This is a genomic window from Micromonospora sp. NPDC000663, from assembly GCF_042898105.1.
GTDB lineage: Bacteria > Actinomycetota > Actinomycetes > Mycobacteriales > Micromonosporaceae > Micromonospora.
In genome coordinates, this window is the sequence record NZ_JBIAYR010000013.1 from 1 (window position 1) to 57,671 (window position 57,671).

The 57,671-nt window shown below is 72.3% G+C and carries 50 protein-coding genes (1 of these 50 running past the window's edge); 42 read left to right on the forward strand and 8 right to left on the reverse strand.

Translation table 11 applies throughout. The features are described from left to right. Nucleotides 1-139: 139 nt before the first annotated feature. Nucleotides 140-997 (reverse strand): SPFH domain-containing protein, encoded by an 858-nt coding sequence (locus ACFY1S_RS26930; RefSeq protein WP_387123384.1) that lies wholly within the window; start codon nucleotides 995-997, stop codon nucleotides 140-142. A 193-nt stretch (nucleotides 998-1,190) separates the two neighbouring features. Here ACFY1S_RS26930 and ACFY1S_RS26935 point away from each other — a divergent pair, with 193 nt between their 5' ends. The 3 genes from ACFY1S_RS26935 to ACFY1S_RS26945 all read left to right on the forward strand — a co-directional run bounded on the left by ACFY1S_RS26935 (nucleotide 1,191) and on the right by ACFY1S_RS26945 (nucleotide 4,176). Continuing rightward, a complete protein-coding gene (locus ACFY1S_RS26935) occupies nucleotides 1,191-1,823 on the forward strand; it encodes a transcriptional regulator (protein WP_387123386.1) in 633 nt (210 codons plus the stop codon). A 164-nt stretch (nucleotides 1,824-1,987) separates the two neighbouring features. After that, complete coding sequence (locus ACFY1S_RS26940) at nucleotides 1,988-3,556, forward strand: MFS transporter (protein WP_387123388.1); 1,569 nt, start codon at nucleotides 1,988-1,990, stop codon at nucleotides 3,554-3,556. Nucleotides 3,557-3,567: 11 nt separating this feature from the next. After that, nucleotides 3,568-4,176 (forward strand): TetR/AcrR family transcriptional regulator, encoded by a 609-nt coding sequence (locus ACFY1S_RS26945; RefSeq protein ID WP_387123390.1) that lies wholly within the window; start codon nucleotides 3,568-3,570, stop codon nucleotides 4,174-4,176. Nucleotides 4,177-4,186: 10 nt separating this feature from the next. Here ACFY1S_RS26945 and ACFY1S_RS26950 read toward each other — a convergent pair whose 3' ends face one another. Together ACFY1S_RS26950 and ACFY1S_RS26955 are read right to left on the reverse strand one after the other, a co-directional pair. After that, the gene (locus ACFY1S_RS26950) at nucleotides 4,187-6,106 is read right to left on the reverse strand and encodes a helix-turn-helix domain-containing protein (protein WP_387123571.1); all 1,920 of its coding nucleotides are present in this window, start codon (nucleotides 6,104-6,106) and stop codon (nucleotides 4,187-4,189) included. A 14-nt stretch (nucleotides 6,107-6,120) separates the two neighbouring features. Continuing rightward, the gene (locus tag ACFY1S_RS26955) at nucleotides 6,121-6,903 is read right to left on the reverse strand and encodes a 3-hydroxybutyrate dehydrogenase (RefSeq protein ID WP_387123392.1); all 783 of its coding nucleotides are present in this window, start codon (nucleotides 6,901-6,903) and stop codon (nucleotides 6,121-6,123) included. 666 nt (nucleotides 6,904-7,569) lie between these two features. On the opposite strand from ACFY1S_RS26955, the gene ruvC reads away from it, so the two are divergent. The 8 genes from ruvC to ACFY1S_RS26995 all read left to right on the forward strand — a co-directional run bounded on the left by ruvC (nucleotide 7,570) and on the right by ACFY1S_RS26995 (nucleotide 16,987). Further along, entirely contained in the window at nucleotides 7,570-8,097 is a 528-nt protein-coding gene (gene ruvC / locus ACFY1S_RS26960) for a crossover junction endodeoxyribonuclease RuvC (RefSeq protein WP_387123394.1), read from the forward strand. Beyond that, a complete protein-coding gene (gene ruvA, locus ACFY1S_RS26965) occupies nucleotides 8,094-8,696 on the forward strand; it encodes a Holliday junction branch migration protein RuvA (RefSeq protein ID WP_387123396.1) in 603 nt (200 codons plus the stop codon). Before ruvC ends, ruvA begins: the two co-directional genes overlap by 4 nt. Beyond that, complete coding sequence (ruvB, locus tag ACFY1S_RS26970; protein ID WP_364371205.1) at nucleotides 8,693-9,760, forward strand: Holliday junction branch migration DNA helicase RuvB; 1,068 nt, start codon at nucleotides 8,693-8,695, stop codon at nucleotides 9,758-9,760. Before ruvA ends, ruvB begins: the two co-directional genes overlap by 4 nt. A 121-nt stretch (nucleotides 9,761-9,881) precedes the next feature. After that, nucleotides 9,882-10,241 (forward strand): preprotein translocase subunit YajC, encoded by a 360-nt coding sequence (gene yajC / locus ACFY1S_RS26975; protein ID WP_387123399.1) that lies wholly within the window; start codon nucleotides 9,882-9,884, stop codon nucleotides 10,239-10,241. A 279-nt stretch (nucleotides 10,242-10,520) separates the two neighbouring features. Next, nucleotides 10,521-12,440: a protein translocase subunit SecD gene (gene secD / locus ACFY1S_RS26980; RefSeq protein WP_387123401.1), complete on the forward strand. Its 1,920-nt coding sequence runs from the start codon at nucleotides 10,521-10,523 to the stop codon at nucleotides 12,438-12,440. A 1-nt stretch (nucleotide 12,441) separates the two neighbouring features. After that, nucleotides 12,442-13,635 (forward strand): protein translocase subunit SecF, encoded by a 1,194-nt coding sequence (secF, locus tag ACFY1S_RS26985; RefSeq protein WP_387123403.1) that lies wholly within the window; start codon nucleotides 12,442-12,444, stop codon nucleotides 13,633-13,635. Nucleotides 13,636-13,739: 104 nt separating this feature from the next. Continuing rightward, complete coding sequence (locus ACFY1S_RS26990) at nucleotides 13,740-14,306, forward strand: adenine phosphoribosyltransferase (protein ID WP_387123405.1); 567 nt, start codon at nucleotides 13,740-13,742, stop codon at nucleotides 14,304-14,306. Between the two features lie 170 nt (nucleotides 14,307-14,476). After that, entirely contained in the window at nucleotides 14,477-16,987 is a 2,511-nt protein-coding gene (locus ACFY1S_RS26995; protein WP_387123407.1) for a RelA/SpoT family protein, read from the forward strand. A 66-nt stretch (nucleotides 16,988-17,053) separates the two neighbouring features. Here ACFY1S_RS26995 and ACFY1S_RS27000 read toward each other — a convergent pair whose 3' ends face one another. After that, nucleotides 17,054-17,893 carry a peptidylprolyl isomerase gene (locus ACFY1S_RS27000; protein ID WP_364371190.1) on the reverse strand — a complete coding sequence of 280 codons (840 nt, stop codon included), beginning with the start codon at nucleotides 17,891-17,893 and terminating at the stop codon, nucleotides 17,054-17,056. 58 nt (nucleotides 17,894-17,951) lie between these two features. Further along, complete coding sequence (locus tag ACFY1S_RS27005) at nucleotides 17,952-18,830, reverse strand: peptidylprolyl isomerase (RefSeq protein ID WP_387123410.1); 879 nt, start codon at nucleotides 18,828-18,830, stop codon at nucleotides 17,952-17,954. A 266-nt stretch (nucleotides 18,831-19,096) separates the two neighbouring features. Between ACFY1S_RS27005 and ACFY1S_RS27010 the strand changes: the two genes are divergently transcribed. From ACFY1S_RS27010 to ACFY1S_RS27020, 3 genes are all read left to right on the forward strand, one after another. After that, nucleotides 19,097-19,807, forward strand: coding sequence for an MBL fold metallo-hydrolase (locus tag ACFY1S_RS27010; protein ID WP_387123412.1), 711 nt, complete (start codon nucleotides 19,097-19,099; stop codon nucleotides 19,805-19,807). Nucleotides 19,808-19,881: 74 nt separating this feature from the next. After that, nucleotides 19,882-21,219 (forward strand): histidine--tRNA ligase, encoded by a 1,338-nt coding sequence (gene hisS / locus ACFY1S_RS27015; RefSeq protein WP_387123414.1) that lies wholly within the window; start codon nucleotides 19,882-19,884, stop codon nucleotides 21,217-21,219. A 68-nt stretch (nucleotides 21,220-21,287) separates the two neighbouring features. Continuing rightward, complete coding sequence (locus tag ACFY1S_RS27020; protein WP_387123573.1) at nucleotides 21,288-22,223, forward strand: acyl-ACP desaturase; 936 nt, start codon at nucleotides 21,288-21,290, stop codon at nucleotides 22,221-22,223. A gap of 131 nt (nucleotides 22,224-22,354) precedes the next feature. Here the strand turns inward: ACFY1S_RS27020 and ACFY1S_RS27025 are convergent, their stop codons facing one another. Continuing rightward, nucleotides 22,355-22,861, reverse strand: a complete 507-nt coding sequence (locus ACFY1S_RS27025) for a PaaI family thioesterase (RefSeq protein ID WP_387123416.1) — start codon at nucleotides 22,859-22,861, stop codon at nucleotides 22,355-22,357. A gap of 55 nt (nucleotides 22,862-22,916) precedes the next feature. On the opposite strand from ACFY1S_RS27025, the gene ACFY1S_RS27030 reads away from it, so the two are divergent. Next, complete coding sequence (locus ACFY1S_RS27030) at nucleotides 22,917-23,393, forward strand: winged helix-turn-helix transcriptional regulator (RefSeq protein WP_387123418.1); 477 nt, start codon at nucleotides 22,917-22,919, stop codon at nucleotides 23,391-23,393. Between the two features lie 305 nt (nucleotides 23,394-23,698). Further along, the gene (locus ACFY1S_RS27035) at nucleotides 23,699-24,745 is read left to right on the forward strand and encodes a S1 family peptidase (protein ID WP_387123420.1); all 1,047 of its coding nucleotides are present in this window, start codon (nucleotides 23,699-23,701) and stop codon (nucleotides 24,743-24,745) included. A 63-nt stretch (nucleotides 24,746-24,808) separates the two neighbouring features. On the opposite strand, the gene ACFY1S_RS27040 is transcribed toward ACFY1S_RS27035, so the two are convergent. Then, on the reverse strand, nucleotides 24,809-25,519 hold the full coding sequence (locus ACFY1S_RS27040; protein WP_387123422.1) for a DUF998 domain-containing protein: 711 nt from the start codon (nucleotides 25,517-25,519) through the stop codon (nucleotides 24,809-24,811). A 52-nt stretch (nucleotides 25,520-25,571) separates the two neighbouring features. Then, the gene (locus ACFY1S_RS27045; protein ID WP_387123424.1) at nucleotides 25,572-26,258 is read right to left on the reverse strand and encodes a hypothetical protein; all 687 of its coding nucleotides are present in this window, start codon (nucleotides 26,256-26,258) and stop codon (nucleotides 25,572-25,574) included. A 156-nt stretch (nucleotides 26,259-26,414) separates the two neighbouring features. On the opposite strand from ACFY1S_RS27045, the gene ACFY1S_RS27050 reads away from it, so the two are divergent. From ACFY1S_RS27050 to aroC, 26 genes are all read left to right on the forward strand, one after another. After that, a complete protein-coding gene (locus ACFY1S_RS27050) occupies nucleotides 26,415-27,437 on the forward strand; it encodes a hypothetical protein (RefSeq protein WP_387123426.1) in 1,023 nt (340 codons plus the stop codon). 134 nt (nucleotides 27,438-27,571) lie between these two features. Continuing rightward, nucleotides 27,572-29,377 (forward strand): aspartate--tRNA ligase, encoded by a 1,806-nt coding sequence (aspS, locus tag ACFY1S_RS27055; RefSeq protein ID WP_387123428.1) that lies wholly within the window; start codon nucleotides 27,572-27,574, stop codon nucleotides 29,375-29,377. Between the two features lie 99 nt (nucleotides 29,378-29,476). After that, nucleotides 29,477-30,286: an SDR family oxidoreductase gene (locus tag ACFY1S_RS27060; protein ID WP_387123430.1), complete on the forward strand. Its 810-nt coding sequence runs from the start codon at nucleotides 29,477-29,479 to the stop codon at nucleotides 30,284-30,286. Between the two features lie 64 nt (nucleotides 30,287-30,350). Further along, a complete protein-coding gene (locus ACFY1S_RS27065) occupies nucleotides 30,351-30,959 on the forward strand; it encodes a helix-turn-helix domain-containing protein (RefSeq protein ID WP_387123432.1) in 609 nt (202 codons plus the stop codon). Next, nucleotides 30,956-32,242 carry an MFS transporter gene (locus tag ACFY1S_RS27070; protein WP_387123434.1) on the forward strand — a complete coding sequence of 429 codons (1,287 nt, stop codon included), beginning with the start codon at nucleotides 30,956-30,958 and terminating at the stop codon, nucleotides 32,240-32,242. Before ACFY1S_RS27065 ends, ACFY1S_RS27070 begins: the two co-directional genes overlap by 4 nt. A 187-nt stretch (nucleotides 32,243-32,429) precedes the next feature. Continuing rightward, on the forward strand, nucleotides 32,430-32,642 hold the full coding sequence (locus tag ACFY1S_RS27075; protein ID WP_124855015.1) for a hypothetical protein: 213 nt from the start codon (nucleotides 32,430-32,432) through the stop codon (nucleotides 32,640-32,642). A gap of 74 nt (nucleotides 32,643-32,716) precedes the next feature. Then, nucleotides 32,717-34,255, forward strand: coding sequence for a replication-associated recombination protein A (locus ACFY1S_RS27080; RefSeq protein ID WP_387123436.1), 1,539 nt, complete (start codon nucleotides 32,717-32,719; stop codon nucleotides 34,253-34,255). A gap of 2,462 nt (nucleotides 34,256-36,717) precedes the next feature. Beyond that, nucleotides 36,718-37,416, forward strand: coding sequence for a hypothetical protein (locus ACFY1S_RS27085; RefSeq protein WP_387123575.1), 699 nt, complete (start codon nucleotides 36,718-36,720; stop codon nucleotides 37,414-37,416). 150 nt (nucleotides 37,417-37,566) lie between these two features. Then, on the forward strand, nucleotides 37,567-38,031 hold the full coding sequence (locus ACFY1S_RS27090; RefSeq protein ID WP_139582396.1) for a DUF948 domain-containing protein: 465 nt from the start codon (nucleotides 37,567-37,569) through the stop codon (nucleotides 38,029-38,031). Nucleotides 38,032-38,060: 29 nt separating this feature from the next. Continuing rightward, nucleotides 38,061-38,366: a hypothetical protein gene (locus ACFY1S_RS27095; RefSeq protein ID WP_357987521.1), complete on the forward strand. Its 306-nt coding sequence runs from the start codon at nucleotides 38,061-38,063 to the stop codon at nucleotides 38,364-38,366. Further along, nucleotides 38,363-41,041, forward strand: coding sequence for an alanine--tRNA ligase (gene alaS / locus ACFY1S_RS27100; protein WP_387123439.1), 2,679 nt, complete (start codon nucleotides 38,363-38,365; stop codon nucleotides 41,039-41,041). The genes ACFY1S_RS27095 and alaS overlap by 4 nt, the downstream gene beginning before the upstream one ends. A 72-nt stretch (nucleotides 41,042-41,113) precedes the next feature. Beyond that, the gene (gene ruvX, locus ACFY1S_RS27105) at nucleotides 41,114-41,575 is read left to right on the forward strand and encodes a Holliday junction resolvase RuvX (RefSeq protein WP_364371138.1); all 462 of its coding nucleotides are present in this window, start codon (nucleotides 41,114-41,116) and stop codon (nucleotides 41,573-41,575) included. Beyond that, nucleotides 41,572-42,777, forward strand: coding sequence for an endolytic transglycosylase MltG (gene mltG, locus ACFY1S_RS27110; RefSeq protein WP_387123441.1), 1,206 nt, complete (start codon nucleotides 41,572-41,574; stop codon nucleotides 42,775-42,777). Before ruvX ends, mltG begins: the two co-directional genes overlap by 4 nt. Nucleotides 42,778-42,779: 2 nt before the next feature. Beyond that, entirely contained in the window at nucleotides 42,780-43,598 is an 819-nt protein-coding gene (locus ACFY1S_RS27115; RefSeq protein WP_387123443.1) for a shikimate dehydrogenase, read from the forward strand. A 102-nt stretch (nucleotides 43,599-43,700) separates the two neighbouring features. Then, nucleotides 43,701-45,404 (forward strand): glycosyl hydrolase, encoded by a 1,704-nt coding sequence (locus ACFY1S_RS27120; RefSeq protein ID WP_387123445.1) that lies wholly within the window; start codon nucleotides 43,701-43,703, stop codon nucleotides 45,402-45,404. A gap of 222 nt (nucleotides 45,405-45,626) precedes the next feature. Next, complete coding sequence (locus ACFY1S_RS27125; protein WP_387123577.1) at nucleotides 45,627-47,564, forward strand: delta-60 repeat domain-containing protein; 1,938 nt, start codon at nucleotides 45,627-45,629, stop codon at nucleotides 47,562-47,564. A gap of 78 nt (nucleotides 47,565-47,642) precedes the next feature. Beyond that, complete coding sequence (locus ACFY1S_RS27130; RefSeq protein ID WP_387123447.1) at nucleotides 47,643-48,212, forward strand: DapH/DapD/GlmU-related protein; 570 nt, start codon at nucleotides 47,643-47,645, stop codon at nucleotides 48,210-48,212. Continuing rightward, nucleotides 48,205-49,803, forward strand: a complete 1,599-nt coding sequence (locus ACFY1S_RS27135; RefSeq protein ID WP_387123449.1) for a lipopolysaccharide biosynthesis protein — start codon at nucleotides 48,205-48,207, stop codon at nucleotides 49,801-49,803. The genes ACFY1S_RS27130 and ACFY1S_RS27135 overlap by 8 nt, the downstream gene beginning before the upstream one ends. Before the next feature lie 120 nt (nucleotides 49,804-49,923). Further along, nucleotides 49,924-51,159 (forward strand): O-antigen ligase family protein, encoded by a 1,236-nt coding sequence (locus ACFY1S_RS27140; RefSeq protein ID WP_387123579.1) that lies wholly within the window; start codon nucleotides 49,924-49,926, stop codon nucleotides 51,157-51,159. Further along, a complete protein-coding gene (locus ACFY1S_RS27145; RefSeq protein ID WP_387123451.1) occupies nucleotides 51,156-52,769 on the forward strand; it encodes a lipopolysaccharide biosynthesis protein in 1,614 nt (537 codons plus the stop codon). The genes ACFY1S_RS27140 and ACFY1S_RS27145 overlap by 4 nt, the downstream gene beginning before the upstream one ends. An 8-nt stretch (nucleotides 52,770-52,777) precedes the next feature. Next, nucleotides 52,778-53,680, forward strand: a complete 903-nt coding sequence (locus tag ACFY1S_RS27150) for a sulfotransferase domain-containing protein (RefSeq protein ID WP_364371117.1) — start codon at nucleotides 52,778-52,780, stop codon at nucleotides 53,678-53,680. After that, nucleotides 53,677-54,939 carry a hypothetical protein gene (locus ACFY1S_RS27155; protein ID WP_387123453.1) on the forward strand — a complete coding sequence of 421 codons (1,263 nt, stop codon included), beginning with the start codon at nucleotides 53,677-53,679 and terminating at the stop codon, nucleotides 54,937-54,939. The genes ACFY1S_RS27150 and ACFY1S_RS27155 overlap by 4 nt, the downstream gene beginning before the upstream one ends. Nucleotides 54,940-55,154: 215 nt before the next feature. Then, nucleotides 55,155-55,634 (forward strand): UDP-N-acetylglucosamine--LPS N-acetylglucosamine transferase, encoded by a 480-nt coding sequence (locus tag ACFY1S_RS27160; RefSeq protein ID WP_387123455.1) that lies wholly within the window; start codon nucleotides 55,155-55,157, stop codon nucleotides 55,632-55,634. Nucleotides 55,635-55,738: 104 nt separating this feature from the next. Continuing rightward, a complete protein-coding gene (locus ACFY1S_RS27165; RefSeq protein WP_387123581.1) occupies nucleotides 55,739-56,305 on the forward strand; it encodes a glycosyltransferase in 567 nt (188 codons plus the stop codon). Beyond that, on the forward strand, nucleotides 56,302-57,222 hold the full coding sequence (locus tag ACFY1S_RS27170; RefSeq protein WP_387123457.1) for a glycosyltransferase family 2 protein: 921 nt from the start codon (nucleotides 56,302-56,304) through the stop codon (nucleotides 57,220-57,222). The genes ACFY1S_RS27165 and ACFY1S_RS27170 overlap by 4 nt, the downstream gene beginning before the upstream one ends. A gap of 100 nt (nucleotides 57,223-57,322) precedes the next feature. Continuing rightward, nucleotides 57,323-57,671, forward strand: the start of a protein-coding gene (aroC, locus tag ACFY1S_RS27175; protein ID WP_357987556.1) for a chorismate synthase. The gene runs 830 nt beyond the window's last position; the window shows 349 of its 1,179 coding nt (coding positions 1-349); the start codon lies at nucleotides 57,323-57,325; its stop codon lies off the right edge, out of view.

Sequence of the window (57,671 nt, forward strand, 5' to 3'; positions counted from 1 at the left end):
CCCCGCCGCCTTGCGGGGCGGCGCCTCCCCCCCCGCCGCTTACTCGCGGCGGCACGTGGGTGCGCACACGCTGCCCTCCTGAGCCGAGAATCGACGGGGGGGGTGTCGCCCCCCCGGTGCGGGGGGGCCCGACTCGTTCTCACTTGCCGGTGACGATGCCCGGGTTGATGCAGAGCCCCGGGTTGGCGCCGTTCTTCTCGGCGATCTCCAGGCAGCGGGTCACCTTGTCGACCTTGGCGTTGGTCTCGGTGATCTGCTTGGAGATCTCGGCGTTCTTGCGGTCCTGCTCCAGGTTGCGGGTCTGGGCCAGCTTGTCCTGGAACGCCTTGATGTTGCCCTCGGTCTTGTCGTCGTGGTTCACCCGCGTGATCGTGACCGAGAGGATGTCCACGTCGGTGGCGAGCCGGGTCTCCGCGCTGGTCTTGATGTTCGCGGCGAACGGCTTCAGGTCGACGTTGAGGTCACCTGTCTGCGCGTCGATCTTCTCCAGCGGGTTGTACGCGGCGAACGCGTCGTTGACGGCGCTGTCGAGCTGCACACCCACCCGCTGGCCCCGGAAGCTGGTGAAGTCGCCCTTGTAGTCCATGAACTGCTTCGGCGCGTTCTCCGGCTTGACCTGCCACTCGACGAGCACCTCGACGCAGGCGTCGGCGAGGGTGCCGGTGCGCACCCGTACGCAGTTGTTGCCGCCGATGTGGTCGTACTTCTGGCGGCCGGCGTCCCACTCGCCGACCTTCTGCCAGGGGGCCACCCACTTCAGGCCCGAGCCGGTCACCTCGCCGGTGGGCTTGCCGAAGCTGGTGACGATGCCCACCGAGCGGATCGGCACCGAGTGGGCGCTGGAGGCGATGCCGACCACAAGGGTGAGGGCGAGAAAGCCGAGCGCCGCGAGGGCGGCCGCCCGCTTCAGCGGCCGGGCGGGGGCGACCAGGGCGACGACGGCGCTGACCGCCAGGGCGACGGCGAAGACGATCGCCATGGTGAAGCCGACGGGCATGGGGTGGGGACCTTCCGTTGGGCTGTGTGGATCATCAACCTAGGGGGTCACGTCAAATCGGCGGTGCGGGCCGGTGACCCCTCGTTGGCCCACTTACCGGCGGGCCGCCGCCGGTAAATTCCGCGCCGCCGCATCCGTCGCGCGTCGTTTCGGCGAACCCCTGGGTAGGAAACGTCTACCCGGGGGTACGTCTGTGTTGACCGATCCGATGCCGGCCGAGGCCGTGGAGACCGCGCACAAGCAGGTCCGCCTGGCGGCCGAGGACCTGGACGGCAGCCGTGTCGCCACGCTGGTGCTGGAGTTCGCCGACGTGTGGGGTGTGCCGGCGCTGTGGGAGCAGGTGTGCCGGCCGCTGCTGGTCCAGCTGTCGGGGCGTACCGCCGCCGAGATCGCCGTGGAACGCGCCCTGTGCGAGGGCGTCCGGGTCGGCCTGGACGTGTACCGCAGAGAGCCGGGCCGCTCGCTGCCCACCGGCGGGGTGCTGCTGGCCGGCGCCGAGAAGGAGGCGCACTCGCTCGGCCTGCACGCGCTCGCCGCGGCGCTGCGCGAGCGGGGGCGAGGCTGTCTGCACCTCGGCCCCGCGCTGCCCTGGTCGGCGTTGACGAGCGCCGTGCACCGGGCCGTGCCGCACACAGTCGTGCTCTGGTCGCAGACGCCGGTCACCGGCCGCGCGTACCGCCTGGTGCGGTTCGCGCGGGACTTCCCGCTCCTGCGGGTGTACGGCGCCGGGCCGGGCTGGATCGAGCCGCTCGCCGCGCCGGCCCGCCGACTGGGCACGCTCTCCGCTGCCGTCGAGGTCTGCCTCGACGGCACGCGTTCGCGCTGATCCCGACCGGGTCGCGCGCCCCCCAAACGTCGTTTCGGACGTGACGCCCGCCACATCAGATACGAACCCGTTCCGTATCGTTATTGGTCGTCGTAGTCTGATCGCCGTTACGAGTCTGACCCGTATCGTATTGCGGCGGGTGAAAACCGGGGGGAGAACCGGGCATGGAACTGCACGACAACACAGGACACCCGAGGAGGTGGGCGATCCTGGGGGTGCTGGTGATCAGCCTCCTCGTCGTCGTCCTGGACAACACGATCCTCAACGTCGCCCTGCGCACCCTGGCCGACCCGGTGCACGGGCTAGGTGCCAGCCAGGGCGAGCTGGAGTGGTCCATCAACTCCTACACGCTTGTCTTCGCCGGGCTGCTGTTCACCTTCGGAGTGCTCGGCGACCGCTCCGGCCGCAAGCGCTTCCTGATGATCGGTCTGGTGCTGTTCGGGCTGGCGTCGCTTCTCTCCGCGTACGCGCAGAGCCCGGCCCAGCTCATCGCGGCCCGCGCCCTGATGGGGGTCGGCGGCGCGGCCATCATGCCGGTGACGCTGTCGATCATCTCCAACGTCTTCGACCCGCGGGAGCGCGGTCGGGCCATCGGAGTCTGGGCCGGCGCGGTCGGCCTGGCCGTGGCGATCGGCCCGATCCTCGGCGGCGCGCTGCTGGAGCACTTCTGGTGGGGCTCGGTCTTCCTGATCAACGTGCCGGTGGTGGCCGCCGGCGTCGTCCTGGTGGCGCTGCTCGTCCCCGAGTCGCGTGACCCGCGGCCCGGGCGCGTGGACGTGCTCGGCGTCCTGCTCTCCGTGGTCGGCCTGGTCGCCCTGTCCTACGGCATCATCGACGGCGGCGAGCACGGCTTCGACCGCCCGGTGGCCTGGGGTTCGATAGTGGTCGGGCTCGCGGTGCTGGCCTGGTTCGTGCAGCACGAGCGCCGCAGCGACCACCCGTCGCTTGACGTCCGGCTGTTCAAGGTGCCCCGCTTCGCCGCGCCGGTCGCGATCGTCGGCCTCGTGTTCTTCGCCGCGATGGGCGTGATGTTCTTCAGCTCCTTCTACCTGCAACTCGTACGCGACTACAGCCCGCTCCAGACCGGCCTGCTCTTCCTGCCGTTCGCCGGCGCGCAACTGATCTTCGCGCCGCGCAGCGCCGCGATGGTCCGCCGCTACGGCGGTCGGGCCGTGGCCACCGTCGGCCTCGCGCTCACCGTGGTGGCGCTCGCCGCGTTCGCCTTCATCGGCGCGTCCACCCCGATCTGGATCGTGCTCGTCGTGTTCTTCATCCAGGGCGTCGGAATGGCGAACATCATGCCGCCCGCCACCGAGTCGATCATGTCGGCGCTGCCCCGGGAGAAGGCAGGCGTCGGCTCCGCGGTGAGCAACACCGTCCGCCAGGTCGCCGGCGCGCTCGGCGTGGCAGTTCTCGGCTCGGTGCTGTCCGCGGTCTACCGCGCCGACGTGAGCGACGCCTTGACCGGACTGCCCACCCAGGCGCAGGACGCGGCCAACGAGTCGATCTCCGGGGCGTACGCGGCGGCCGGGCAGCTCGGCCCGGCGGCGCCGACGCTGATCGCGGCGGCCAACGACGCCTTCGTCACCGCGATGCACTGGGCCGCGGGCCTCTCCGCGCTGGTCGCCGCGCTCGGAATGCTTGTGGTGCTGCGCTGGATGCCGGGTCGGGAGACCGCGACCGGCGCCGCGGTGACGCCCGTCGCCGAGCCCGAGTTGGCCGGCACGGCATAGGTTCGGGAACAATGTCGGACATGACGTCCACTGCTGATGCTCCGCGGTCGCCCGGGCGACCGCGGAGCGTCCGCGCCGACGAGGCGATCATCGAGGCGACCCTCGACCTGCTCGCCGAGGGCAGCACCATCGAGGCGCTGTCGATCGAGGCGATCGCCGCCCGCGCCGGGGTCGGCAAGGCCACCATCTACCGCCGCTGGGCCGGCAAGGAAGCGCTGCTGCTGGACGCGCTGCGACGCCTCAAGGGCGTCCTGGCGCAACCCGAGGGGCACTCCGTCCGGGACGACCTGATCCTGCTCGTCGGCGCCATCGGGAGGAACGTCGACCCGCGCGCGTCGAAGATCATGCCGTGCCTGGTGCCCGAGGTGAACCGCAGCCCGGACCACTTCCGGCTCTACCAGAGCATCATCGCCCCGCGCCGGCAGCTGATGCGCGAGGTGTTGCGGCGCGGCATCGACGAGGGTGTGATCCGCGCCGACATCGACGTCGAGGTGACCATGGCGCTGCTCACCGGGCCGATGCTGATCCAACGGGTGCTCCAGTGGAACCCGGAGCTGGACGAACAAACCCTGCCCGCGCAGGTCGTCGACACCGTCCTGGCGGGCATCCAGGCGCGTTGAGCGCCGCCGGTCAGGCGGCGGGGGTACGCAGCCGGTGCAGGCGCAGCGCCAACTGCACCTCCAGCGCCCGCTCCGGCCGCTGCCAGTCCGCGCCGAGCAGCTGACCGACCCGCTCCAACCGCTGGGTCACCGTGTTGACGTGCACGTGCAGCTGCTCGGCGGCCCGGGCCAGGCTCCCACCCACACCGAAGTACGCCTCCAACGTCTTCACCAGCGCCGTACCCCGCCGGGCGTCGTAGTCGACCACCGGACCGACTGTGGCGCGCAGGAACTGCGTCACGTCCGTCTCGCCCCGGTCACCCACCGTGCCCAGCAGCAGCCCGACGAAGCCCAGCTCCGCCGTGCTCGCCCCCTGGCCCGCCCGACCCAGCGCGCCCAGCGCGGTCAGGCACCGGTCCGCCTCCTGGAACGTCCCGGCCAGCGCCGTCGGCCCGGTGGCCGGGCCGCTCGCACCGGCGGTCACCGGGCGGCCGGTCACCCGGGACAGGTCCCGGGCCACCGCGCGGGCGCTGCCACCGGCGTCCCGACCCGGCAGCATCAGCACCACCCGACCGTCGCGCGCCGCCGCCAGACCACCACGCGCCGAGGCGTACGTGGTGGCCCAGGACAGCACCCGCTGCCGGGCCGAACCGGTCGCGGCGATCGCGTCGTCGCCCACCGCCACCAGCACGTGCGGGGCGTCCAGGTCCACACCCAGCCGACGGGCCCTGCTGCGCAGCGCGTCGGTGTCCCGCAACGGCCGGGCGATCAGGTCGTCGAGCAGCTCGCCACGGACCCGCCCCTCGGCCTCGGCCACGGTCCGCCGGAACAGCAGCAGCAGCGCGGTCACCAGCGCCGCCCGCTCCAGGATCCGCTGGTCGGCGTCGACCAGCTCGTCGTCGGGGTGCAGTACCAGCGCGCCCAGGTTCTCCGCGCCCGCCACCACCGCCGCGTACCAGAGCGGGCCGCGGCGCACACTGCGCCCTTCGGTCCGCGACGCGGCCACCGCCTCGACGATGTCCGTCCGGTCCGGCTCGTCGATCTCACCCACCCGGGCCAGCAGCCGCCCCTCGGCGTCCAACGCCAGCAGCGAGCCGCCGAGCACTTCGGTCACCGCGGCGGCCACGTCTTCCACCCCGCCGCCGCGCAGCACGAGCGCCGTCATCCGGTCGTGCGCCGCCGCGGCCCGCTCCACCGAACTGCTGTGCGCCCGGATGGTGGTGTTCGCCGCCGACAGCTCGGCCAGCGCCGACCGGGTCTCGGCCAGCAGCCGGGCCGTGTCGATCGCCACCGCGGCGTGCGCGGCGAGGGACACCAGCAGCGCCACCTCCTCCCTGGCGAACGGCCGGGCGGAGCGGTTGGCCGCGTAGAGCACCCCGATCGAGGTCGAACCGAGCCGCAACGGCACGCCGAGGATCGCCACCAGGCCCTCCTCGCCGACCCCCGCGTCGATCTCCCCGGTGTGGTGGAAGCGCTCGTCCTCGCCGTAGTTCGCCGTCACGTACGGGGCACCGGACTGGGCCACCAGACCACCGAGGCCCGCGCCCATCGGCAACCGCAGACGTTGGAAGCGGGCCGAGACCGACCCGTCGGTCACCCGCATGTACGTGTCGCCGCGCTCGTCGTCGTTGAGCGTCATGTAGGCCACGTCGGCACCGAGCAGGTTGCGCGCCCGGTGCACGATCGCCCGCAGTACGTCGTCCAGGTCACGCAGGCCGGCCAGGTCACTGACCGTGTCGTACAGCCCGGACAGCTCGGTCTCCCGGCGACGCCGGCGCTCCAGCAGCGCGCGGACCCGCAGCGCCACGGTCCTGGCCTGTTCCACCTCGGCCAGCCGCTCGGCCGGCAGGCCGGCGGCCCGCGCGGCCACCAGGGGTCCCTCGAACTCCACGGGTGCGGCCTCGCGGGCGAGCAGCTCCAGGAACTCCACCGACGACGACATGGTCAACATTGTGCTCGGGCGCACTAGTTCGCCGTCCAGCCCCCGTCGAGGGCGATCGACGCGCCGGTGATGAAGGCCGCCGGGGGCGAGCACAGGTACGCCAGCAGCTCCGCCACCTCCTCGGGCTCGATCAGCCGCTTGATCGCCGCGCGGGCCAGCATGATCTTCTCGATCACCTCGGACTCGTCGATGCCGTGACTGGCGGCCTGGTCGGCGATCTGGCTCTCCACAAGCGCCGTGCGCACGTACGCCGGGTTGATGCAGTTGGCCGTCACGCCGTGCGCGGCGCCCTCCAACGCCACCACCTTCGACAGCCCCTCCAGGGCGTGCTTGGCCGAGACGTAGGCCGCCTTGTACGGCGAGGCGCGCAGCCCGTGCACCGAGGAGATGTTGACGATCCGGCCCCAGCCGCGCGCGTACATGTGCGGCAGCGCCCGACGGATCAGCAGGAACGGCGCCTCGACCATCACCCGCTGGATGTACTCGAAGCGTTCGACGGGGAAGTCCTGAAGCGGGGCGACGTGCTGGAGCCCAGCGTTGTTGACCACGATGTCGACGTCCGCGTCGAGCCGATCCACCGCGGCGGCGTCGGCCAGGTCCACGCCCTCGGCCCGGCCGCCGACCTCGGCGGCCACCGCCTTTGCCGCCTCCAGGTTGCGGTCCACCACGAGCACCTGGGCTCCGGCCGCGCCCAGCCGCAGGGCGCACGCCCGCCCGATGCCGCTCCCGCCCCCGGTGACCAGGGCGGTACGACCGGCGAGGTCGACCTGTACGACGTGGGGGACCGCCACGGGTTCTGCCGTCATGGCGCAAGAAGTTACGAGCTGTGAGACCCCCGGCACATGGGCCGACGACACATACTCCGGTCCCAAGCTGTGTGGCCCACCCGCCCCTGCTGCCAGGACGCCGTTGCTCTCACCCCTATCCCGGCCCGCGTTCGCCCGTTCCCGGCCTGCGTTCGCCTCGCTCTCCGGCCCGCGGTCGCCTCGCTCCCCGGCCCGCGGTCGCCTCGCTCCCCGGCCCGCGGTCGCGCCGACTACCCCCTTTGCTCTGCACCCACGACGGCGACAGTGACGCTCCGCTATCGGTGCATATTGAGCTGCAGAGCAAAGGGGCGGGGTGAGAGGTATGGCCAGGGACGCCGCAGGTCGCACTCGATCCCGGATCTAATGGCTCCCTGACGCTTCGTGACCACCGCATCGTTGACAGCACCGGCTCCCGGTTCCTGAGGGCGGTGCTTGGCGCAAGATCCGCGCACTTTCAGGGTTAGTGCTGTCTCTCGCGCGTCGGAGGCAGCAACTTCGGGGATGTTGTGAGGATCTTGGCGCGGGGCGCGGGGCGCGGGGCGCGGGGCGCGGGGCGCGGGGCGCGGGGCGCGGGGCGCGGGGAGGGCGTGTCCCGTGGGGCTGGTGGGAAGGGCGCCGGTTAGGGTGTCGAACACACGTACTGCTGATGGTCGGGGAGGGGGCGGCGTGCGCGTTCTCGGTGTGGACCCGGGGTTGACCCGGTGTGGGGTGGGCGTGGTCGAGGGTGTTCCCGGCCGGCCCTGCACGCTTGTCGCCTACTACGTGGTCTACACCGATCCGGCCGACGACTTGGCGCTGCGCCTGCTGCACCTGGACCGCTCCCTTGCCAAACTGGTGGCCGAGCACCAGCCGGAGAGCGTCGCCGTGGAGCGGGTGTTCAGCCAGCACAACGTGCGCACCGTGATGGGCACCGCACAGGCCAGCGGCATCGCCGTGCTGGCCGGGGCGCGTGCCGGGCTGCCCGTGCAGACGTACACCCCGAGTGAGGTGAAGGCGGCGGTGACCGGCTCCGGTCAGGCCGACAAGGCGCAGATGACGGCGATGGTGACGCGGCTGCTGCGGCTGGACGAGCCGCCGAAGCCGGCCGACGCGGCCGACGCGCTCGCCCTGGCCATCTGCCACGTGTGGCGCGGCGGGACCCGCTCCAAGCTGGCCGCGGCGGCCGACCGGGTACGACGAGGAGGAACACGATGATCGCCAGCGTGCGCGGCACGGTGACCGCGACGGGACCGGACCTGGCCGTGATCGAGGTCGGCGGGGTCGGCCTGGCCGTGCACTGCGCCCCCGGCACGCTGGCCGAGCTGCGGGTCGGTCAGACCGCACGACTCGCCACCAGCCTGATCGTGCGGGAAGACTCACTGACCCTCTACGGGTTCGCGGACGACGACGCCAGGGCGCTGTTCGAGCTGTTGCAGACCGCCAGCGGGGTCGGCCCACGGCTGGCCCAGGCGGTGCTGGCCGTGCACACCCCCGACGCGGTCCGCAAGGCCATCGCCAACGCCGACACCGCCGCGTTGACCCGTGTGCCCGGGATCGGCAAGAAGGGCGCCGAGCGCCTCGTGCTGGAGCTGCGCGACCGGATCGGCCCGGTCTCGATCGGGCCGGACGGCGTGGGCGGGGTGACCGGCGGCGCCTGGCCCGACCAGGTCCGCCAGGCGCTCGTCGGCCTCGGCTGGACAGCCGGGCAGGCCGACCAGGCGGTGGCCGCCGTGGCGGAGACCATCGACGGTGCGACGCCGCCCGTACCGGTCCTGCTCAAGCAGGCCATCCGCCTGCTGGGCCGTACCCGATGAGCGAGACGGAGGGGCTCGTCTCGGCGTACGTCAGCGACGCCGACCGGGACGTGGAGGCCACGGTCCGGCCGAGGCGGCTGGCCGAGTTCATCGCCCAGGACCGGGTACGCGACCAGCTCGACCTGTTGTTGCAGGGCGCGATGCGGCGGGGCTCGCCACCGGATCACATCCTGCTGTCGGGTCCACCGGGCCTGGGCAAGACGAGTCTGGCCAACATCGTCGCCGCCGAGCTGGGCGCGGGCATCCGGGTGACGAGCGGTCCGGCGATCGAGCGGTCGGGTGACCTGGCGGCGATCCTGACCAGCCTCGCCGAGGGTGACGTGCTGTTCATCGACGAGATCCATCGGATCGCGCGTCCGGCGGAGGAACTGCTGTACAGCGCCATGGAGGACTTCCGGGTCGACGTGGTGGTCGGCAAGGGGCCCGGCGCGACAGCGATCCCGTTGGACGTGGAGCCGTTCACCCTGGTCGGGGCGACGACCCGTTCGGGTCTGTTGACCGGGCCGATGCGCGACCGGTTCGGCTTCGTCGCACACCTGGACTTCTACGCCCCCGCCGACCTGGAGACGCTGCTGCACCGTTCGGCCCGGATCCTGGGTGTGCCGATCACCGCCGACGGCGCGGCGGAGATCGCCGGCCGGTCCCGGGGCACGCCACGGATCGCGAACCGGCTGCTACGCCGGGTCCGCGACTACGCCGAGGTCCGGGCCGACGGCGTGGTCACCCTGGGCACCGCCCGCAAGGCGCTGACGGTGTACGACGTGGACGCGCTGGGCCTGGACCGACTGGACCGGGCGGTGTTGACCGCGCTCGTCGACTCGTTCCGGGGCGGGCCGGTGGGGTTGTCGACGCTCGCCGTGGCGGTGGGGGAGCAGCCGGACACCGTGGAGGAGGTCTGTGAGCCCTTCCTGGTGCGGGCCGGCCTGCTGGCGCGTACCCCTCGGGGTCGGGTGGCCACCGAGGCCGCCTGGCGGCATCTGGGCCGAACGCCCCCGAATGGTACATTTGGTGTAGAAGTCCCACCAGTGCCCGATCTGTTCTCGTTGGAGACCGATCAGCCGTGATGTGAACGTGATCTGTGCCGCATTCGGTGTTCTCAGGTGCAGGGATTAGACTTCGCCGCGGTCTGTACGGGACGTGAGAATCCGCCTCCGCTCCGGCACTCCCGTGCCGGGCAGGTGGCCAATGGGAAGGTCAGTAACTGTGCATTACCTAGCAGCGGGCGGCGGTGGGGCCGGCGGCTTCACGCCGATCCTGATGATCGCCCTGCTCTTCGGTGTCATGTACTTCATGATGATCCGCCCCCAGCAGAAGCGCCGCCGCGAGGCGGAGGCGATGCAGTCCGCGCTCGGCCCCGGCGACGAGGTCGTCACCATCGGTGGGCTCTACGGCACGGTCACGGGCGTCGAGGACGAGACCGTCCTGATCGAGGTCGCCCCCGGCGTGCAGACGCGCTACGCCCGGCCCGCCATCGCCCGGGTCGTCACCCGCGCTGAGCTGCCGAGCGAGCCGGTGACCGAGGACGCGGACACCGTCAAGGAGTGATTTTCCCTCCCGGGTGGTGCCCTCCGGCGTACGGCCGGGTCGAGCCCTCCTCGGGGTCGCCGCGCCCGACGGGGCAGCGGACGAGACGTGAAAACTGGATAGTTGGGTCGACGCCGGGCGTCGGCACGTTCCCGTGACCGTCGGCGTCCCGCGTCGGCCCGTCCGGCCATCGTGTCGGCACCTCGCCGGCTCAGGTCAGACCCGTCGGCCGGGGCCCCCGGCCCGACACTCGCCGCCGCCGCTCGCAGCGGCGCGACCGTACAGGGAGACAGGACAACCGTGGCACCACCTCAGGGACAGATGCGCCCCGGCCGGCAGCTCGCCGTGCTCGGGTTCATCTTCGTGGTCCTCTACCTTCTGGTGTTCTTCGCGGGCGGTGCCAGCGGCAGTTGGAAGGACCGGCTCGAGCCACGGCTCGGTCTGGACCTGATCGGCGGCACCCGGGTGACGCTGGAGGCGACCAACTCCGTCGACGGCAAGCCTCCGACGGCGGACAACCTCGAGGAGGCCCGGCAGATCATCGAGAGCCGGGTCAACGCGTTCGGCGTGGCCGAGGCCGAGGTGGTCACCGAGGGCAACCGGAACATCGTCATCTCCCTGCCCGGTGAGAACCGCAACCTCGACGACGTCGGCGAAGCGGCCGAGCTGCGCTTCCGCAAGGTGCTCAAGGCCGCCGACGGCAGTGGGGCGGCAGCGGCGCCACCGGCCGCCACGCCGACCCCGTCCGGCGCCGCGTCGCCGGCCCCGTCGGGCAGCGCCGCGCCGAAGGTGACCCCGTCGGGCAACGCGCCGAAGGCGACCGCGTCGCCCAGCGGCGGCCAGGGCGGGATGGCCCCGGCGTCGCCAAGCGTCGCGCCGACCCCGTCGGCATCCGCCCCGGCCTCGCCGAGTGCCGCCGCGCCGACGCCGAGCGCCAGCGCCGAGCCGGTGCCGGCCAGCATCGAGGAGCAGCGCAAGGCCGTCGAGCAGAAGGTGGGCGCCCCCGCGTGGCAGGCGGCCAATGGCCTGCAGGCCCCGGCCGACCTGACCGCCGACCCGTCGCTTGCCGACAAGCTCAAGCCGTTCGGCACGCTGTCGCCGCAGGAGGTGGCGGTGCTGCCGGCGCAGATGCAGTTCAACGTGCCGACGATCGGCTGCGCGCAGCTCGACCAGCGCCCCCCGGCGTCGATCTCCGACCCGAAGCAGCAGGTGGTGTCCTGCGAGGACGGCGCCTCGAAGTACCTGCTCGACCAGGCCAAGGTGCTGGGCACGGACGTGTCCGACGCCGACGCGGTGCTCGACCAGACCAACTCCTGGGTGGTCAGCCTCGACTTCACGGGCGACGGCCAGGGCAAGTGGACCGCGCTGACCCGTGAGGCGTTCAACAACGAGGGCCAGGCCTGCGACGCGACCGCGCTGGGCCAGGACGGCAAGTGCCGGGTGGCCGTCGTGCTGGACAACGAGATCGTCTCCTCCCCGGAGATCCAGGGTGTGCTGACCGGTAACTCCCAGATCACCGGCAACTTCACCCAGAAGGACGCGAGCGCGCTCGCCGGCCAGCTCCGCTACGGCGCGCTGCCGGTGACCTTCGAGCAGCAGGAGGCGCAGAACGTCACCGCCACGTTGGGCGCCAGCCACCTGCGGGCCGGTCTGCTCGCGGCCGGCATCGGCATGCTGCTGGTCATCATCTACGCGTTCTTCTACTACCGGCTGCTCGGTTCGGTGATCTTCCTGAGCCTGATCCTCTCGGCGCTGCTGGTCTTCGGGGCGCTCGTGGTGCTCGGCCGGCAGATCGGCTTCACGCTCACCCTCGCCGGCATCGCCGGCATGATCGTCTCGCTCGGTGTGGCGGCGGACTCGTTCGTCATCTACTTCGAACGGTTGAAGGACGAGATCCGCGAGGGGCGCAGCCCGCGTAGCGCGGTGCCCCGTGCCTGGATCCGCGCCCGCCGGACGATCATCTCGGCCAACGCGATCACCCTGCTCTCGGCGGTGGTGCTCTACGTGGTCTCGGTCGGCACGGTCAAGGGCTTCGCCTTCGCCCTGGGCCTGGCCACCGTGCTGGACCTCGTCGTGGTGTTCCTCTTCAGGCACCCGATCATGACGATGTTCGCCCGGACCCGGGCGTTCCTGTCCCCGCGGGTCAGCGGTCTGGGCCGGGCGCTCCCGGCCCGCACCCAGCAGACTCAGCCCCGCAACCCGCGCGCCAAGGAGGCCTGAGATGGCTGCTAACGGTCTGGCGAGCCGCCTCTACAACGGCGAGGCCGGTCTCAACATCGTCGGTAAGCGCAAGCTCTGGTTCGGCGTCACCGGTGTCCTGATCCTGATCGCGATCCTCAGCTTCGGGTTGCGCGGCTTCAGCCTCGGCATTGAGTTCGCCGGCGGCAACTCGTTCCAGGTGCCGGCAAGCGTCGGCACGCTTGACGACGCCGAGCGCGAGGTCAACTCGGCGCTCGCCGCCGAGAACACCGGCGTCGAGGTGGCCACCACGCAGAAGGTCGGCGGCCCGGGCGGCGACTCGTACGAGCTGCGTACGCCGCAGCTCAGCGCCGATCAGGCCACCGCGGTCAAGGCCCAGATCGCCCAGGACCTCGGCATCAACGTCGACGAGATCAGCAGCAACCAGGTCAGTGAGGCGTGGGGCAGCCAGGTCACCGAGCGGGCCGTGCTGGGTCTGGTCATCTTCATCGCGCTGGTGATGGTCTACCTGATCCTGCGCTTCGAGTGGCGGATGGCCGTGGCAGCCGTCGCCTCGCTGATCACCAACCTGATCCTCACCGCCGGCATCTACTCGCTTGTCGGCTTCGAGGTCACGCCGTCGACGATCATCGGTTTCCTCACGATCCTGGGCTTCGCGCTCTACGACGTGGTGGTGGTCTTCGACAAGGTGCAGGAGAACACCAGGGGCATCACCGCCAACAACAACCAGACGTACGGCGAGGCGGCCAACCTGGCCGTCAACCAGAGCCTCATGCGGTCGCTGAACACGTCAGTGGTGGCGCTGCTGCCCGTCGGTGGTCTGCTCTTCATCGGCGCCGGCCTGCTCGGCGCGGGCACGCTGAAGGACCTCGGCCTGGTGCTGTTCGTCGGTATGGCGGTGGCGTTCCTGACCTCCATCCTGGTGGCGACGCCGCTGCTGGCGCTGCTGAAGAACTACGACCCGCGGATCCAGGCGCACAACAAGCGGGTGCTGGCCCGCCGGGGCGCGTTGGCCCGCGGTGAGGTCACGCCGAAGGGCGCACCGAGCCCGACCCAGTCCGACGGCACCGCCGCCGAGCCCGACCCGGACGCGGCCGCGCTGGCCGGCGCCGCGCCGAAGGTGGGCGCGCGGCCGGCGGGCAAGCGGCCGACCGGCGCCCGGGGCGGTCGCCCCGGTGGCGGCGGCAACCGTCCGGGTGGCGCCAAGAGGCGCTGACCGTCCCCGGGGCCGCCCCGGGAGGAAACGCCCGAACGGCGTCCGGCATGCTGTGCGAGCAGCATCGCCGGACGCCGTCGTCGTCGGAAGGGAACGGAACAGTCGTGACGGAGACCCACAGCACCGCCGCGCGCGGGGACAGCGGCCCGGAGACCGCCCGGCTGGTCGCCAGCCGGGTGCTGGACGTACCCGACTTTCCCCAGCCCGGCGTCCTGTTCAAGGACCTGATGCCGTTGTTCGCCGACGGGAAGGCGTTCCGCGAGGTGGTCGACGGGATCGTCGGCTATCACGGGCGGGACGGCTTCGACGTCGTGGTCGGCATCGAGGCGCGCGGGTTCGTCGTCGCGGCGGCTGTCGCGTACGCGGCAGGGGTGGGTGTGGTGCCGGTGCGCAAGGCCGGCAAGCTGCCCCGCGTGGCGCACTCGGTCTCCTACGCCCTGGAGTACGGCGAGGCGACCCTCGAGGTGCACGAGGACGCGTTCACCGCCGGGCACCGCGTGCTCGTGGTCGACGACGTGCTGGCCACCGGCGGCACCGCCGAGGCGACGCTGGATCTGGTCGAGCGGGCCGGCGGTACGGTCACCGGTTTCACGGTGCTCTTGGAACTCGCCTTCCTGGGCGGCCGGGAGCGGCTGGCTCCGCGTCCCGTCCATGCCCTGCTGACCGTTTGAGCCCGAGCCTGGTGGTCGGGCCGGGCGTCGACCGTCCGGCGGAGCGGCAGGGGACCGTCCGTGCGGGTAGCATTGCCCTTTGCTGACGCCGGCGGTACCCCGTCCGGCGGCACGAGACCAGGCCGGCCGGTGTTCGGCCGGTGTGTTTCCGGCGAGCGGTGAGGAGGCCGGTGTCCCACGATGTCGTCCCTCCGGTGGAGGGCACGGTGCATCCGACAGGCGACGCTGACGGCTCGGTGACCGAGCGGACGGGTGACACGCCGGCCCGGGTGACGGGCAACGGCAACGGCAGAGCCCCGGGCGAGAGCGCGGTGCTCCCGGCCACCGCTCCGCAGGCGGCGGAGGCGGGCGCCGACGGGGTCGTCGTCCCGTTCCCGACCGACGCCGGTGTCGACCCGTCCCCGAGCGGCGGCTTCGGGCTGTCCAACGCGCCCACCGGCCGCCGGGTCCGCGCCCGGCTGGCCCGGTTCAACGCGCCATGGCAGACCTCGCAGGTCAGCGAGGTCCTGGAGCCGCTCATCGCGAGCCATCGGGAGAACCACCCGAAGGCCGACGCGCGGCTGCTCCAGCGCGCCTTCGACACGGCCGCGCGGTGGCACTCCGGGCAGTACCGCAAGTCCGGTGACCCGTACATCACGCACCCCCTCGCCGTGGCGACCATCCTGGGCAACCTGGGCATGGACACCACCACGCTCGTCGCCGCGCTGCTGCACGACACCATCGAGGACACCGAGTACACGCTGGATGCGATGCGCGCCGACTTCGGCGGCGAGGTCGCCCTGCTCGTCGACGGCGTCACCAAGCTCGACAAGGTCAAGCTGGGCGACGCGGCGAAGGCCGAGACGATCCGCAAGATGGTCGTGGCGATGGCCAAGGACCCGCGGGTGCTGGTGATCAAGCTGGCGGACCGGCTGCACAACATGCGCACCCTGACCTTCCTGCCCCGCCCCAAGCAGGAGCAGAAGGCCAAGGAGACGCTGGAGATCCTGGCACCGCTCGCGCACCGGCTCGGTATGAACACGATCAAGTGGGAGCTGGAGGATCTCGCCTTCGGCACCCTGTTCCCGAAGCGCTACGAGGAGATCAACCGGCTGATCGGGGAACACCAGCCGCAGCGGGAGTCGCTGCTGCGCCAGGTCACCCAGAAGGTCGGCACCGACCTCAAGGCCGCCAAGATCAAGGCGGAGACGACAGGACGGCCGAAGCACCTCTACTCGATCTACCAGAAGATGATCGTGCGGGGTCGCGACTTCAACGACATCTACGACCTGGTGGGTGTGCGGATCCTGGTCGACACGGTGCGCGACTGCTACGCGGCGCTGGGAGTCATCCACGCCAACTGGCAGCCGGTGCCGGGCCGCTTCAAGGACTACATCGCGATGCCCAAGTTCAACATGTACCAGTCGTTGCACACGACTGTCATCGGGCCCACCGGCAAGCCGGTGGAGATGCAGATCCGCACGTACGCGATGCACCGCACCGCGGAGTTCGGCATCGCCGCGCACTGGAAGTACAAGGAGCACAAGGGCACCCAGATCGTCGGCCCGCCGGCGCACATCGACGAGATGACCTGGCTGCGGCAGCTGCTGGACTGGCAGCGCGAGGCGGCCGACCCGAGCGAGTTCCTGGACGCGCTGCGCTTCGACCTGTCCAGCCAGGAGGTGTACGTCTTCACCCCCAAGGGTGACGTCATCCCGCTGCCGACCGGGTCGACGCCCGTGGACTTCGCGTACGCGGTGCACACCGAGGTGGGGCACAAGTGCATCGGGGCGCGGGTCAACGGCAAGCTGGTGCCGCTGGAATCGACGCTGTCAAACGGCGACGTGATCGAGATCTTCACGTCGAAGTCCGAGACGGCCGGCCCGACGCAGGACTGGCTGGGTTTCGTCAAGAGCCCCCGTGCCCGCACGAAGATCCGCCAGTACTTCAACAAGGAGCGCCGCGAGGAGGCGATCGAGGCCGGCAAGGACGCGATCGTCAAGGCGATGCGCAAGCAGGGCATGCCGTTGCAGCGGATGCTCACCTCCGACGCGCTGATGTCGATCGCCCGGGACCTGCACCTGGCCGACGTGGCGTCGCTGTACGCGGCGGTCGGCGACAGCCAGGTCTCCGCCCAGTCGGTCGTTCAGAAGCTGATGGCCGCGTACGGCGGCGAGGAGGGCGCGGCGGAGGACATCGCCGAGACCGCCGTCGCCACCCGGCCGCCGCGCAGCCGGCAGAGCAGCAGCGACCCCGGTGTCGTGGTCCGGGGCGTCAGCGACGTCTGGATCAAGCTGGCCCGCTGCTGCACGCCGGTCCCACCGGACTCGGTGTTCGGCTTCGTCACCCGCTCCGGCGGGGTGAGCGTGCACCGCGACGACTGCGCCAACGCCGAGGACCTGCGGGCGCAGGCCGAGCGGGTCGTCGAGGTGAGCTGGAAGCTCACGTCCGCCTCGACGTTCCTGGTCGCCATCCAGGTCGAGGCCCTGGACCGGCACAAGCTGTTGGCCGACGTCACCCGGGTGCTCTCCGACGAGCGGGTCAACATCCTCTCCGCCACCGTCACCACCACCCGCGACCGGGTGGCGGTGAGCCGGTTCAGCTTCGAGATGGCCGACCCGAAGCACCTGGGCCACCTGTTGGCCACGGTCCGCAAGGTCGACGGCGTGTTCGACGCGTACCGGGTCACCTCGGGCGCCTGAGGCGTACCCCGGACACGACAGCGCCCGCCGGCTCAGCCGGCGGGCGCTTCGTCGTCTGCGCTGGTGTCAGCCCTGCGGCGGGCCCATGGTGAGGTCGGTGATGACGACCTCCTTCTTCGGGTGTCCACCACCGGCCTGCTGGGCGAACGCCCCGTCGTCACCGGCCTTGGCCACGTCCTTGACGAGGTCCATGCCGCCGGTGACGGTGCCCAGCACCGTGTACGCCGGGTCCAACGGCGAGTCGCCGTAGACGATGAAGAACTGGCTGCCGGTGCTGCCCGGCTGCCCGGAGTTGGCCATCGCGATGACACCCTCCGGGTACGGCGGGCGCTTGTCGGTGGGCAGGTTCTCCTCCGGCAGCCGGAAGCTCGGGCCGCCCGTGCCGTCGGTGTCCCGCCAACCCTTGCCGGTGGCGCTCGGGTCACCGCACTGGAGCACCTTGATGCCCTCGGTCACCAGGCGGTGGCACTTGGAGTTGTCGAAGAAGTTCTTGTCCGCGAGGAGCGTGAACGCCCCCGCCGTGCACGGCACCAACGACCTGTCGACCTTGGCCGTGATCGGGCCGAGGTTCGTGGTGATCGTCATGGTCTGCACACCCTTGGCGGACTGCTGGTTGCTCGGCAGCCCGACATCCTTGATCTGCGGGGACCGCTGGTCGGCCGGCAGCTCGTTGTAGACGCACTCGGCCGCGCCGGCCGCCGGTGCGGCGGTGTCGGTCTTGTCGTCGTCGCCGCCGAGGGTGGTCGCGAGCCAGACGGTGCCGGCGACCACGAGCACCAGCACGGCGGCCGCGCTGACGATCGCCTGCGTCTGGCGGCGCTTGCGGGCCTTGCCCGCCCGCTCGGCCATCTCCTTCTCGAGTCGGGCGCGTGCCGCCGCGCGCTGCCGCTCTCTGGTGGACGTCACGCCTGGATCCTCCTGGCTGTCTGTTTCCGGGTGCCGCTCGGGTGGGTGGTGCGAGGGGTCAGCCGGCGCTCGGGCTGCTGGCCGGGGCGCCGGACGGCGACGCTGCCGCGCCGGTGGCCGGCTCGCCGACCGTGAGGCTCTGGATCACCACATCGGTCTTGGGCTTGACCTTCGCCCCGGTCCCATTGTCCACGGTCGGCAGGGCGCCGATTTTCTCGACCACGTCCAGACCGCCGGTGACCTTGCCGACCACCGGGTACTTGGGGTCGGTGGTGGTGAAGTCCTTGAAGAAGATCAGGAACTGGCTGCCGTTGCTGCCCGGCGGGTTGGAGATCATCGCCACGGTCCCCTTGGGGTACGTGGGCGGCTGGCCGGGCGCCGGGCTGGTCGACGGGGACGCCGACGGCACGGTCGGCACCTCCTCGTCGTAGAACGAGTAGGTGGGCCCGCCCAGGCCGGTGCCGCTGGGGTCGCCGCAGCGCAGCGCCCCCTCGGCGGTGATCTCGTGGCACTTGGTGTTGTCGTAGAACGACCGGCTCGCCAGGTGGGCGATGCTCGCCGCCGCGCACGGCGAGTTGGCGAGGTTCAGCTCGGCGGTGATGGGCGCGCCCTGGTTGGTGGTCACGGTCATCGCCCGGGTGCCGGCGGTCGGCAGGCCCTTGGTCTCCGGCGTGCCGACGTCCTTGAGGTTGGTGTTGGCCGTCGCGTCCTGCGGCGTCCAGAGGCAGGTGTCCTCCGCGGCCGTGTTCTGCTTCGGGTCGGAGTCGAACGCCCCCAGCGCCCACGCCGAGCCGGCCACGATCAGCACGAGGACCAGCGCGGCACCGACACCGGCCTGGATCTGCCGACGCCGCCGCGTGGCGGCTGCCCGGCGGGCCAACTGTCGGTCGAGCTTGGCACGCGCCAGTTTGCGCTGCCGGTCCCTGCTGGAAGCCACAGGTGCTCCCCTCTCCTTCGCCAGGTCGTCGCCGGCGGCCGGGCGTCCCGGCCCGTCCGGGCGTCACGTGTGCCGCGCCACACGCCCGCCAGAGTGTACGGCTAGCGACTGGGAATGTGGTGTACGAGGTCCACCCCTGCGCGAGCAGCGTTTATCGGGCGATGTCACTGTGCTGGACGGGGTGGGCGGGACGGACGCGACAAACCGGTTCGCCCGGCCGGATAGGCTGCTGGGCAGGACGACAGTTCGACGGAAGGACAGCGCCCGTGCTCGTGGCCGGCTTTCCCGCCGACGCCTTCGGCACCAACTGCTACGTGGTGGCGACCGCGCCGGGGGAGCAGTGCGTGGTGGTCGACCCCGGCATCGGGGTGCTCGACCAGCTCGACGCGTTGCTCGCCGAGCACCGCCTGCATCCCGCCGCCGTGCTGCTGACCCACGGCCACCTCGACCACACGTTCTCGGTCGCGCCGGTTTGTGGCGCGCGCGGCATCACCGCGTACGTGCACCCCGGCGACCGGGAGATGCTGGCCGACCCCGCCAAGGGCCTGTCCACCGACCTGACGTCACTCTTCGGCGGCCGGTTGAGTTACACCGAGCCGGAGGACGTGGCGGAGCTGACCGACGGCGCCACGCTGACGCTGGCCGGGCTGGAGATCGCCGTCGACCACGCACCGGGCCATACCGGCGGGTCGGTGCTGTTCCGGCTGCCCGGCGCGGGCTCGGGCTGGGAGGCGGACGAGATCTGCCTCTCCGGCGACGTGCTCTTCGCCGGTTGGATAGGCCGCACCGACCTGCCGGGCGGCAGCATGCCGGCCATGCTCACCAGCCTGCGCGACAAGATCCTCCCGCTGGCCGACGACACAGTCGTCCTGCCCGGCCACGGCCCGAGCACCACTATCGGCCGCGAGCGCGCCAGCAACCCGTACCTCGTCGAGGTGGCCGGCACGTCGCCGGCCGCGCCCACCCGGGGCCTCTAGTTCTTCGTCCGCGCCGCGCGCGGACCCACGACATCACCGCGCCGTGTGGGCGCGGCACCGCAAGGAGTACGCCGATGAGCAAGCCCACGCCCATCTCCGGTTTCCCGGAGTGGACCCCCGGTCAGCGGATGGTCGAGCAGTTCGTGCTCGACAGGATCCGGGCGACCTTCGAGCTGTACGGCTTCGCCCCGCTGGAGACCCGCGCCGTGGAGCCCCTCGACCAGCTCCTGCGCAAGGGGGAGACCTCCAAGGAGGTCTACGTGATCCGGCGGTTGCACGCCGACGCCGAGGGCACCGGCGGCGACGATCAGCTCGGGCTGCACTTCGACCTGACCGTGCCGTTCGCCAGGTACGTGTTGGAGAACGCCGGCAAGCTGGCCTTCCCGTTCCGCCGCTACCAGATCCAGAAGGTGTGGCGCGGCGAGCGGCCGCAGGAGGGGCGTTACCGGGAGTTCGTCCAGGCCGACATCGACATCGTCGACAGGGACACTCTGGCGCCGCACCACGAGGCGGAGATGCCGCTGGTGATCGGCGACGCGCTGCGCTCGCTGCCGATCCCGCCGGTGACCATCCAGGTCAACAACCGCAAGATCAACGAAGGTTTCTACCGGGGCATCGGGTTGACCGACCCGGAGGCGGCGCTGCGCACCGTGGACAAGCTCGACAAGATCGGCCCGGCGAAGGTCGCCGAGCTGCTGGCGCAGACCGCGGGGGCGAGCGAGTCGCAGGCCAAGGCGTGTCTCGCGCTTGCCGAGATCTCCGCGCCGGACGTCTCGTTCGCCGACGCCGTCCGCGCGCTGGGGGTCACCGACCCGCTGCTCGACGAGGGCATCGAGGAACTGGTCCGGGTGGTGGAGACGGCGGCCGAGCACTCGCCCGGCCTCTGCGTGGCGGACCTGCGCATCGCCCGCGGGCTGGACTACTACACCGGCACCGTCTACGAGACGCAGCTGCGCGGCTACGAGCGGTTCGGCTCGATCTGCTCCGGCGGCCGGTACGACAACCTGGCCAGCGCGGGCGCCACCTCGTATCCAGGGGTGGGCATCTCGATCGGGGTGACCAGGCTGCTCGGGCTGCTCTTCGGCGCGGGGCAGCTGCCGGTCTCCCGGGAGGTGCCGACGGCCGTTCTGGTGGCGGTGACGAGCGAGGAGCGGCGTACGGCAAGCAACCGGGTGGCGGAGGCGCTGCGGCGGCGCGGGGTGCCCACCGAGGTGTCGCCGAGCGCGGCGAAGTTCGGCAAGCAGATCCGCTACGCCGAGCGGCGGGGCATCCCGTACGTCTGGTTCCCGGGGGCCGACGGCGCGCCGGACGAGGTGAAGGACATCCGCTCGGGTGAGCAGGTCACGGCCGTCGCGGGGGAGTGGATGCCGCCCCGGGAGGACCTGACCCCGACGGTTGGCGGAGCTTCCTGACTGGCGCGTACGGCCGCAGGGACCTACGGTAGCGTAAGTTACGCCACCGTAGGGAGCTTCTCGTGACCATGAGCACCACACTCAGCCAGACCGCACTCCTCGTCGAGTTGGAGCCGGTGGTTGCCCGCAACCTCGACCGCCACCTCTCACTGGCCAAGGAGTGGTTCCCGCACGAGTACGTGCCGTGGAGCGAGGGGCGGACCTTCGACGGGCCGCTCGGCGGCGAGGCGTGGTCACCCACCGACTCCACCATCCCCGACGTGGCGCGCACCGCGCTGATCGTGAACCTGCTGACCGAGGACAACCTGCCCTCGTACCACCACGAGATCGCCACCCTGTTCGGCCGCGACGGCGCGTGGGGCACGTGGGTGCACCGGTGGACCGCCGAGGAGGGTCGGCACGGGACGGCCATCCGTGACTACCTGACGGTCAGCCGGGCGGTGGACCCGGTGGCGCTGGAGCGGGCCCGGATGACGCACATGTCCGCCGGGTACGTCAACGCGCACGACGACGAGGTGCTGCACTCGCTGGCGTACGTCTCGTTCCAGGAGCTGGCCACCCGGATCTCGCACCGCAACACCGGCAGGGCCACCGGCGACCCGGTCTGCGAGGCGCTGCTGGCCCGCGTCGCCGCCGACGAGAACCTGCACATGGTCTTCTACCGCAACCTGCTCGCCGCCGCCTTCGAGCTGGCCCCGAGCCAGGCCATGCGGGCCGTCGCCGACGTGGTGGCCGACTTCCAGATGCCCGGCAACGGCATCGACGGTTTCGCCCGCAAGTCGGTGGCGATCGCCCTGGCCGGCATCTACGACCTGCGTCAGCACCGTGACGAGGTCCTCCAGCCGGTGCTGCGCCAGTGGGACGTGTTCAACGTGACAGGCCTGAACGCCGACGGCGAGGCGGCCCGCGAGCAGCTGGCGGCCCAGCTGGACAACCTGGAGCGCGCCGCGTCCCGCTTCGAGGAGAAGCGCGACGCCCGAGCAGCCCGCCTGGCCCTCCGCTAAACCCCACCCACCCCGCCCCGGGGTCCCCACCTCCCGTTGATCATGAAGTTGTTGTCACTCGCGTCGGCGTGTCGCGGCAACAACTTCATGATCGACCACGGGAACCGGTCGCGGGGAGAGGGTGGCGCGGGTCAGGGGAGGGGGAGGATCAGGCAGGTGCTTGTGGCGTGGGCCACCAGGCGGTTGTCGGCGCTGGTGAGGCGGGCTTCGGCCAGGGATGTGCGGCGACCGCGTTGCAGGACTGTGCCCTCGCACCGCAGGATGCCGCTGTCGACCGTGACGGGGCGCAGGAACTTCACGTTCAGGTCCAGTGAGGTGTACCCGACGCCGGCGGGAAGCGTGGTGTGCACGGCGCAGGCGGCGGCGGTGTCCAGCAGTGTCGAGATGACACCACCGTGGACGGTGCCCAGCGGGTTGTAGTGGAACTCCTGCGGGACCAGCTCGATGGTGACCCGGCCCTCGTCGGCCTCCATCCGCCCCATGTCGATCAGGTTCATCACCGGCGGCCCGGCCAGCTCGCCGGCGATCATCGCGCGGAGCATCTCGAGGCCGCTGCGCCGACCGACCTGGGCGGCGTTGGCCGCCGGGTCCGACCAGGTGAAGGTACGGCTGCGGGCCGGCTCCTGCGTCTGTGTCATGGATGCAGCGTGGCAGCCCGTTGCTGAGTCTGTCAACGAGACCTAGCCTGGGCGGATGAGACCCGCGGCACTGGACTGGTCGGTGGACAACTGCACCATCGCGCGCGCGATGGCGATCCTCGGCGAGCGGTGGACGCTCGTGGTTCTCCGCGAGGTGTTCAACGGCGTCCGACGCTTCGACGACATGCGGGTGCGTACCGGCATCCCGCGTCAGGTGCTGACCAATCGGCTGACCGCTCTGGTGGGGCAGGGCGTGCTGCGCCGCGAGCCGTACCGGGAGCCGGGCAGCCGGCTGCGCCACGAGTACCGGCTGACCGAGAAGGGCCTGGACCTGTGGCCGGTGCTGGTCGCCGTACTCGGCTGGGGTGACAGGTACCTCGCCGATCCGGAGGGCTCGCCGCTGAGCGTGGGGCACCGCGACTGCGGAGCCGAGGTACGCGTCACGCTGCGGTGCGCCGACGGGCACGAGGTGGGCGAGCCCCGCGACGTGGTGCCCCGCCCGGGTCCGGGCGCCCACCGCCGTACCCCCTGAGGCCGGTCGCCGGGCGGGCCGGCGCCCGCCTGTCGCGTGACCCGTTGGGACATCGATGCTCATGCGTGTCCGAAACGGATCCGGCGCCCGTCCGGTGTGACGGCCGGTGTCGGCGAGCGTGTCAGCGGTGTTGCGGGCATGTGGCCGACGAGGATCGGCGAATCCGGGCGAATCCAAGTCTTGTTAATGATCTTAAGCATGTGAATACTTCAGTTCACCCGGGCGATTTCCCCTGATCGGCCGGGTTGCCCTCGGGTCAGCCGCCCCCGGCGTGACCCGTATCCCCCGCCCAGGAGGTTTGTTACATGCGACCCACGAGGTCCTCGTTCCGTGTTGCGGCCACCGTCGCCGTGGCCGGAAGCCTGGTCGTCGGCACGCTCATCGGCGCACCCGCCCAGGCTGCCCCCGCAGCCTCGCCCGACGCCGCTGCCGCCCTCTCCGCTCAGCTCGGCGACAAGTCCGCCGGCTCGTACATCGACGCCAGCGGCCGGTCCGTCGTCACCGTGACCGACGCCGCCGCCGCCCGCAAGGCGAGCAACGCGGGCGCCACCGTCAAGTACGTGACCCGCGGCGCCGCCGAGCTCAACCGGGCCACCGCCGAGCTGGAGCGCTCCGCGAAGATCCCGGGCACCGCCTGGTGGAGCGACCCGGTCACCAACCAGGTCGTCGTCTCCGTCGACAGCACCGTCACCGGTGCCAAGCTGGAGCGGGTGAAGGCCGCCGCCGCGCGGGCCAACGGCGCGGTCCGGGTCGAGGCCGAGGCCGGCGTGCTGAGCACCCGGATCTCAGGTGGTCAGGCCATCTACGCCGGTGGCGGCGGGCGCTGCTCGCTCGGCTTCAACGTGCGCAGCGGCAGCACCTACTACTTCGTGACCGCCGGGCACTGCACCAACATCTCGTCGAGCTGGTACTCGAACTCCGGCCAGACCTCGCTGATCGGCACCCGTAGCGGCACCAGCTTCCCGGGCAACGACTACGGCATCGTGCGGCACAGCAACTCCGCCAACGCGGCAGGCAACGTCTACCTCTACAACGGCAGCTACCGCGACATCACCGGCTCCGGAAACGCCTCGGTCGGCCAGTCGGTGCAGCGCTCCGGCAGCACCACCGGCCTGCGCAGCGGCTCGGTGACCGCGACCAACGCCACGGTGAACTACGCCGAGGGCTCGGTCTCCGGCCTGATCCGCACCAACGTCTGCGCCGAGCCGGGCGACAGCGGCGGTTCGCTCTTCTCCGGCAGCACCGCCCTGGGCATGACCTCCGGCGGCAGCGGCAACTGCTCCTCCGGTGGCACCACCTTCTTCCAGCCGGTCACCGAGGCCCTGAGCCGCTACGGCGTCAGCGTCTTCTGATCGATCCACCGCACGCGGGCCGCCGGAGCACTCCGGCGGCCCGCGTCGCGTCCGTGGCCCGGCTCACGCGAGGCCGTCGGGGCCGTCCGCGGGCCGCAGAGGATCCGGGGGTACGACACCGGGCAGGCCCGGCCCGACAGTTGTGACGGCTGTCGTCGACGCCAGGTGCGCCCGCCGGGCCGACAGCACCGCCAGCAGCGGCCAGAGCGATACGGCCACCGCCGTCACCCGCTCGGCCAACCCCGTGCGCGACCCGCTTGTCACCTCGAACGCCGACCAGCCGAAGAGGGCGAGCAGCACCACGGTGGCGGTCAGCCCGACGGTCCGGCGGAACGCCCACGGCGGCTGCGGAGCATCCGGATGCGCGGTGTCCGGACCGCGCGGCAGCCGCAACGCCGACCCGGCCGGCCACAGCGCGAGCGCCAGCACCGCCGCCGTCGCCGCGATGCCGTGACTGAGCGAACCACCCACCGGCGGCCGGGGAAAGGCCACGAGCGCGACGGTGGCCACCCCGCCGACCGCGAGTAGAAACCGGCTGGGCAGGCCGGCCGCGTGCAGCACCGCGGCGACCGACACGTAACAGCAGCCGAGCAGCACCAGGGCCACGATCATGATCCAGGCGTCGGTGGCGTCCTGCCCCGCCAGCTCGCTGATCGTGTCCCGGATCGGGTCGTACCCGGCGGGTTGGCGAGCCTGCGCGACTGTCCAACCCCCCACCAGCAGCACGGGCGCGGCCGCCGCCGTGGCGACGGCCCAGTTCGGTACGGCGCGCATTTCGCCAACGTAACTGGCGAGACGGTCGGTTGAATGGGATTCGCCCCGGCTGTCAGCCCGCGCTGACCGTGGCGTCGGTGAGAACGACGGACCCGCCCGGATACTGGCACTGCACCCGCAGCGTCAGCTCGTCGGCCCCCTCCACATCGGCGACGAGCTTCTGCGGATTGTCCATCCGCGCGTCGAACTGCTGCCCCCGGGTCACTCGGGTGATCGTTCCGTCCCGCTGGCGAATCCCCACCTGCGCATAGACGAGAACGATGCCGTCGCGGTCGTCGGTGGAGGAGAAGAATGGTCGTACGGTCGAGGTGAGATCGAGATATCGGCGCTGGAGCCGATACGTGACGTCGCGTTGTTTGTCCGCGCCGGCATTCTTGGGGCAGTCGATGACGACCGGACGGTCGTACCCGGGCTGGCCGGTGAGTTGACGCGGCAGTTTCCCGAGATTGGCCGCCCCGGCCTCGACGGCCAGGGTGTCCAGCCGGACGGACGATGCGGGGGCCGGGGTCGGCGACGCGTTCCCGACCGGGCTGGCCGGTGACGGCGTCGTCGGCGCGCTCCCGGGGCTCGACGCGCTCGTCGCCGGCCGGCCCGGCCCGACCTTCCAGTCGAAGACGGTCACGGCCAGGGAGGCCGCCGCGATGAGCACCCCGAGCGCCGTGAGAACGACGACCGTCTGCGCGCCGCGACGGGCCGGCATTGGCGTCGGTGTCTGGCTCGAATCCTGCATATCCGGCATCTACCACTCCACCAGTGACGTCGGGACCGGGCCGCTGATATCTGACGGCCTTCGGTCAGATCGCGTCGGCGAAGAATACTCTCTCCCGAGCGGTGGCGAGTTACTGATAACGTGCCGATCCCGAGCCGAACTCCTATCCGACGTTGACTTCTGCCGATGCAGGAGGTTCTAGCGGTGAGCCAACCCGATCCGCGCGCAGAGCAGCCCGCCCCCACCCCACCCCCGCCGCCGCCTGCGGGTGGCACGGTGCCACCGGGCGGCGGCACCGCACCGTCACCCCCTCCCGGCGGCACGCCGCCGCCGTTCCCGGGTGGCAGCACAGCACCGCCGCCGGGTCGCGGCGGACCCCCGCCGGTCGGTGGGGCGGCACAGTCGTTTCCGGGCGGCACCGCACCGCCGCCGGGCGGCACCGCACCGCCGCCGGGTGGTGGCCCACCGCCGTCGTTCCCGGCGGCCCCCGGGCCGGCCGACCCGCCGGCGTCCGGCGCGCGGCGCGGCCGGCTGGGTCTCGTGGTGATCGCCGTGGCAGCCCTGGCGCTGCTGGTTTCCCTCGGGTCCGCCATCCTGTCCTGGCGCGCGTTGGACCAGGCGCAGACCGCGCGGGACATCGCGTCCGCGCGGGGGCCGGTCGGCTCCACCGGCGGCGCTCCGGCGCCCTCCGACCCGGCCCCGCCGAGCGACGCACCGCAGACGTCCCCGGCACCGGAGGATTCGCCGCGTGCCCCCGGAACCCCACCGGACATCCCCGAAACGGCCGTCTACGAGGTGAAGTACGAGAACCAGAGCCTGACGCTGAGGCCGGGGGACTGCTTCACGAAGATGCGCGTCGACCTCGACGAACCCCGGGCGAACGTGGGACTGAACGGATGGGAGTTCAGTCTGGACCCCGACTGTCAGGACGGGGCGCCCTCGATCGGGTTGAGCGAGGGGACGAAGGGCAGCGAGACGACGACGGCGATGAAGCCAGGCGAGTGTTACGACGCCATCCGCTCGGCACCGATCGCCGAGGGAGCGAAGGTGCCCCTGCGCAAGGGTTCCTGGCTCTGCCTCAGCACCAACTACGCCGCAGCCCAGGAACGGCGCGACAGGTGGCGGATGGTGCTCCTGGAGGTCACCTCCATCAGCAATGACCGGACGGTCGTCATCCGTGCCACGGCCTGGAACATCCCGGAGGACTGACGCGCACCGACCGGCCGCGCCACCCGTTCAGCCGCCCGGATCGACGGACCGGGTCGACGGGTGGCGCGGACCGTTTCCGGCACTCCTGACAGAATGCGGAGGCAGACCGCACCGCAGATGAGGAGACGCACGTCGTGATCCGTACCCATGATGCCGGCAGCTTGCGCGCGACGGACGCCGGCACGACGGTGACGCTCGCCGGGTGGGTGGCCCGCCGGCGTGACCACGGCGGCGTCATCTTCGTCGACCTGCGCGACGGTTCCGGCGTGGTCCAGGTGGTGTTCCGCGAGGAGGACGCGCACGCGCTGCGCAACGAGTTCTGCGTAAAGGTCACCGGTGAGGTGACCCGCCGGCCGGACGGCAACGAGAACCCGGAGCTGCCCACCGGTGAGGTCGAGGTGACCGCCGCCGAGCTGGAGGTGCTCTCCGAGGCGGCCCCGCTGCCGCTGCCGGTGGACGACCAGGTCGAGGCCGGTGACGACATCCGGCTCAAGTACCGCTACCTGGACCTGCGTCGCAGTGGGCCGGCGAACGCGCTGCGGCTGCGGTCACGGGCCAGCCAGCTCGCCCGGGGTGTGCTGCACGAGCGGGACTTCCTGGAGATCGAGACGCCGACGCTCACCCGTTCGACGCCCGAGGGCGCCCGCGACTTCCTGGTGCCGGTGCGCCTGCAGCCGGGCAGCTGGTACGCGTTGCCGCAGTCGCCGCAGCTGTTCAAGCAGCTGCTGATGGTCGGCGGCATGGAGCGGTACTACCAGATCGCCCGCTGCTACCGCGACGAGGACTTCCGCGCCGACCGGCAGCCGGAGTTCACCCAGCTCGACATCGAGATGTCCTTCGTCACCGAGGACGACGTGATCGACCTCGGCGAGGCGATCGTCTCGGCGCTCTGGAAGGACCTGGCCGGGCACGAGATCACCAGGCCCATCCCGCGGATCACCTGGCACGACGCGATGGCCCGGTACGGCTCCGACAAGCCGGACCTGCGCTACGGAGTGGAGCTGACCGAGCTGACCGACTACCTGCGCGGCACGCAGTTCCGGGTGTTCGCCGGGGCGATCGACGCGGGCGGCTACGTCGGCGCGGTCGTCATGCCTGGTGGTGCGTCGCAGACCCGCAAGGAGCTGGACGGCTGGCAGGACTGGGCCAAGGCGCGCGGCGCGCGGGGCCTGGCGTACGTGGTGCTGGACGCCGAGACCGGCGAGGCGCGCGGACCGGTGGCGAAGAACCTCTCCGCCGAGCACCTGGGTGGCCTCGCCGACGCGGTGGGCGCCAAGCCGGGCGACGCGGTCTTCTTCGCCGCCAGCACGAACACGCGGGAGGCGCAGGAGCTGCTGGGTGCGGCCCGAGTGGAGATCGCCAAGCGGGCCGGCCTGGTCGACGAGAGCGCCTGGGCGTTCTGCTGGGTGGTCGACGCGCCGATGTTCGAGAAGACCGACGAGGGCGGCTGGACGGCCGTGCACCACCCGTTCACCTCGCCGAACGCCGAGTGGGTGGACCGGTTCGAGGAGGCGCCGGACCGCGCCCTGGCGTACGCGTACGACATCGTCTGCAACGGCAACGAGATCGGCGGTGGGTCGATCCGTATCCACAGGGGTGACGTGCAGAAGCGGGTGTTCGACCTGCTCGGCATCACGCCTGAGGAGGCGCAGGACAAGTTCGGCTTCCTGCTGGAGGCGTTCAAGTACGGCGCCCCGCCGCACGGCGGCATCGCCTTCGGCTGGGACCGGGTCTGCATGCTGCTCGCCGGCGCGGACTCGATCCGCGAGGTGATCGCGTTCCCGAAGACCCGGGGCGGGTTCGACCCGCTGACCGGCGCGCCGACGCCGATCACCGGTCAGCAGCGCGCCGAGGCCGGCATCGACGCCAAGCCCAAGCCCGCAGCCGCCCCCCACACCGGCACCGCCGGCCCCGCCGCGCCGGTGGCCGACCCGGTCTGACCGATCCACCATCACCTGCTTGGTTGATCAAGAGGTTTGCGTCATGCTCGCCCGGCGAGATGACGCGAACCTCTTGATCGTCTGCGGGGGAGTGGTGGGATGCGGGTGCTTGTCGTCGGGGGCAGCGGATTTCTGGGGCGGGAGGTCTGCCGGCGGGCCGTTCACTGCGGGTTCTCGGTGGTGGGGACCTTCCACTCCGGTGACATCGCCGTGCCGGGCGTCGATGCGCGTCGGCTGGACGTGACCGACCGGTCCGCCGTGCGTGCGCTCGTCGCGCGGGTGCGGCCGGACGCCGTGGTGGGGACCCCTTACCGGTACGGGGACTGGGCGGTCACCGCCGACGGGGCAGCGCACGTGGCCCTCGCCGCCGCCGAGGTGGGCGCCCGGCTGGTGCACGTGTCGAGTGACGCGCTGCACGCCGGCCGTCCCACGCCGTACGCCGACGACGACGCGCCCACCCCGATGAACGCGTACGGTGCCGCGAAGGCGGCCGCCGAGACCGCCGTTCGCGCGATCGACCCGGGCGCGGCGCTGGCGCGTACGTCGCTGATCCTGGGGGAGGGCAGCAAGCAGATCCAGCTCTGCCGGGAGGCCCTCGCCGGCCGGGCGGTCCTGTTCAGCGACATGATCCGTTGTCCGATCGACGTCACCGACCTGGCCGACGCCGTGCTGGAACTGGTCGGCGGCGATCACGCCGGGCCGCTCAACGTGGCTGGCGCGGACGCGGTCAGCCGTGCCGAACTGGGTCTGCTGGTGGCCCGACACTTCGGGTTGGACGCGGCCGGGCTGAAGACCACCACAAGCGCCGCCGCCGGGCAGGCCGGCCCCACCGACGTACGCCTGGACTGCGCGCGTGCCGCAGGTCTGCTGCGGACGCGGTTGCGGGGGGTGCGGGAACTCCTGACCTGACGTCATGCACAGATTATGTGCACAACTCTTGTGCACATAATCTGTGCAGAGATAGTGTGCGGTCATGGCTGACGACGAAGCGACCCCGCGGCCGGCCCCGCGTGAGGTACGGATCGACAAGCGGCAGGTCCGCGTGCTCGCACATCCGCTACGGATGCGGCTGGTAGGCGCCCTGCGGGTGCACGGGCCCGCCACCGCCACCACCCTCGCCGAACTGCTCGGCACCAACACCGGCGCGACCAGCTACCACCTGCGGCAACTCGCCGAGGTCGGGCTCGTCGCCGAGGATCCCGACCGGGGCAGCGGACGGCAGCGCTGGTGGCAGGCCGCGCACGACGTCACCAGCTGGGAGCCGAGCGACTTCGACGACGACCCCGATGCCCGTGCCGCCATCGAGTGGATCCAGGGCGACCAGGTGCGCCATCTCGTCGAACACGCCGAGCGCTGGTTCGCCACCCAGCACGAGTGGTCGTCCGCCTGGCGCGACGCCCTCGGCATGGGCGACATCTTCATGACCATTCCGCCGGACCGGCTGGAGGCGCTCAAGGCGGAGGTGTGGCAGGTGCTGGAGCGGTACAACCGCGAGGCCGGGGCCGGCAACTCCGCCGACCCGCAGGCCCGCCCGGTGCAGGTCTTCCTGGCGGCCTACCCCTTGCTGGAGGGCCCGCGGTGAGCGCGCTTACCGTACGCCAGGTCCGGCGTCGTTACCTGACGCTGTACGGCCTGCGCTGGCTACCGACGGGTCTGATGATCCCGGTCATGATCCTGCTGATGCAGGAGCGCGGTCTGTCCTTGCCGCAGATGGGCCTGGCCTTCACGGCGCAGGGCCTGCTGGTGCTGGCGCTGGAGTTACCCACAGGTGGCTTCGCCGACGCCCTCGGCCGGCGTCCGATGCTGATCGCCGCCGGGTTGCTCAACCTCGTCTCGCTGTCGTTGTTCGCGGTGGCCGACTCGTTCTGGCTGTTCTTCCTGGTCTACGCGGTGCAGGGCATCTACCGGGCGTTGGACAGCGGCCCACTGGAGTCCTGGTACGTCGACGCCACCCTGGCCGCCGACCCGCAGGCCGGGTACGAGAAGGGCCTCGGATACGGCGGCGCCGTCAGCGGCGCGGCCATCGGCGCCGGGGCGCTGCTCAGCGGTGGCCTGGTGGCGCTCGGCCCGATCGGGCCGGTCAGTGCGCTCACCGTGCCCGTCCTGGTCGCCATCGTCGCCCAGGCCGTGGCGCTTGTCGCGCTGCTCGTCCTGCTTGTCGAGGAGCGGCCCGCCACCGGGTCCGCGGCGCTGCGTGCCTCGGTGGTCGAGGCACCCCGCATGATCCGCCAGGCGGTCGGCCTGCTGCGTCGCTCCCGGGTGCTGCTGGCCCTGGTGGCGGTGGAGCTGTTCTGGGGCTTCGGCATGATCACCTTCGAGTCGCTGCTGCCGGTGCGGCTCGCCGAGGTGATCCGCGACCCGGAACGCGCCGCCGCGCTCCTCGGACCGGCCAGCTCGGCAGCGTGGCTCGCCTCGGCCGCCGGGGCGGCACTGACCCCGTTGCTGCTGCGCTGGTTCGGGGCCGCCCCGGCCGCCGCCCTGCTGCGCATCGTGCAGGGAGTCACGGTCGTCGGGATGGGGCTGCTCGCCGGGCCGGTCGGGGTGCTCGTGGCCTACCTGGCCTGTTACGCCGTGCACGGCGCGTCCAACCCGCTGCACAGTGCCCTGTTGCACAGGCAGGTCGACGGGCCGTACCGGACCAGCGTGCTCTCCCTCAACTCGATGGTGGCCCAGCCGGGCGCCTCGCTCGGCGGGGTGGTGCTGACCGCGATCGCCGCCGCCACCAGCGTCAGCACCGCCATGGTGGTCGGCGCGATCGTGCTCGCCGTCGCCGCCCCGCTCTACCTGCCCGCCTGGCGGGCAGGCCGGCGGCAGAAGTCCGCCGCCGAGCCGACCCCGGTCCCGGTACCGGCCGGCGACAGGTGAGGGGAGGGCCGCCTGTTGTCGACAGGCGGCCCTCTGCGCGTCACGCGAGCACACATCTCGATCGCCGGGCCGGCCGGGCCGATCGCACATCCGGCGGCGCGTACCCGATCCACCGTGGAGATTGACGAGTCGACCGATTGGGTACATCAGGCGCCGACCTACTGGGAACCCCCACCGGAGGACCGACATGCTCGCCATTCTCGCGGCAATCGTCTTTGGCTTCGCCCTGCTTCTCGACCTGCTCGGCACCGACTTCGGCGCGCCGGACCTGTTCAACTGGAACACCCTCGTGCTCATCGGATTGCTCCTGCTCTCGCTCTACCTGGCCGGCGTGGGCAGCGGCCCGCGCGGCGGTGGCGGCGGCCGCTGGTACCGGGGTCGTCGCCCCGGCCGCGGCTGACCGGAAGCGATCACCGGTGGCGGGCCCACGGCGCGATTCAGGCGCCGTGTGCCCGGCCCGGTACTGTCTTCGTGATGGAGTCCGACGCCCTCTTCTCCCTCGGTGCCCCCGCCGGGCCGCGTGACGCGCCCGCCGGTCCCGTTGGTGTCGACGGGTTCACTCCGGTAGCTGACGATTCGCCCCTACCCGTCCGGATGCGCCCGGCGACCCTCGACGAGTTGGTCGGGCAGGACCACCTGCTCGCCCCCGGGGCTCCGCTGCGGCAACTGGTCTCCGGCGGCGCGCCGATGTCGGTCATCCTCTGGGGACCTCCGGGCAGCGGCAAGACCACCATCGCGCACCTCGTCGCCGCCGCCACCGACCGCCGGTTCGTGGCCATGTCGGCGCTCTCCGCCGGGGTCAAGGACGTCCGCGCCGTCATCGAGACGGCCCGCCGTCAGCGCCGCTCAGGCGGCCCGCAGACCGTGCTGTTCATCGACGAGGTGCACCGGTTCAGCAAGACGCAGCAGGATTCACTGCTCGCCGCCGTCGAGGACCGCACTGTCACGTTGCTGGCGGCCACCACGGAAAACCCGTACTTCTCGGTCATCTCGCCGCTGCTGTCCCGGTGCGTGCTGCTCACCCTGCAACCGCTCGACGACGAGGCGGTCCGCGGCCTGCTGCGCCGCGCGGTCGCCGACGAGCGCGGCCTCGGTGGCGCGCTCACCCTGACCACCGACGCCGAGGACCACCTGGTACGCCTCGCCTCCGGCGACGTCCGCAAGGCGCTGACCGCGCTGGAGGCGGCGGCCGCCTCGGCCACGGCGCTCGGCACCGGCCGGATCGACCTCGCCACCGCCGAGCAGGCCGTCGACGTGGCCGCGGTGCGCTACGACCGCGACGGCGACGCCCACTACGACGTGGTCAGCGCGTTCATCAAGAGCATGCGCGGCTCGGACGTGGACGCCGCCGTGCACTGGCTGGCCCGGATGCTTGTCGCCGGCGAGGACGCCCGGTTCATCGCCCGCCGACTTGTCATCTTCGCGAGCGAGGACGTCGGCATGGCCGACCCCGACGCGTTGAGCGTGGCCACCGCCGCCGCGCACGCGGTCGAGTACGTGGGGTTGCCCGAGGCGCAGCTCAACCTGGCCCAGGCGGTGATCCACCTGGCCACCGCACCCAAGTCCAACTCGGCCACCACAGCCATCGGCGCCGCGATCGCCGACGTACGGGCCGGCCGGGGTGGTCCGGTGCCCCGCGGTCTGCGCGACGCGCACTACGCCGGCGCCCGGGGGCTGGGCCACGGGACCGGCTACCGCTACCCGCACGACGACCAGCGGGGCGTGGTCACCCAGCAGTACGTTCCCGACGACCTCGTGGGCACCGACTACTACCGGCCGAGCCCGCACGGGGCGGAGCGATCGGTGGCCACCCGGCTGCCGCTGCTGCGCCGCATCGTGCGCGGGCTGCCCGCCCCGGTGACCCGTCCGGAGACCCCGAGCGCCGGGCAGCGCGTAACGGAGCAGACCGCGCCAGCGCCTGCTGGCGAGAACGGTCGCCCGACGACGGACCCGGGCGGTCCCGGAACGATGCAGGACAGCGGCACGGACGCCGCAGGAGAGGGTCAACAGTGAAATCGCGTGGTGGGGACCGCCCGGACGAAAGCCCGGACGAGCGGCGCGATACCCGGCCCAAGGGCCGCCGGTGGGGTCGTGGCCGAGCCGAGCCCGAGCCGGAGGAGCCGGTGTCGGGTGAGGAGTTCGGCTGGATCGACGATCTGCGCTCGGCCAAGCAGCAGCGTACGGAACTCGGCCCCGAGGGCGCCGCGGCGGAGCCCGCCGGCCCGCGCGGTGCCGCCCCGGCGCCGCCGCCCTCTGGTGTACGACGTGGTGACCCGGAGGGCGCCGCCGCGCGCCGTCCCGTGGACGGTCCGTGGCCGGGCGAGACCCCGCCACCGCCCCGCAACCCCGCCGACCGGCCCCCGGCCGCCGGTACGCCCGCAGCCGGTGAGCCGACGCGGCGCGGCGCGGCGCCGGCACCCGGTGCCCGCGCTGCCGCACCGCCCCCCGCAGCCCGTCCCGTCGCCGCTGAGCAGGCGGGACCTCCCGGCCCGCGCCCGACGTCCGGCGGTCCGGCGGGTCCTCCCGGCGCCCGCTCGACGTCCGGCGGTCCGGTTGGACCGGCCCGCTCTGCTCCGGGTGCGGTCCCGCCAGGTGCGCCCGCCGGTCCGCCGATGCCCGGCGCCCCGGCCGGCCGCCGCCCGGACGTCCCCGCCCCGACCGGTCGGGCGGACGCCGTGCCGCCGCTGCGCCGGCCGGATGCCGTGCCACCGGCTCGTCCCGGCCCGGAGACCACCGGACCCGCCCGCCCGACGCCCGCCGGTGGCAGGCCCGCCGCCGGCCGTGTAGCCGGTCCGGCGACCGGTGCTGGTCGCTCGGCCGGTCCGGCGGCCGGCGCTGCTGGTCGCGTGGCCGGTCCGGCGACCGATCCGGCGCGCGCCGCCGGTCCGCCCGGCGCTCGTGCAGCGGCCCGGTTCGACGCCCCGCCGGCTGGCGGCGTGCCACAGGTCTCCGACGGACTGCGCCCCGATCCCGCCATCGACGTCGACCCCCGGACCGCTCGGCGGCGCCCGGGACCTGTCGACCCGGGAGCGCCCGAGCCGACAGGCTCCGGGCCCGCAACCGGGGCCCGCGCAGCCTCCGCCGGCCGCCGCCGCGCCGCCGAGCCGGCCCCGCCGGTGGTGCCCCGCTCGGGCAACGCCCCGCCGGTGCCCGACGCGACAGGCGGCACCACAGGCGCCATGTCCACAGGCGCCATGCCCACCGGTGGCACGCCTACCGGTGGCCCGCCTACCGGTGGCCCGCCTACCGGTGGCACGCCCGCCGTCGGCCCGGCCGACCGCGCCGGGCGTCGCCGGGCCGTCCCCGACGAGCAGGAGCGGCGTCCGCAGGTCGGCGGCGAACCCCGGGCGGATCGCCCGGAGCGGCCGGCCGACTGGCTGCGGCAGGCCGGGCGCCTGCCACACACCGACCCCGGCCTGCCGGTGGTCAACCGACGAGGTGGTCCTCCCGGTGGGCAGGCCGCCGCACACCGCCCCGCACCGCCCCCGGGTGATCTGAGCGAGCGTCCGTCCGGCCGGCTCGCCGTGCCCGACCCGGCCGCCGAGCGGCCCGGCCGCCGCCCCGTCGGGCCGCCACCGGATCCGGGCGCGGAGCCGCCTACCGGTCGCCGGGGTGCCCGACCCGACGCGCCGGAACCCAGCGGGGAGCAGCCCAGCGGCGGTCCGACCTACGGGTCGAGCACCGGCGAACGGCCCATCACCCGCCGGGGTGCCTCGGCGCCGCCCCCGCCGGACCCGACCGTCCGACGCCGCCGCCCTCCGACGGAACCCGGCTTCGACGGTCCGGCCGGCCCCGGGCGACCCGGCGCGGCGGGCGACACGTACACCGGTCCCGCCGCGGGTGGCCGGCCCGCGCCCGCCGGCGGTCCCGCCGGTGCTGGCGCGCCACCGCGTGGTGCCGCCCGTCCCGGCCGGGCCCGACAGGCGCCCGGCGACATGCCGCCGTCCGGCGACGGCCATGGCACCGACGGTCCCGCTCGAACCGGCCCGGGCGCCGAGCCCGCCGCCCGAGCCGCCGTCCGGCCCGACGGCGCCGCCCGGGCCGCCGTCCCACCGGGTGCCGGCCCCGACGGTCCGGCCCGCCCGGGTCCCGACGGTCCGACCCGTTCGCGTCCCGACGGTCCGGGGCGCCCACGCCCGGACGGCCCGGCCCGGGCGGCCGTACGCCCGCCCGGCGTCGCCGGTCCGCCCGGCGTCGACGACCGGGTCGGCCCACCGACCGGGGCAGACCCCGGGGCACCCGTGGTGGCCCGGGGCGGGGCGCCGGCCGTCCGACCCACGCCGGCGGACCGTGCCGCCGGCCGCGCGCTGCCGCCGCACCGGGAGCCCGGCCGCCCCGAACCGTCCGGAGTCGCGCCCGTCGGGCCGCCGGGACGCGCGGGAGAACCCGTCGGTGTGGCACGCGCCGCCGCCGCGGTGCCCGCCCCGGCGGGACCGGTGGACCGGCCGGCACCCGAAGCGGCGCCCAGCCCCGGGTTGCGCCAGGCCGGTCAGGACACCCCCGAGGACGACGGCCCCGCCACCGGCGCCCGGTCCGAGCAGCGTCGGCAGACGCGCGAGCGACGGCGGCTGCGGGCGCTGGCACTGGCGTTGGTCAGCGTCGTGCTGCTCGGTGCGGTGCCGCTCTTCTTCGGCATCCGTACGCTGAGCCGCGACCCGGTATTCGACAACCTGGACCAGCTCAACGTGCCGGCCTGGGCGGCCGCGAAGACCGACGACGACGTCAGCGGCAGCCGCTGGTGCCTGCTCGACTGTCGGCTGCGCGAGCGCACCGTCACCTCGGAGAAGTCACCCGCGGAGACCACGAAGGTCTACGAGGACGCGCTGCGCGAGGACGGCTGGCGACCGTGGAAGGTGAGCCGCTGCCCGGAGCAGGAGACCAAGGGCAGTTACACCTGCTGGCGTCGGGACGAGCTGACCCTCGACCTGTGGGTGCGCGAGCCGACCTGTGTGCCGCCGCCGGTCGACGGCGAGCCCGCGATCGTGCCGTCTCCCGAGGCGTCGGCCGCTGCGACCGAGTGCGCCGGCTCGTTGGTGTCGGTGAAGGTGCGCAACGCGATCGACGACGAACGGACCAGGCCCCAGCCGACAACGGATCCGTCACTGACCGGAGAGGATCCGTTCCCGACAGTCAGTGGTGACCCGCTCAGCGACCTGACACCCTCACCGTCCTGAGCCGGTTTCCATCACGGACGGTAGGGTCTGGGGCTGGCGGGCTCTCCCGCCTCCGCCGACCGGCGACGGTCGGCGTGTCTGGTATTCGTAGCACCGTTGTGCGTTCCGGGGACGTCGGATCCTGCGGAACTCTGCTTGAGGAGGACAGGCGTGGGCGACATTGGAGCGATCGCGGCGCTGGTCGCGGCGTGCGCGTTCGCGGTGCTGGTGCTCATCCTGACGCTGCCCATCCTGCGGCTGCGGCACACGGTGGACGCCACCACGCGGATGATCAACGACCTCAACGATCGGACCGCGCCGCTGCTCGGTGACGTGAACACCACTGTGAAGAACGTAAACGTCGCGCTGGAGCAGGTGCAGACCTCGCTGGACGGCGTGAACCTCCAGCTGGCGAAGGTCGACACGATGACCAGCCACGCGCAGAACGTGACCGCAAACGTCGCCAACCTGGCCACCGTGGTCTCCGCCGCGGCGGCGAATCCGCTGGTCAAGGTGGCGGCGTTCGGCTACGGGGTGCGCAAGGCCGCCGCCGGCCGTCGGCACGCCGAGACCGAGCGCGAGGTGCGCGACACCATCAAGCAGCAGCGGCGGGCCGCGAAGCGCGGCAACCGCTGACCGGCCGCCGTACCAGGAGGTAGCAAGACATGAGGCGGTTGTTCTGGCTCGGCATCGGGCTCGCCGTTGGCGTCGTGGTGGTCCGCAAGGCGACCAAGACCGCGCAGGCGTACACCCCGGCCGGCATGGCCAGCTCGTTGTCGGAATCCGCTGGCGGGCTGGTCGAGTCGCTGCGTAGCTTCGTGGAGGACGTTCGCATCGGGATGGCCGAGCGCGAGCAGGAGATCCACCAGGCGTTCGCCCAGGGCGAGGCGTTCGACGACAAGTTCGCCGAGCTGCGGGAGGACCCGCGGATCGGCGATCGACACATCTTTCCGGAGGAACACCAGCGATGAAGACGGCGGAGATCAAGCGGCGGTACCTCGCGCACTTCGAGGCGAACGGCCACGCCGTGGTGCCGTCCGCTCCGCTGCCCGCCATCAGCGATCCGAACCTGCTGTTCGTCAACGCCGGTATGGTGCAGTTCGTCCCCTACTTCCTGGGTCAGCAGGCTCCGCCGTACCAGCGGGCGGTAAGCGTGCAGAAGTGCCTGCGTACGCCGGACATCGACGAGGTCGGCAAGACCAGCCGGCACGGGACGTTCTTCCAGATGAACGGCAACTTCTCCTTCGGTGACTACTTCAAGGAGGGGGCGATCCCGCTCGCCTGGGAGTTGATCACGAAGCCACTGGACCAGGGCGGGTACGGCCTGGACCCGGAGCGGATCTGGCCGTCGATCTACCTCGACGACGACGAGGCGTTCGAGATCTGGCGCTCGATCGGCGTTCCGGCGGAGCGGATCGTGCGCCGGGGCAAGGCGGACAACTTCTGGTCGATGGGCATCCCCGGGCCGTGCGGCCCGTCCTCGGAGCTCTTCTACGACAGGGGTCCCGAGTACGGCCGCGAGGGCGGCCCGGCGGTCGACGAGGACCGCTACATGGAGTTCTGGAACCTCGTCTTCATGCAGTTCGAGCGGGGTCCGGGCACCAGCAAGGAGGACTACCCGATCCTGGGTGACCTGCCGGCGAAGAACATCGACACCGGCATGGGCCTGGAGCGGATGGCCTCGATCCTGCAGGGTGTCGACAACCTGTACGAGATCGACGAGGTCCGGCCGATCCTGGCCCGGGCGGCCGAGCTGACCGGCAAGCGGTACGGCGCGCACTCGGGTCATGTGGCGAGTGAGTCGCACCCGGACGACGTGCGGCTGCGGGTCGTCGCCGACCACGTGCGCACGGCGCTGATGCTGATCGGCGACGGGGTGACCCCGAGCAACGAGGGTCGCGGGTACGTGCTGCGGCGGATCATGCGCCGGGCGATCCGCTCGATCCGGCTGCTCGGTTGGCAGGACCGGGCGCTGCCCGAGCTGCTTCCGGTGGCGCGGGACTGCATGGCGCCGTCGTACCCGGAGTTGGCTACCGACTTCGACCGGATCTCGCAGTACGCGTACGCGGAGGAGGAGGCGTTCCTGTCCACCCTGCGGGCGGGGACGACGATCCTGGACACGGCGATCGCGGAGACCCGGACGGCGGGTGGCACGGCGCTGTCCGGCGCGAAGGCGTTCCAGTTGCACGACACGTACGGCTTCCCGATCGACCTGACCCTGGAGATCGCCGCCGAGCAGGGCCTCAAGGTCGACGACGAGGGTTTCCGCCGGCTGATGGCCGACCAGCGGACGCGGGCGAAGGCCGACGCGCAGGCGCGCAAGACCGGGCACACCGACGTGTCGGCGTACCGGTCGGTGCTCGACTCGGGTGGTCCGGTGACGTTCACCGGGTACGCCGAGGTGGCCCGCGAGGCGACGGTGCGGGCGCTGCTCGGCGCGGACGGGCCGCGCGCGGCGGCGATCGAGGGCGAGACCGTTGAGCTGGTGCTCGACACGACCCCGTTCTACGCCGAGGGTGGTGGCCAGCAGCCCGACCACGGCATGATCACCCTTGGTGGCGGTCAGGTCGAGGTGCTCGACGTGCAGCAGCCGGTGCCGGGTCTGATCGTGCACCGGGCCCGGGTGGTCCGGGGTGAGGTGCGCGCGGGCGAGGCCGGCTACGCGGAGATCGACACGACCCGCCGTCGGGCGATCTCGCGGTCGCACACGGCCACGCACCTGGTGCACCAGACCATGCGGAACTTCCTGGGCGAGTCGGCGACCCAGGCGGGTTCGTTGAACGCGCCCGGCCGGCTGCGGTTCGACTTCAACACCCCGACCGGGGTGTCGCCGAGTGTGTTGCGCGATGTGGAGCAGCAGGTCAACGAGGTGCTCCTGGCCGACCTTGAGGTGCACGCCTTCATCACCTCGCTGGAGGAGGCGCGGCGGATCGGCGCGATGGCGCTGTTCGGCGAGAAGTACGGCGACGAGGTGCGGGTCGTCGAGGTGGGTGACTACGCGCGGGAACTGTGCGGTGGCACGCACGTGGCCCGTTCGGCCCAGCTCGGCCTGGTGAAGATCCTGTCGGAGTCGTCGATCGGTTCCGGTGTGCGTCGGGTCGAGGCGCTCGTCGGGATGGACGCGTTCAGCTTCCTGGCCCGTGAGCACCTGCTGGTCTCCCGGCTGGCGGAGCTGTACCGGGTGCCCAGCGAGCAGGTCGCCGACCGGGTGGAGCAGACGGTCACCCAGCTGCGCGACGCCGAGAAGGAGCTGGAGAAGCTGCGCGCCCAGCTGGTGCTGGGTGGCGCGTCGGCGCTCGCGGCGCAGGCCAGGGACGTGGGCGGGGTGGCGTACGTCGGCACCGAGGCGCCGGAGGGCGCGGCCGGCAACGACGTGCGGACCCTCGCCCAGGAGATCCGCGGCAAGATCGACCCGGCGCGGCCGGCGGTGGTCGCGGTGGCGGCTCGGGCGAACGGCAAGGCCTCGCTCGTGGTGGCGGTGAACCAGGCCGCCCGGGGCCGGGGCCTGGCCGCCTCGGACCTGGTGAAGGCGGCGTTCTCCGGGCGCGGCGGGGGTAGCCCCGATCTCGCCCAGGGTGGCGGTCTGCCGGCCGCCGAGGCGCCGAAACTGCTGCTCACCGTAGAGAAGGCGATCACCGAGGCGTGAACAGCGACATCGGGCGACCAGGGCGGACCGTTCGGTCCGCCCTGGTTCGTAGGTCCCCGGGGGTGACCCTCGGTGGCTGAGCTGACGCGTGGTGTGCGGATCGGGGTGGACGTCGGGCAGGTGCGGGTGGGGATTTCCCGCTCGGATCCGGACGGGATCCTGGCGACGCCGCTGGTGACCCTGGCCCGCGATCTCACGGCGGCACCGGACGCGATGCCCACTGACCTCGCCGAACTGGCCGCGCTGGTGGCCGAGCACGAGGCCGTCGAGGTGGTGGTCGGTCTTCCGGTCAACCTCGCCGGCAGGCACGGCCCGGCGGCTGTCCATGTGAAGGCGTACGCTGACCGACTGGTCGATGTGATAGCGCCCGTCCCGGTAACGCTCACTGACGAGAGGATGTCGACCGTGGTGGCTTCTCGTAGGCTTGCCGAGCGTGGCGTCCGAGGTAAACGTCAACGTGCGGTTGTCGACCAGGCGGCCGCGGTGGAGATCCTGCAGAGCTGGCTGGATGCGCAGCGGAGGCGGACGCAATGATCGACGACCTGGATCTTGGATTCGACGAGCCGGAGCGGGGGGAGAAGGGCCGGCACCGGCGGGGGTTCGTGCAGAAGCGCAAGGGCAAGGGTGGTTCGGGTGGCGGCCGGGGCAAGACGTTCCTGGCGCTGCTGCTGGCCCTGTTCCTGCTGGGCGGCATCGGCGGCGGGGCGTTCTACGGTTTCGACCGGATCCAGAACTACTTCGTCACCCCCGACTACGACGGCTCGGGCACCGGTGAGATCACCGTCGAGATCAAGAACGGGGCGTTGCTCGCCGACATGGCCGACGCCCTCGTCGCGGCCGGCGTGGTGAAGAGCCAGAAGGCGTTCATCGAGGCGGCCGAGGCCAACTCGCGCAGCAAGAACATCCAGCCGGGCACGTACAAGCTGCGCAAGCAGATGAGCGGCGCGAGCGCGGTCACCGCGATGCTCGACCTCAAGAACAAGATCGTCAACGGGATCACCATCCCCGAGGGCCGCACCAGCAAGAACATCTACAAGCTGCTCTCCGACAAGACCAAGATCCCGGTGAAGGAGTTCGAGGCCGCCGCCAAGGACCCCGAGGCGCTCGGCGTACCGGACTGGTGGTTCACCCGCGGGGACGGCAAGAAGGTCGTCAAGTCCGCCGAGGGGTTCCTCTACCCGGACACGTACGAGATCCCGCCGAAGGCCACCGCGGAGAGCATCCTCAAGCTCATGGTGGACAACTTCCTCTCGGTGACAGGTGAGATGAAGTTCGCCGACCGGGTGCAGAAGGAGCGGGGCGGCGTCAGCCCGTACGAGGCGTTGATCGTGGCCTCGCTCGCCCAGGCCGAGGCCGGCAACAAGGACGACCTCGGCAAGGTCGCCCGGGTGGCCTACAACCGGGTGTACGGGGACTTCTACTGCAACTGCCTGGAGATGGACGTCACCGTCAACTACTACCTGGAGTCGATCGGCAAGCCGACCAAGTCGTCGAAGCAGATGACGGCGTCGGAGTTGGACGACCCGAAGAACCCGTACAACCGCAAGCTGCGGGGTCTGGTTCCCACGCCCATCAACAACCCGGGTAAGCAGGCACTGGAAGGGGCGATGGACCCGCCGGTGGGCAAGTGGCTCTACTTCGTGGCGATCGACGACAAGGGCCACTCGGCCTTCGCGGAGGACTACGAGCAGCATGAGCGGAACATGGCCAAGGCCCGCGAGGCCGGCATCATCTGATGGTGCTCCAGCGGCGGGCGGCGGTGCTGGGTAAGCCCATCGGGCACTCGCTCTCCCCGGTGATTCACACCGCCGGCTACGCCGCGGCCGGGTTGACCGGGTGGTCGTACTCCCGGATCGAGTGCGCGGCCGCGGAGCTGCCGGATCTGGTCGCCGGCCTGGGCCCGGAGTGGGCCGGGCTGTCGGTGACCATGCCGGGCAAGGAGGCGGCGCTCGCCGTGGCCGACGCCGCGTCGCCGGTCGCCGCCGCCGTCGGCGCGGCCAACACGTTGGTACGCCGTCCGGACGGCTCCTGGTACGCGGACAACACCGACGTCGCAGGCATGGTGCACGTGCTCGACGAGGCCGGGGTGGTGCCCGGCGCCACGGTGACGGTGCTCGGCGCGGGGGGCACGGCACGCGCCGCGCTCGCCGCCGCCGCGCAGTTGGGCTGCTCCTCGGTCACCGTGGTGGCCCGCCGCGTCGAGGCGGTCGACGAGTTGCGGCAGGTGTCGGCGGCGGTGGGTGTGTCGCTGAGCGCCGGCGCCTGGGCCGACGCCTCCCGGCACCTCGCGGCCGACGTGGTCGTCTCGACGGTGCCGAAGGGCGTAGCCGACCCGCTCGCCGACGAGGCGCACTGGCGGCCAGACGGGGTGTTCTTCGACGCGCTGTACGACCCGTGGCCGACGCCGTTGGCCTCGTCCGCGCTCGCGGCCGGCCTGCGGGTGGTGTCCGGACTGGACCTGCTGCTGGCGCAGGCCGCAGGCCAGTTCGAGCAGTTCACAGGCGTGCGCGCCCCGGTCGAGGCGATGCGTGCCGCGCTGGACCAACGCCTTCCTTAGCGGACGGTTAAGACGCGCTTACGGAAAACTGTCCTGCCCACGACCTGCCCTGGTCATCGATACGCTGCTCACGGTTACCGCAGCAGACACAGGGAGTACTCCTTGACCAGGCACGGACTGCACCGCATCACCCGGTTCCGCAACGGTCCCCGGCGCAAGGCCATCGCGGTCGGGGTGGTCGGCGGCTCGGTGGTGGCGGGCATCGTGGCGACCATGATGCCGCTGTTGGCAAGCGATGAGCTGTCGATCCAGGCGGTGGCTGACACCACCGCCACGGCGGTGGCGCAGGACGGCGACAACGCCGCCAAGGCGACAGTGGCCACCTGCCCGACGCGCTGCGACGGTAACCCGCGTGGTGGCCGTGAGGCGGTCATCGAGTTCGCGGTGACCACCGTGCCGGCCGCCGCGGTCAACGTGCGGGCGACGCTGCGGCTGCACGCCTGGCAGCAGTTCGCCGCGACGGTGACGGCGCACGCCTCGCCGCTGAGCGCGCGAGAGGCGCGCCCGGCCCTGGCGTCCGCAGGCGCCGCGCTGGACACCGTGACAGGTGTGTCCAAGGGCGTCAACGAGTGGGACGTGTCCAAGCTGGTCACCGGCAACGGCACCTGGACGGTGTCGCTCGCCCAGTCCGGTCTGGACACCCGGATCTACTGGGCGTCGGTGGAGAACCGGAACCCTGACCTGCGACCCAGCCTGTTGATCAGCTACGACGTCGGGGCCCGGCCGTCGTCGGTGACGACCACCCGGCCGGCGCCGTCGCCGTCGGCCAGCGCGTCGCCGACCACCGCGCCGAAGCCGTCCCCGACAGCCGTCCCGACCCGGACGCCCACGCCGAGCGCGAGCACCACCCTCCCGACGGGCAAGTGCGGGTCGGTGTCCGCCAAGCTCGTGCCCTCCTGCGGCGCGTGGTGGGGCATGTACTCACCCGCCAGCGCGGGCGGCGGCTGGAACCACGGCAAGGCGATCACCGACGTGGAGGCGCAGGTCGGCCGCAAGTTCGACATCGTGCACCGCTACCACGACTTCTCCAACTCCGGCAGCAACGGCGCCTTCCCCGACGCGTACGAGACGCAGCAGATGCGCGAGGGCCGGCTGATGTTCTTCGCCTGGGAGTCCCGCGACTTCTCCGCCGGCACCACGCTGAAGTGGGCGGATGTCTACAGTGGCCGGCAGGACGCGACGATCGACGCGGTCGCCGGGCGGATCCGCGCCACCGGGGTGCCGGTCTTCCTGGGCTTCGACCACGAGCCCGAGGACGAGCCGGGCAAGGGCAGCGACGCCGATTTCGTCAGGGCCTGGCGGTACGTGTACGAGCGGTTCGCGAAGGCCGGCGCGACGAACGCGGTATGGGTCTGGACGATGATGGGCTGGTCCGGTCACCACTCCCGGTACGCCGGCCTCTACCCCGGGGACCGCTACGTCGACTGGGTGGCCTACGACCCGTACAACTTCCACGTCTGCAACGGCAGCACTGTGTGGAAGAGCCCCAGCACGACTGTGGGTGGCTTCTACCGCTGGTTGGACGAGAACGGCATCGGCGCCGACAAGCCGCGGATGCTCGCCGAGTTCGGCACCAACTTCAACTCCGCCGACCCGGGCGCCAAGCAGCGCTGGTTCCAGGAGTTCCCGGCGGCGCTGAAGGCGCACCCGAAGATCAAGGCGGCCATCTACTTCAACTCGCCGGGCATGACGACCCGCACCTCTACCTGTGACATGACGATGAACCACGACGCGTCGGCGCTGGAAGGCTTCTCCCAGGCCGGTCGGGACGGGTACCTGCGGCAGCCCACCGGGGTGAGCCGCTGACGATCGTGAATTTGTGGTGACGGCACATCGCCTGGTCGGATCGCATATCCGACCCCCAGGTGTTCTGTCATCTTGCTGATCGATGCACCGCCCAATCGGCGGATGCGCCTGCCAGCGTGGGCGAGGGACGCTACCTCGGGTTCTCATCCACCTTGGAGGCGCAGCGTGCCCAAACTTCCGCACATGTGGCGTTTCGCAGGACGACGTCGTACTCGGGCGGGGATGGTCGCGCTGGCGATCGTCGCCGCGGTGCTCGGTGTGCCCTCGGTGTCCTCGGCGGCTGTGGTTCCGGTCCCGGAGACGGCGACCCTCGTGTCGGCGAACCCCGCCGACTCGACCCCGCACGCCCGCAACGGTGAAACCCGGGCGTTCGCGCAGGTGGGCAACACCGTCTTCGTCGGCGGCAGCTTCACGCAGCTCCGGCAGACCGCCAGCTCGCCGTGGATCAACCAGCCCTACCTCTTCGCGTACGACCGCACCACCGGCACCGTGTCCACCACGTTCCTGCCGGTGCTCGACGGCGCGGTCAACACACTCGTCGCCGGCCCGGGCGGCACGCTGATCGTCGGCGGGGCCTTCAAGAACGTCAACGGCGTGTCCCGCAGGAACCTGGTGGCCCTCGACCCGTCCAGCGGCGCGATCATCGACGCGTGGGTGGGGCGCTCCGACGGCGGCAACGTCCGCAAGGTCGTGCTGCACGACAACTGGCTGTACGTGGCCGGCGCGTTCAACTGGCTCAACGGCACCGCGCACGCCGGCCTCGCCCGGCTCAACGCGACCACCGGCGCCATCGACCCGACCTTCGCCATCAACGCCACGGTGGGGCGGCACAACACCACCTCGTACGTCTGGACCATCGACGTCACGCCGGACGGCAACACGCTGGCCGTCGGCGGCAACTTCACGCTCGTCAACGACCTGCCGCGTAACCAGATGGCGCTTGTGGACGTCTCCGCGACTCCCACGCTCATCGACTGGAGCACGGAGAAGTTCGTTCCGCCGTGCGCCTCCCCGTCGACGTTCGTGCACTACGTGCAGGACGTGAAGTTCGGCGCGGACGGCAGCTGGTTCGTGGTCGGCACCAACGGCGGCTCGGGGTGGCCCACCGCCTACTGCGACACGCTCGTCCGGTTCGAGACTGCCAACCGGGGCAGCGGGCAGCTCGCCACCTGGGCCGACTACACGGGCAACGACACCATCACCTCGGTCGAGGTCGCCGACAACGTCATCTACCTCGGTGGGCACTTCCGCTGGTTGAACAACCCCAACGGCGTCGACGTCGCCGGCCCCGGCGCGGTCGACCGGCTCGGCGTCGCGGCTGTCACCCCGGCCACCGGTATGCCGGTGAACTGGAACCCGCGCCGCAGCGGCAGTGCCTCGATGCCGGCCGGCACCAGCAGTTGGGGTTCGTCGGTGCCGGTGCTGTGGCGCGGCACGGACGGCCTCTACTTCGGGCACAACTCCGACGGCATGGGCGAGGAGTACCACGGTCGGCTCGGCATGTTCCCGCTCGCGGGTGGACGGACGTTCACCCCGAAGAACCCGCCGACCGCCACCACCGGCAACCTGTACCTGAGCACCGCCCCGGCCACAGTGGCCCGGGTGCCGTTCGACGGCACCACCCTGGGCACCCCGACCACCGTCAGTCAGCCGGCCTACACGGCGGCCGGCGCGACGTGGCGGGTGGACGACCGGATCTACTGGTCGCACACGGTCGCAGGCACGCCCACCGGCAGCCGGATCGACGTCTCGCTGTTCAACGGAGGGGCGATCGGGGCACCGTGGGAGGCGTCCGGCTACAACGACTGGTACAACCCGGCGGTGTTGAGCGGCGCCTTCTTCCTCGACGGCCGGCTCTACTACACGCGTACCGGCGCCAACAACCTGTACTACAGGTACTTCGAGATCGACGGCAACTACCTCGGCGCCACCGAGTTCACAGTGCCGACGACTGGCGTTCCGTGGTCCGGGGTGCGTGGCATGGCGTGGGTGGCCGGCCGGATCGTCTACGGTGCTACCGACGGCACGCTGCGTAGTGTGCCGTTCAACCCGACGGCCGCGCCGAGCGCGGTGGTCGACGGGACGGCAGCGACGGTGCTCGCTCTCGCGACGCCCGAGTTGTCCTGGTCCACCCCTTCAACATTCTTCTCCGTGCAGTAAGGGTCTACGGTTCGTAACGGAGGATCGATAGATTGTTCACGTTAGACCGGCGGCGGCACCACCGCTGCCGGCCCCGCGATGTGGGGGAGGGGTCGGTTGGTCGGCGCCGCTGGCATCCGCGCGCGACACGCGGTGCGCCTGGTCTTCGCGGTCAAACGTGTCTGGTACAGGCTGCGCTACCGGCGGCTGACGCTCGGCCGGGACGTGGAGATCCGGGGCCGGGTCCGGCTGCGCCGCGGAGTACGTGTGACAATCGGCGACCGCACCCGGTTGAACAAGCTGGTCCGCTTCGCCGGCCCCGGCGAGGTGCGCGTTGGCGCCGACTGTCTGTTGAACGCGACCTGGATCGGCACCTGGACCTCGGTGACCGTCGGCGACAGATGCCTGCTGTCCGACTGCGAGCTGCTCGACAACGACTTCCACAACCTGCCACCGGAGCAGCGGCACGAGCCTCCCGGCCCGGCCACCCGCGCCCCCATCGTCCTCGAGGACAACGTGTGGGTCGGAGCGCACGCGCTGGTGATGAAGGGCGTACGCGTCGGCCGGGACAGCGTCGTGGGCGCGGCGGCGGTGATCCGTACGGACGTGCCGCCAGGCGTCGTGGTCGTCGGCAATCCTCAACAGACGGTGAAGAAGTTCCATGACTGACGTGACTCCCACCTCCTGGTCGACGGACGCCCCGGCCGCCGGCGCCGATCGCACCGTCACGCTGACCGACCTGCTGCGGGTGCCGATGCACCGGCTGCGGCTGGTGACGACCGTGGCCGTGGTCGGGCTGCTCCTCGCGCTCGGCTACGTGCTGATGGTGCCGGCGGCGATGACCGCGAACGCCGTGGTGGCGGTCCGTCCGGTGGTGACCGACGCGTTCACCCCCAGCGGCGCGGGCGCCGACCGGGCGGTCAACATGAACGTGGAGAGCGGCATCGCCACCGGCACCGAGGTGGTGCAGCGGCTCGCCGACGCGGCCGGCGCCGACCCGCGCGACATCCGTAACGCGCTCGAGGTCGAGGTGCCCACCGGCGGGCAGATCCTGCGCTTCAGCTACCAGGCGAAGGACGCGCAGCGGGCGGTGCAGAGCGCCAACCTGGCCGCCCGCGCCTACCTGGACGTGCGGCGCACGATGTACGAGCAGCAGCGCGCCGAGATGCTGCGCTCGTACGACGCGAGCATCACGAAGGTCGCCGCCCAGCAGGCGGCGGTGCAGAAACGGGCGAGCACCGCCAAGGACACCACCGCCGGGGACGCCGCAGTGGCCGAACTGGCCGGGATCAACAACCAGCTCACCCAGCTCAACGCCGCCCGTACCGAGATCGCCGCCGTGGACATCAACCCCGGCTGGGTCACGCAGACCGCCGAGCGCGCCCTTGTCACCTCCGCCGGGCACCGCCCGCTCTACCTGGTCGCCGGCCTGCTCGGTGGCGCCCTGATCGGCGTGGTGCTGGCGTACGCGTGGGAGTCGACCGACCGGCGGGTCCGTTCGGTCGCCGACGGTCGGGACGCCACAGGCCTGCCGCTGCTCGGCACGGTCCGCCGCCCGCCGTGGCGGGGCAGTCCCCGGGCCGTCGACGCGGACATCAGGTACGTGGCCATGGCGGTCGCCGAGCGGGTCCGCCAGCCGGCCCGGGTGGCGCTGCTCGCCGCCCGCGAGGACGCCACGGCGCTCACCGCCGGGCTCGCGGTGGCGCTCGCCGTCGACGGCCGGGAGGTCTTCGTCGCCGACGACAGCGGACGTGCCGAGCGGCTGCGCGCCGCGGTGCTCGCCGACCGGGGGCGGTTGCCGATCGACCCGTCCCGGCCGCTCGTGCCCAAGCCCCGCCCGGCCGGCAGCCCCGCCACCCCGGGCGCCGCCGCCGAGACGGTGCCCGCCCGCCGACCGTCCCCGCACCCGCCGGGCGCCCGCCCGTCCACCGATCCGGACGCCACGCTCACGCTGCCCCGGGCGTCGCCCGCCCGGGCCGAGAACGGCCGGGTCGCCGCCGGGGACGAGGTGAGCGTGGGGGTGGGCGGCGTCCGGTTCGGCACCTGGCGGCAGGGCGCCGACCACGGGCTCGTGCTGTTCAACGCCCCACCTGCCGAATCCGACGAGCGCGGCGTCGCGGTGGCCCGGCAGGGCAGCGCGGTGGTGGTGGTCGAGCGGGACCGTACCCGCCAGGTCGACCTGCGTCGCCTCGTGCAGCGGCTGCGCGCCGCCGGGGTGACCCCGCTGGGTTTCGTCCTCACCCGCAACGGTCGGGCCTGACCGGTGACTGTCACCCGCGCACCGGCGACCGAGCCGCCGCCAGGTGACTCTCCTGCCGTCGGCGGGCCGGTGCCGCCGCCCCCACCTCCGCCCCGGCTGCCGCTCTGGCCGCTGTCGCTGATGTTCGGCCTGGTGCCCCTGTGGTGGGCGCTCGGCGCGTTCTACCTGGGGTGGCCGCTGCTGGGGGCGTTGCTGCTCGCGTTGCTGCTCACCCGGGGACGGGTGCCGCTGCCGCCGGCGAGCGCCATCTGGCTGCTGTTCCTGGCCATCGTGGTGGTCAGCGCCACCCAGTTGGCGTCGCCGGCCTCACTGCTCACCTTCGCCCTGCGGTTGGCCTTCTACCTGACCGCGCTGGTGGTCGGCGTCTACGTGCACGCCGCCGCCCGGGAACGCGCCGACCTGGTGGCGGTGCTCAGCCCGCTCTGCGCGTTCTGGTTCGGCCTGGTCGTGCTGGGCTGGCTGGGCGTGCTGGCGCCCCGGCTGGCGATGAGCACCCCGATGGAGGTGCTGCTGCCCGGTGGGGTGGCCGGCACACCGTTCATCCAGGACATGGTCCACCTGACCACCGCCGAGTACAGCGCCCGCTCGCTCAACCCGATCTACCGGCCGGCCGCGCCGTTCGCGTACACGAACAACTACGGCAGCGCGTACGCGATGACCCTGCCGTGCGTGGTGGCCTTCGCCATGCTGCGCCCGCGCGGGCTGCTGCGCTGGGTGCTGCTGGCGTCGCTGCCGCTGTCGCTGGCGCCCGCGTTCCTCACCCTCAACCGGGCGATGTTCCTCAGCCTGGGCGCGGGCCTCGCGGTGCTCGGGGTGCGGGCGAGCCTGCGCGGCAACGTGCGGGTCGCCGCGTCCATCGTCGGGCTGGTGCTGATCGGGGCGCTGGCCACGCTGTTCATCCCCATCACCGACCTGATCAACAAGCGGGTCGACTCCAGCGACACCAACACCGACCGGCTCTCGCTCTACACGGAGGTGATCCGCCGGGTGCAGGAGTCGCCGTGGCTGGGCTACGGCGCACCGGTGAACGTGGACACGGTCTCCGCGGCGGCGCCGATCGGCACCCAGGGGCAGTTCTGGATGGTGCTGTTCAGTCACGGCGTACCGGCGTTGCTCTGCTTCCTGGCCTGGTTCGTGGCCGCCGCGGTGATCTGCGCGCGGGCGACGTCGGCGGCCGGGCAGTGGCTGGCCGTGGTGCCCGTGGTCTGCCTGGTGCAGATCCCGTTCTACGGCATGGCCAACCAGAACCTGTCGGTCGCGTTCTTCGCTGTCGCGTTCGCGATGGCCCTCACCGAACGGGAACGGTCCGCCCGGTGGCGTCCGCTTCCGGCCCGGCCCGTGGGGGTGCCGGCGTGACCGCCGTGACCAGGCCGCCGGCCGACCCGGACCGGCCGCCGCCGGTAGCCACTGTCGGCGCGGGCGACGCCGGCGCGGCCGAGAGCCGGCGCAGCGCGCGCAGCGGCGTGGCCGGCCTGCTCGGCGCGGCCACCAGCGGTCTGTTCGGCTTCGTGCTGGCCGTGGTGATCACCCGGGAGTACGGCACGGTGGGCGCTGGCGCGTTCTTCGCCGCGATCGGTGTGGTCACCGTGGTCACCGCCGTCTGCACCCTCGGCGCCGAGACGGGTCTCATGTGGGCGCTGCCGCGACGTCGTACCGGCGCCCGGGGGGACGCGGCCCGGGTGCTGCCGGTGGCCCTCGTCCCGCCGCTGCTGGCCGCCCTCGTGGTCGCCGCCGCGGGTGTCCTGGCCGCCGACGCGCTCGCCCCCCGGCTGCTGCGCGGCTCCGGCGCGGACGGCGGCGCGCTGCTCACCCTCACCTTCGCCGCCGTGCCGGTGGTGGTGGCCATGACCCTGCTGCTGGCTGCCCTGCGCTGCGTACGACCCATCCGGGCGTACGTGGGTGTGCAGTTCCTCCTGCTGCCGGTCGCCCGACCGGCGCTTGTCGGCGCGGCGGCGCTGGCCGGTGGCGGCCTGCTCGCCGGCATGACCGGCTGGCTGGTGCCGGCGGCGCTGGCGCTGCTGGCGTGTCTCGTGCTGGTGGCCGGGCCGCTCGGGCTGGGCCGGGGCGCGGCGCTGCGGCCCGGGCGCACCGACTGGTCGACGTTCTGGCGCTTCGCGCTGCCCCGTGCCGCGTCGGCGGCCATCGACGCGGGCAGCATGTGGGTGGGCGTGCTGCTCACCTCGGTGCTGGCCGGCCCGGCCGACGCCGGGGTGTTCGGCGCGGTCGGCCGGTACGTCCTCGCCGGCCAACTGGCCATGCAGGGGTTGCGGGTCGCGGTGTCACCGCAGTTGTCCCGACTGCTCGGCCGTGGCGAGCGGGCCGCCGCCGCGACGGTGCACAGGCGGTTGACGATCTGGGGGCTGGTGCTGTCCTGGCCGGTGTACCTGCTGCTCGCGGTGTTCGCCCTGGCGTTCCTCCAGCTGTTCGGGCCGGAGTTCACCGCGGGCGTGCCGGCGATGACCGTGCTCGCGCTGGCGATGCTCGTGAACACCGGCGTGGGCAACGTGCAGAGCCTGCTGCTGATGGGCGGGCGCAGCGGCCTGCATCTGGCGGCCACGCTCGCCGGGCTCACCGTGACCGTGTCGCTGGGCCTCTGGCTGATCCCCGGGCACGGCGCCACCGGCGCGGCCGCCGCGTGGGCGGCCGGCATCGCCACCGAGAACCTGACCGCCGCCTTCTTCGCCCGCACGGTGGTCCGGGAACCGCTCGTCGACACCGCGATGCTGCGCGCGGCGGCGGTGACCCTCGCCGGTGTCGGCGTGGCGTCCGCTGTCGGCGTCCTGGCCGGCGGGCGGGGCCTTCCCGGCCTGGCGGTGGCCCTGGTCGTGCTGGCGGCCGCGTGCGTCGGCTTGTTGACGTTGCCCCGGGTGCGCGCCGGCATCCGGGTGACCATGAGACAGATTCGTGGACGGGACGACGCGGCCCCGGCCGCCGGCCCCGCCCCGGCATCGACGAGAGGCAGGTGAGGTCCGTCGTGGCGTCCATCCGTGACCGGATGAAGCAGCTGGTCCCGACCCAGGTCACCGTCCGGGTGAAGGAGTCCCTCGTGGACTACGGGGTCCGTACCAGCGACCGGCGGCCCCTGCCGGACTTCCTGATCATCGGCACCAAGCGGGGTGGCACCACCTCCCTGTGGAACTACCTCATCCAGCACCCCCTCGTGCCCCGGCTCTTCCCCGCGTGGAACACCAAGTCGGCGCACTACTTCGAGGAGCACTGGGGGCGCGGCGAGGCCTGGTACCGCTCGCACTTCCCGACCCAGCGCCAGCGCGACGCCCTGGCCAGGCGGCACGGCGGGCCGGTCCGGGTCGGCGAGGCCGCACCGCTGTACATGTTCCACCCGCTCGCCGCGCAGCGGGTCGCCGCGCTCATGCCCACGGTGAAGCTGATCGTGCTCCTGCGCGACCCGGTGGAGCGGGCGTACTCGCACTGGAAGGAACGCCGCACGCACGGCATCGAGCCGCTGGACTTCGCCGCCGCGCTGGCCGCCGAACCGGAGCGCACGGCGGGGGAGCGGGAACGGCTGATCGCCGAACCGGAGTCGTTCAGCGAGGCGTACGACTGGTACACGTACCGGGCCCGGGGGCGGTACCTGGAGCACCTGGAGCCGTGGCTGGAGCGGTTCGACACCTCGCAGATCCTCTTCCTGCCCAGCGAGGACCTGTACGGCGACGCCCGCGCGACCTACCGGCGCACCCTGGACTTCCTCGGGCTGCCCGCGTACGACCTGCCCGACTTCAAGGTCTACAACGATCGGCGTTCGGCTCCACTGGATCCGGCGGTGCGCGCCGAGTTGACCGACTACTACCGCCCGTACAACGACGCGTTGCGTCAGCGGTTGGGGCTGGACCTCGACTGGGCGGACCGGGCGGCGTGACGACGCGTGTCGACCCGTCCACCGATCCTCGGTCGAGAGTGGACGGGCTGGGCTGGGTGAGCCGCGCGGTCTTCCCGGACGACCGGGTCGCCCTGCGCGTGGGCGGCAGCCCGCCGGCGGGTCACCGGGTGGTGGCCCGGTACGCGGTGGTGCCGTCGGTGGCCCGGGCGCGGTTCCTGGTGCCGTTGGGCGCGCCCCGGGCCGGTGCGGCGTCGCTGCTGGCGTACAACGCGTTGCGGCCACCGAAGGTGCGCGCGCTGCGTGCGGTGCTGGGCGGTCTGGCCCGGTTCGGCGCGGTGGGTCTGGCGCCCTTTCCGAGGTTGAACGTCTCGGTGCCGTCCGGTGCGGCGCCGGCCGAGCTGCTGCTGACCGAGCGGCTCGCCGCCGCGCTGGGCGGTGCGCCGCTGCTGGCGGCCTGCGGTGTCCGCCCGCCGGACCCGAACGGCAAACCCACCCTGCAACTGTTCACCGCAGACGGTCGCCCGCGCGGCTACGCGAAGATCGGCTGGAACGACGCCACGCGGGCGCTCGTCACCGCCGAGGCGGCCGCCCTGCGGGCGGTGCGGGACGCGGCGGGTGTCGCCGACCATCCGGTGCCGCCGGGGCTGCTCACTGAGACGGCGTGGGCCGGCCAGGTTGTCGCGGTGATCGAGCCGCTGCCACCGGACGTCCGGGGTGTGCCCGTCGACGACCCGCCACGGATCGCGGCGCTGCTCGCGGTCGCCCGTCGTGGCGGTCCCGCCGGTACGCCCCGACCCCTGGCCTCCTCGCCGTTCCTGACCCGGCTGGCCGCGCAGGCCGACCGGGCGGCCGACGCCGTGCCGGTCGGCGCGCGGGCCGTCGACGCGGTGGCCGCGCTGGGCCGCCGGCACGGTGACACCACCGTCGAGTTCGGTCACTGGCACGGTGACTGGGTGCCGTGGAACCTGGGCCGGCACGCCGGCCGGCTGGTCGCCTGGGACTGGGAGCACAGCGCGCCGGACGTACCTGTCGGGTTCGACCTGGCCCACGACGCCTTCCAGCGGGCACTGGTGCTGCGCGGCGAGCCGGCGGCGGTGGCCGCGTCGGCGGTGGACGGGCACCTGGAGCGCCACGGCGAGCGGCTCGGCCTCGGCTCCGCGCAGCGCCGGCTGGTGGCCGACGCGTACCTGGTGGAGATGTGGCTGCGGACCTGGCGGTTGGCCCACGCGGGGGCGGGCTGGAACGCGGCGCTGCATCCCGCACTGCTGGACGTCATCGAGAAACGACATAGCGGTTGATCCGGTGAAATCGACGGACCACCGGCGTGTCGCAGAGTGACGGCAAACTAGCAGGTCGTGATGATTATCGATGGACCTCGGGGGGCCGGCGCTCCCGATATTCCCAGGTGGAGATCGCTGGCCCGCCCGGTCGCGCTGTTCAACGAACCGGGAAACCTGTGATCTGCTTCTGCCTGGTGTAGACCGAAATTCCAAGCGAACTTGTGGGGAGTCGCGTGGACGTGAACAACGACGAGTCCGAGCCGCCCGTGCTGCTGCTGGTCAGTTCCAGCGGTGGACATCTGGCCCAACTGCTCGCCCTGCGGTCCTGGTACGAGAAGCTGCCGCGCTGCTGGGTCACCTTCGACACCCCGGAGGCGGTGTCGCTGCTGGCCGGCGAGGACCTGGTGCCCGCGTACCACCCGACCACCCGCAGTGTGCCGAACCTGCTGCGCAACGCGCTGCTGGCCTGGCGCGTACTGCGGCGTCGGCGGGTCGCCGCAGTGGTCACCACGGGTGCCGGCGTGGCCCTGCCGTTCGTGGTGCTGGCCCGGCTGCGGCGCATCCCGACCGTCTACATCGAGGTGTACGACCGGATCGACACCGCGACGCTCACCGCCCGGCTCTGCCGGCCGTTCCTGTCCGCGATGCTCGTGCAGTGGGATGAGCAGCGGCGGCAGTATCCCGAGGCGATAGTCGTGGGGGCGCTGCTGTGAGCGGGGAGATCGACACCAGCCCACGTCCGCAACCGCCCCGGCCCGCCGCCGAACCGGCCCGGTTGCCCCGCCAGCGCGACACCGCGCCCACCGGGCAGACCCGGCTGCTTGTCGCGGTCGGCACCGACAAGCACCCCTTCGACAGGCTCGTCGACTGGCTGGCCCAGTGGCACGCCGACGCCGCCGACGCGGTCGGGCTGACCGTCCAGCACGGGCACACGAAGGCACCCGGCCTGCCCGGCGCCGTGCCGTTCCTCGGCCACGACGCCCTTCAGCAGGAGATGGCCGACGCCGACCTGGTGGTCTGCCACGGAGGGCCGGCCACCATCCTGGAGGCACGCCGGCACGGTCACCTGCCGATCGTGGTGCCCCGCGACCCGGGTCGCGGCGAGCACGTCGACGACCACCAGCAGCTCTTCGCCCGCCGGCTCGGCGCCGCCGGGCTGGTGGCGCTCTGCGAGACCCGCGAACAGTTGCACGACGCGCTGGCCGCCGGGCTGGCCGACCCCTCCCGGTTCGCGGTCGCCGCCGACCCCGACGCCCACGAGGCGCGCCGCGTCGCGGTGGCGCGGGTCGGTCAGATCGTGGAGGACCTGGTGGCCCGCGCCGCCCGACGCCCACCACGGTGGCGGCCCTGGCCACGATCCGACCGGACGGAGGGACGACGATGACCGCGCCGCCGAGCGTCAGCGTGGTGGTGCCCACCCGGGACCGCCCCGAGCTGCTGCGCTCCGCCATCCGGGCGATCCTGGCCCAGGAGTATCCCGGCCCGATCGAGGTCGTGGTGGTGTTCGACCAGTCCACCCCCGACGGGTCACTTGCCGACCTCGCCGGCCCGGACCGGGCGGTCCGGGTGATCCGCAACTGCCGCACGCCGGGGCTGGCCGGCGCGCGCAACAGCGGCACCCTCGCCGCCGGAGGGCAGCTCGTCGCGTTCTGCGACGACGACGACGAGTGGCTGCCCGGGAAGTTGGCCGCCCAGGTCGACTCCCTGACCGCCGACCCGGCCGCCGAGTTCGTCTGCTGCGGCATCCGGGTCAGCTACGAGGGGAACACCGTCGACCGGGTGCTCGACAAGGACCGGATCACCCTGGACGACCTGCTGCGGGACCGGATGACCGAGCTGCACCCGTCCACCTTCCTGATCCGCGCCACCGCGCTGCGCGAGGGCTTCGGTCTGGTCGACGAGGAGATCCCGGGCAGCTACGCGGAGGACTACGAGTTCCTGCTGCGGGCCGCGCGCAGCGCCCCGCTGATCAACCTGCGTACGCCCGCGGTGCTGGTCCGCTGGCACAAGCGCTCCTACTTCGCGCAGCGATGGGACACCATCTCCGAGGCGTTGCAGTGGCTCCTTCAGCGCTACCCGGAGTTCGCCGGCCAGCCCGCCGGCGAGGCACGGGTGACCGGGCAGATCGCGTTCGCCCGGGCGGCCTCGGGGGACCGGCGGGGGGCGGTGCGCTGGGCCCGGCGCACGCTGCGCAGCAACCCGCGCGAGCCGCGCGCGTACCTGGCGCTCGCAGTGGCCGGCCGGGTGGTCGGCGCGGACGCGGTGCTGCGCACCCTGCACAGGCGCGGCCGGGGCATCTGAGCTGCCGCCGGCGCCCGGCCGACCTGGCGCCGGCGTCCGCTGGGCGGGACGCGGCGGGCAGCGCACCGGGCCGGTGGCGGGCCGTGACAGACTGATCGCTGTGTTGCGCTGGTTGACTGCAGGTGAATCGCACGGTCCCGCCCTCGTCGCGCTGCTGGAGGGGGTGCCGGCCGGCATCGAGGTGACCACCACCGAGATCGCCGACGACCTGGCCCGCCGCCGGCTCGGCTACGGCCGGGGCGCGCGGATGTCGTTCGAGCGCGACGAGGTCGAGGTGCTCGGCGGCCTGCGGCACGGCGTCACCCTGGGCAGCCCGGTAGCCATCCGGGTGGGCAACTCCGAGTGGCCGAAGTGGCAGACGGTGATGGCCGCCGACCCCGTCGACCCCGACGAGCTGGCCCGCCAGGCGCGCAACGCCCCGCTGACCCGTCCCCGACCGGGCCACGCCG

What these genes read in the sequence shown, in the direction of transcription:
- ACFY1S_RS26930 (WP_387123384.1), bottom strand. Translation starts at nt 997, where the DNA reads ATGCCCGTCGGCTTCACCATGGCGATCGTCTTCGCCGTCGCCCTGGCG.
- ACFY1S_RS26940 (WP_387123388.1), top strand. Translation starts at nt 1,988, where the DNA reads ATGGAACTGCACGACAACACAGGACACCCGAGGAGGTGGGCGATCCTG.
- ACFY1S_RS26945 (WP_387123390.1), top strand. Translation starts at nt 3,568, where the DNA reads ATGTCGGACATGACGTCCACTGCTGATGCTCCGCGGTCGCCCGGGCGA.
- ACFY1S_RS26950 (WP_387123571.1), bottom strand. Translation starts at nt 6,106, where the DNA reads ATGTTGACCATGTCGTCGTCGGTGGAGTTCCTGGAGCTGCTCGCCCGC.
- ACFY1S_RS26955 (WP_387123392.1), bottom strand. Translation starts at nt 6,903, where the DNA reads ATGACGGCAGAACCCGTGGCGGTCCCCCACGTCGTACAGGTCGACCTC.
- ruvA (WP_387123396.1), top strand. Translation starts at nt 8,094, where the DNA reads ATGATCGCCAGCGTGCGCGGCACGGTGACCGCGACGGGACCGGACCTG.
- ruvB (WP_364371205.1), top strand. Translation starts at nt 8,693, where the DNA reads ATGAGCGAGACGGAGGGGCTCGTCTCGGCGTACGTCAGCGACGCCGAC.
- yajC (WP_387123399.1), top strand. Translation starts at nt 9,882, where the DNA reads ATGGGAAGGTCAGTAACTGTGCATTACCTAGCAGCGGGCGGCGGTGGG.
- secF (WP_387123403.1), top strand. Translation starts at nt 12,442, where the DNA reads ATGGCTGCTAACGGTCTGGCGAGCCGCCTCTACAACGGCGAGGCCGGT.
- hisS (WP_387123414.1), top strand. Translation starts at nt 19,882, where the DNA reads ATGAGCAAGCCCACGCCCATCTCCGGTTTCCCGGAGTGGACCCCCGGT.
- ACFY1S_RS27020 (WP_387123573.1), top strand. Translation starts at nt 21,288, where the DNA reads ATGAGCACCACACTCAGCCAGACCGCACTCCTCGTCGAGTTGGAGCCG.
- ACFY1S_RS27025 (WP_387123416.1), bottom strand. Translation starts at nt 22,861, where the DNA reads ATGACACAGACGCAGGAGCCGGCCCGCAGCCGTACCTTCACCTGGTCG.
- ACFY1S_RS27030 (WP_387123418.1), top strand. Translation starts at nt 22,917, where the DNA reads ATGAGACCCGCGGCACTGGACTGGTCGGTGGACAACTGCACCATCGCG.
- ACFY1S_RS27035 (WP_387123420.1), top strand. Translation starts at nt 23,699, where the DNA reads ATGCGACCCACGAGGTCCTCGTTCCGTGTTGCGGCCACCGTCGCCGTG.
- ACFY1S_RS27040 (WP_387123422.1), bottom strand. Translation starts at nt 25,519, where the DNA reads ATGCGCGCCGTACCGAACTGGGCCGTCGCCACGGCGGCGGCCGCGCCC.
- ACFY1S_RS27045 (WP_387123424.1), bottom strand. Translation starts at nt 26,258, where the DNA reads ATGCCGGATATGCAGGATTCGAGCCAGACACCGACGCCAATGCCGGCC.
- ACFY1S_RS27050 (WP_387123426.1), top strand. Translation starts at nt 26,415, where the DNA reads ATGCAGGAGGTTCTAGCGGTGAGCCAACCCGATCCGCGCGCAGAGCAG.
- ACFY1S_RS27060 (WP_387123430.1), top strand. Translation starts at nt 29,477, where the DNA reads ATGCGGGTGCTTGTCGTCGGGGGCAGCGGATTTCTGGGGCGGGAGGTC.
- ACFY1S_RS27065 (WP_387123432.1), top strand. Translation starts at nt 30,351, where the DNA reads ATGGCTGACGACGAAGCGACCCCGCGGCCGGCCCCGCGTGAGGTACGG.
- ACFY1S_RS27075 (WP_124855015.1), top strand. Translation starts at nt 32,430, where the DNA reads ATGCTCGCCATTCTCGCGGCAATCGTCTTTGGCTTCGCCCTGCTTCTC.
- ACFY1S_RS27080 (WP_387123436.1), top strand. Translation starts at nt 32,717, where the DNA reads ATGGAGTCCGACGCCCTCTTCTCCCTCGGTGCCCCCGCCGGGCCGCGT.
- ACFY1S_RS27095 (WP_357987521.1), top strand. Translation starts at nt 38,061, where the DNA reads ATGAGGCGGTTGTTCTGGCTCGGCATCGGGCTCGCCGTTGGCGTCGTG.
- alaS (WP_387123439.1), top strand. Translation starts at nt 38,363, where the DNA reads ATGAAGACGGCGGAGATCAAGCGGCGGTACCTCGCGCACTTCGAGGCG.
- mltG (WP_387123441.1), top strand. Translation starts at nt 41,572, where the DNA reads ATGATCGACGACCTGGATCTTGGATTCGACGAGCCGGAGCGGGGGGAG.
- ACFY1S_RS27125 (WP_387123577.1), top strand. Translation starts at nt 45,627, where the DNA reads ATGGTCGCGCTGGCGATCGTCGCCGCGGTGCTCGGTGTGCCCTCGGTG.
- ACFY1S_RS27130 (WP_387123447.1), top strand. Translation starts at nt 47,643, where the DNA reads ATGTGGGGGAGGGGTCGGTTGGTCGGCGCCGCTGGCATCCGCGCGCGA.
- ACFY1S_RS27135 (WP_387123449.1), top strand. Translation starts at nt 48,205, where the DNA reads ATGACTGACGTGACTCCCACCTCCTGGTCGACGGACGCCCCGGCCGCC.
- ACFY1S_RS27140 (WP_387123579.1), top strand. Translation starts at nt 49,924, where the DNA reads ATGTTCGGCCTGGTGCCCCTGTGGTGGGCGCTCGGCGCGTTCTACCTG.
- ACFY1S_RS27170 (WP_387123457.1), top strand. Translation starts at nt 56,302, where the DNA reads ATGACCGCGCCGCCGAGCGTCAGCGTGGTGGTGCCCACCCGGGACCGC.